General features: G+C 55.6%; 61 protein-coding genes. 50 read left to right on the top strand and 11 right to left on the bottom strand.

Annotated features, from left to right (window positions below):
• The first annotated feature begins 1 nt into the window (after nt 1).
• The 42 genes from secE to bfr all read left to right on the top strand — a co-directional run bounded on the left by secE (nt 2) and on the right by bfr (nt 32511).
• The gene (gene secE / locus KGB25_RS21450; protein WP_007896620.1) at nt 2-370 is read left to right on the top strand and encodes a preprotein translocase subunit SecE; all 369 of its coding nucleotides are present in this window, start codon (nt 2-4) and stop codon (nt 368-370) included.
• 9 nt (nt 371-379) lie between these two features.
• On the top strand, nt 380-913 hold the full coding sequence (gene nusG / locus KGB25_RS21445; RefSeq protein WP_007896622.1) for a transcription termination/antitermination protein NusG: 534 nt from the start codon (nt 380-382) through the stop codon (nt 911-913).
• A 117-nt stretch (nt 914-1030) separates the two neighbouring features.
• Nucleotides 1031-1462 (top strand): 50S ribosomal protein L11, encoded by a 432-nt coding sequence (gene rplK / locus KGB25_RS21440; protein WP_008030880.1) that lies wholly within the window; start codon nt 1031-1033, stop codon nt 1460-1462.
• Nucleotides 1462-2157, top strand: coding sequence for a 50S ribosomal protein L1 (rplA, locus tag KGB25_RS21435; protein WP_008041297.1), 696 nt, complete (start codon nt 1462-1464; stop codon nt 2155-2157). Before rplK ends, rplA begins: the two co-directional genes overlap by 1 nt.
• Before the next feature lie 198 nt (nt 2158-2355).
• The gene (gene rplJ / locus KGB25_RS21430; RefSeq protein WP_008030884.1) at nt 2356-2856 is read left to right on the top strand and encodes a 50S ribosomal protein L10; all 501 of its coding nucleotides are present in this window, start codon (nt 2356-2358) and stop codon (nt 2854-2856) included.
• 75 nt (nt 2857-2931) lie between these two features.
• The gene (gene rplL, locus KGB25_RS21425) at nt 2932-3297 is read left to right on the top strand and encodes a 50S ribosomal protein L7/L12 (RefSeq protein ID WP_008030886.1); all 366 of its coding nucleotides are present in this window, start codon (nt 2932-2934) and stop codon (nt 3295-3297) included.
• A 220-nt stretch (nt 3298-3517) separates the two neighbouring features.
• On the top strand, nt 3518-7591 hold the full coding sequence (gene rpoB, locus KGB25_RS21420; RefSeq protein WP_008030889.1) for a DNA-directed RNA polymerase subunit beta: 4074 nt from the start codon (nt 3518-3520) through the stop codon (nt 7589-7591).
• 64 nt (nt 7592-7655) lie between these two features.
• Nucleotides 7656-11855: a DNA-directed RNA polymerase subunit beta' gene (rpoC, locus tag KGB25_RS21415; RefSeq protein ID WP_008030891.1), complete on the top strand. Its 4200-nt coding sequence runs from the start codon at nt 7656-7658 to the stop codon at nt 11853-11855.
• Nucleotides 11856-12070: 215 nt separating this feature from the next.
• Nucleotides 12071-12442, top strand: coding sequence for a 30S ribosomal protein S12 (rpsL, locus tag KGB25_RS21410; RefSeq protein WP_002555494.1), 372 nt, complete (start codon nt 12071-12073; stop codon nt 12440-12442).
• Nucleotides 12443-12561: 119 nt separating this feature from the next.
• A complete protein-coding gene (rpsG, locus tag KGB25_RS21405; RefSeq protein WP_002555493.1) occupies nt 12562-13032 on the top strand; it encodes a 30S ribosomal protein S7 in 471 nt (156 codons plus the stop codon).
• 30 nt (nt 13033-13062) lie between these two features.
• Nucleotides 13063-15168: an elongation factor G gene (fusA, locus tag KGB25_RS21400; RefSeq protein WP_008030893.1), complete on the top strand. Its 2106-nt coding sequence runs from the start codon at nt 13063-13065 to the stop codon at nt 15166-15168.
• Nucleotides 15169-15198: 30 nt separating this feature from the next.
• Nucleotides 15199-16392 (top strand): elongation factor Tu, encoded by a 1194-nt coding sequence (gene tuf, locus KGB25_RS21395; protein WP_008030895.1) that lies wholly within the window; start codon nt 15199-15201, stop codon nt 16390-16392.
• Nucleotides 16393-16548: 156 nt separating this feature from the next.
• A complete protein-coding gene (gene rpsJ / locus KGB25_RS21390; protein ID WP_003186070.1) occupies nt 16549-16860 on the top strand; it encodes a 30S ribosomal protein S10 in 312 nt (103 codons plus the stop codon).
• An 80-nt stretch (nt 16861-16940) separates the two neighbouring features.
• The gene (gene rplC, locus KGB25_RS21385) at nt 16941-17576 is read left to right on the top strand and encodes a 50S ribosomal protein L3 (protein WP_003186059.1); all 636 of its coding nucleotides are present in this window, start codon (nt 16941-16943) and stop codon (nt 17574-17576) included.
• Between the two features lie 12 nt (nt 17577-17588).
• Nucleotides 17589-18191 (top strand): 50S ribosomal protein L4, encoded by a 603-nt coding sequence (gene rplD, locus KGB25_RS21380; RefSeq protein WP_003228735.1) that lies wholly within the window; start codon nt 17589-17591, stop codon nt 18189-18191.
• Nucleotides 18188-18487, top strand: a complete 300-nt coding sequence (gene rplW / locus KGB25_RS21375) for a 50S ribosomal protein L23 (RefSeq protein WP_002555488.1) — start codon at nt 18188-18190, stop codon at nt 18485-18487. The genes rplD and rplW overlap by 4 nt, the downstream gene beginning before the upstream one ends.
• Before the next feature lie 14 nt (nt 18488-18501).
• A complete protein-coding gene (rplB, locus tag KGB25_RS21370) occupies nt 18502-19326 on the top strand; it encodes a 50S ribosomal protein L2 (RefSeq protein ID WP_008030897.1) in 825 nt (274 codons plus the stop codon).
• 16 nt (nt 19327-19342) lie between these two features.
• Nucleotides 19343-19618, top strand: a complete 276-nt coding sequence (rpsS, locus tag KGB25_RS21365) for a 30S ribosomal protein S19 (protein WP_002555486.1) — start codon at nt 19343-19345, stop codon at nt 19616-19618.
• A gap of 11 nt (nt 19619-19629) precedes the next feature.
• Entirely contained in the window at nt 19630-19962 is a 333-nt protein-coding gene (gene rplV, locus KGB25_RS21360) for a 50S ribosomal protein L22 (RefSeq protein ID WP_003103908.1), read from the top strand.
• 13 nt (nt 19963-19975) lie between these two features.
• Nucleotides 19976-20662, top strand: coding sequence for a 30S ribosomal protein S3 (gene rpsC / locus KGB25_RS21355; RefSeq protein ID WP_003176422.1), 687 nt, complete (start codon nt 19976-19978; stop codon nt 20660-20662).
• Nucleotides 20663-20674: 12 nt separating this feature from the next.
• Nucleotides 20675-21088, top strand: coding sequence for a 50S ribosomal protein L16 (rplP, locus tag KGB25_RS21350; RefSeq protein WP_008030899.1), 414 nt, complete (start codon nt 20675-20677; stop codon nt 21086-21088).
• Nucleotides 21088-21279: a 50S ribosomal protein L29 gene (gene rpmC / locus KGB25_RS21345; RefSeq protein WP_008030901.1), complete on the top strand. Its 192-nt coding sequence runs from the start codon at nt 21088-21090 to the stop codon at nt 21277-21279. Before rplP ends, rpmC begins: the two co-directional genes overlap by 1 nt.
• A 2-nt stretch (nt 21280-21281) precedes the next feature.
• Entirely contained in the window at nt 21282-21548 is a 267-nt protein-coding gene (gene rpsQ, locus KGB25_RS21340) for a 30S ribosomal protein S17 (protein WP_003176419.1), read from the top strand.
• A 23-nt stretch (nt 21549-21571) separates the two neighbouring features.
• Complete coding sequence (gene rplN / locus KGB25_RS21335) at nt 21572-21940, top strand: 50S ribosomal protein L14 (protein WP_002555479.1); 369 nt, start codon at nt 21572-21574, stop codon at nt 21938-21940.
• Nucleotides 21941-21951: 11 nt separating this feature from the next.
• Nucleotides 21952-22266 carry a 50S ribosomal protein L24 gene (rplX, locus tag KGB25_RS21330; protein WP_003176416.1) on the top strand — a complete coding sequence of 105 codons (315 nt, stop codon included), beginning with the start codon at nt 21952-21954 and terminating at the stop codon, nt 22264-22266.
• A 22-nt stretch (nt 22267-22288) separates the two neighbouring features.
• Nucleotides 22289-22828: a 50S ribosomal protein L5 gene (gene rplE / locus KGB25_RS21325; protein WP_003176415.1), complete on the top strand. Its 540-nt coding sequence runs from the start codon at nt 22289-22291 to the stop codon at nt 22826-22828.
• Between the two features lie 13 nt (nt 22829-22841).
• Nucleotides 22842-23147 (top strand): 30S ribosomal protein S14, encoded by a 306-nt coding sequence (gene rpsN / locus KGB25_RS21320; RefSeq protein WP_003176414.1) that lies wholly within the window; start codon nt 22842-22844, stop codon nt 23145-23147.
• A 210-nt stretch (nt 23148-23357) separates the two neighbouring features.
• Complete coding sequence (gene rpsH / locus KGB25_RS21315; RefSeq protein WP_003186040.1) at nt 23358-23750, top strand: 30S ribosomal protein S8; 393 nt, start codon at nt 23358-23360, stop codon at nt 23748-23750.
• A gap of 12 nt (nt 23751-23762) precedes the next feature.
• Nucleotides 23763-24296, top strand: coding sequence for a 50S ribosomal protein L6 (rplF, locus tag KGB25_RS21310; RefSeq protein WP_003176412.1), 534 nt, complete (start codon nt 23763-23765; stop codon nt 24294-24296).
• Between the two features lie 10 nt (nt 24297-24306).
• A complete protein-coding gene (gene rplR, locus KGB25_RS21305) occupies nt 24307-24657 on the top strand; it encodes a 50S ribosomal protein L18 (RefSeq protein ID WP_003186037.1) in 351 nt (116 codons plus the stop codon).
• 3 nt (nt 24658-24660) lie between these two features.
• A complete protein-coding gene (rpsE, locus tag KGB25_RS21300; RefSeq protein WP_007943782.1) occupies nt 24661-25161 on the top strand; it encodes a 30S ribosomal protein S5 in 501 nt (166 codons plus the stop codon).
• Between the two features lie 2 nt (nt 25162-25163).
• Nucleotides 25164-25340, top strand: coding sequence for a 50S ribosomal protein L30 (gene rpmD, locus KGB25_RS21295; RefSeq protein WP_003186033.1), 177 nt, complete (start codon nt 25164-25166; stop codon nt 25338-25340).
• Between the two features lie 3 nt (nt 25341-25343).
• A complete protein-coding gene (rplO, locus tag KGB25_RS21290) occupies nt 25344-25781 on the top strand; it encodes a 50S ribosomal protein L15 (RefSeq protein ID WP_007896782.1) in 438 nt (145 codons plus the stop codon).
• The gene (gene secY / locus KGB25_RS21285) at nt 25782-27110 is read left to right on the top strand and encodes a preprotein translocase subunit SecY (protein WP_003228718.1); all 1329 of its coding nucleotides are present in this window, start codon (nt 25782-25784) and stop codon (nt 27108-27110) included.
• A gap of 27 nt (nt 27111-27137) precedes the next feature.
• Nucleotides 27138-27254: a 50S ribosomal protein L36 gene (gene rpmJ / locus KGB25_RS21280; protein WP_002555468.1), complete on the top strand. Its 117-nt coding sequence runs from the start codon at nt 27138-27140 to the stop codon at nt 27252-27254.
• 130 nt (nt 27255-27384) lie between these two features.
• A complete protein-coding gene (gene rpsM, locus KGB25_RS21275; protein ID WP_003186020.1) occupies nt 27385-27741 on the top strand; it encodes a 30S ribosomal protein S13 in 357 nt (118 codons plus the stop codon).
• Between the two features lie 30 nt (nt 27742-27771).
• Nucleotides 27772-28161: a 30S ribosomal protein S11 gene (gene rpsK, locus KGB25_RS21270; protein ID WP_002555466.1), complete on the top strand. Its 390-nt coding sequence runs from the start codon at nt 27772-27774 to the stop codon at nt 28159-28161.
• An 18-nt stretch (nt 28162-28179) separates the two neighbouring features.
• Nucleotides 28180-28800 carry a 30S ribosomal protein S4 gene (gene rpsD / locus KGB25_RS21265; protein ID WP_003210056.1) on the top strand — a complete coding sequence of 207 codons (621 nt, stop codon included), beginning with the start codon at nt 28180-28182 and terminating at the stop codon, nt 28798-28800.
• A 22-nt stretch (nt 28801-28822) separates the two neighbouring features.
• Nucleotides 28823-29824: a DNA-directed RNA polymerase subunit alpha gene (locus KGB25_RS21260; RefSeq protein ID WP_003186012.1), complete on the top strand. Its 1002-nt coding sequence runs from the start codon at nt 28823-28825 to the stop codon at nt 29822-29824.
• Nucleotides 29825-29866: 42 nt separating this feature from the next.
• A complete protein-coding gene (rplQ, locus tag KGB25_RS21255) occupies nt 29867-30253 on the top strand; it encodes a 50S ribosomal protein L17 (protein WP_007943777.1) in 387 nt (128 codons plus the stop codon).
• 189 nt (nt 30254-30442) lie between these two features.
• A complete protein-coding gene (locus tag KGB25_RS21250) occupies nt 30443-31897 on the top strand; it encodes a catalase (RefSeq protein WP_192420659.1) in 1455 nt (484 codons plus the stop codon).
• A gap of 149 nt (nt 31898-32046) precedes the next feature.
• Entirely contained in the window at nt 32047-32511 is a 465-nt protein-coding gene (bfr, locus tag KGB25_RS21245) for a bacterioferritin (protein ID WP_008030905.1), read from the top strand.
• Between the two features lie 136 nt (nt 32512-32647).
• Here the strand turns inward: bfr and uvrA are convergent, their stop codons facing one another.
• Nucleotides 32648-35482 carry an excinuclease ABC subunit UvrA gene (gene uvrA / locus KGB25_RS21240; protein WP_008041305.1) on the bottom strand — a complete coding sequence of 945 codons (2835 nt, stop codon included), beginning with the start codon at nt 35480-35482 and terminating at the stop codon, nt 32648-32650.
• A 191-nt stretch (nt 35483-35673) separates the two neighbouring features.
• On the opposite strand from uvrA, the gene KGB25_RS21235 reads away from it, so the two are divergent.
• The 8 genes from KGB25_RS21235 (at nt 35674) to KGB25_RS21200 (ending at nt 45615) form a co-directional block, all read left to right on the top strand.
• Nucleotides 35674-37071 (top strand): MFS transporter, encoded by a 1398-nt coding sequence (locus KGB25_RS21235; protein WP_008030907.1) that lies wholly within the window; start codon nt 35674-35676, stop codon nt 37069-37071.
• Between the two features lie 9 nt (nt 37072-37080).
• Complete coding sequence (locus KGB25_RS21230) at nt 37081-37605, top strand: single-stranded DNA-binding protein (protein WP_008041307.1); 525 nt, start codon at nt 37081-37083, stop codon at nt 37603-37605.
• 144 nt (nt 37606-37749) lie between these two features.
• The gene (locus tag KGB25_RS21225) at nt 37750-38970 is read left to right on the top strand and encodes a tyrosine-type recombinase/integrase (RefSeq protein WP_223436559.1); all 1221 of its coding nucleotides are present in this window, start codon (nt 37750-37752) and stop codon (nt 38968-38970) included.
• Nucleotides 38957-40480: a site-specific integrase gene (locus KGB25_RS21220; protein ID WP_223436557.1), complete on the top strand. Its 1524-nt coding sequence runs from the start codon at nt 38957-38959 to the stop codon at nt 40478-40480. The genes KGB25_RS21225 and KGB25_RS21220 overlap by 14 nt, the downstream gene beginning before the upstream one ends.
• Nucleotides 40473-42479, top strand: coding sequence for an integrase (locus KGB25_RS21215; protein WP_223436555.1), 2007 nt, complete (start codon nt 40473-40475; stop codon nt 42477-42479). Before KGB25_RS21220 ends, KGB25_RS21215 begins: the two co-directional genes overlap by 8 nt.
• A gap of 3 nt (nt 42480-42482) precedes the next feature.
• Nucleotides 42483-42896 (top strand): hypothetical protein, encoded by a 414-nt coding sequence (locus KGB25_RS21210; protein WP_223436553.1) that lies wholly within the window; start codon nt 42483-42485, stop codon nt 42894-42896.
• Nucleotides 42896-43336 carry a VPA1267 family protein gene (locus KGB25_RS21205; protein WP_223436551.1) on the top strand — a complete coding sequence of 147 codons (441 nt, stop codon included), beginning with the start codon at nt 42896-42898 and terminating at the stop codon, nt 43334-43336. The genes KGB25_RS21210 and KGB25_RS21205 overlap by 1 nt, the downstream gene beginning before the upstream one ends.
• Nucleotides 43333-45615 (top strand): AAA family ATPase, encoded by a 2283-nt coding sequence (locus KGB25_RS21200; protein ID WP_223436549.1) that lies wholly within the window; start codon nt 43333-43335, stop codon nt 45613-45615. The genes KGB25_RS21205 and KGB25_RS21200 overlap by 4 nt, the downstream gene beginning before the upstream one ends.
• A 290-nt stretch (nt 45616-45905) precedes the next feature.
• Here KGB25_RS21200 and KGB25_RS21195 read toward each other — a convergent pair whose 3' ends face one another.
• From KGB25_RS21195 to KGB25_RS21150, 10 genes are all read right to left on the bottom strand, one after another.
• Nucleotides 45906-46406, bottom strand: a complete 501-nt coding sequence (locus KGB25_RS21195; RefSeq protein WP_223436547.1) for a hypothetical protein — start codon at nt 46404-46406, stop codon at nt 45906-45908.
• Nucleotides 46407-46920: 514 nt separating this feature from the next.
• Entirely contained in the window at nt 46921-49125 is a 2205-nt protein-coding gene (locus KGB25_RS21190; RefSeq protein WP_223436545.1) for an OsmC domain/YcaO domain-containing protein, read from the bottom strand.
• Nucleotides 49126-49281: 156 nt separating this feature from the next.
• Complete coding sequence (locus tag KGB25_RS21185; protein WP_223436543.1) at nt 49282-50439, bottom strand: glutathionylspermidine synthase family protein; 1158 nt, start codon at nt 50437-50439, stop codon at nt 49282-49284.
• A gap of 12 nt (nt 50440-50451) precedes the next feature.
• Nucleotides 50452-51165 carry a DUF1190 domain-containing protein gene (locus KGB25_RS21180; RefSeq protein WP_192228087.1) on the bottom strand — a complete coding sequence of 238 codons (714 nt, stop codon included), beginning with the start codon at nt 51163-51165 and terminating at the stop codon, nt 50452-50454.
• Nucleotides 51166-51183: 18 nt separating this feature from the next.
• Nucleotides 51184-51612, bottom strand: a complete 429-nt coding sequence (locus KGB25_RS21175; RefSeq protein WP_008030949.1) for a DUF350 domain-containing protein — start codon at nt 51610-51612, stop codon at nt 51184-51186.
• Nucleotides 51613-51627: 15 nt separating this feature from the next.
• The gene (locus tag KGB25_RS21170; RefSeq protein WP_192228086.1) at nt 51628-52302 is read right to left on the bottom strand and encodes a DUF2491 family protein; all 675 of its coding nucleotides are present in this window, start codon (nt 52300-52302) and stop codon (nt 51628-51630) included.
• On the bottom strand, nt 52289-53323 hold the full coding sequence (locus KGB25_RS21165; protein ID WP_008041318.1) for an ion channel: 1035 nt from the start codon (nt 53321-53323) through the stop codon (nt 52289-52291). The genes KGB25_RS21170 and KGB25_RS21165 overlap by 14 nt, the downstream gene beginning before the upstream one ends.
• 71 nt (nt 53324-53394) lie before the next feature.
• Complete coding sequence (locus KGB25_RS21160) at nt 53395-53958, bottom strand: rhomboid family intramembrane serine protease (protein ID WP_008041319.1); 564 nt, start codon at nt 53956-53958, stop codon at nt 53395-53397.
• A 156-nt stretch (nt 53959-54114) separates the two neighbouring features.
• Complete coding sequence (locus tag KGB25_RS21155) at nt 54115-54813, bottom strand: PspA/IM30 family protein (protein WP_223436541.1); 699 nt, start codon at nt 54811-54813, stop codon at nt 54115-54117.
• Nucleotides 54814-54838: 25 nt separating this feature from the next.
• Nucleotides 54839-55420: a YjfI family protein gene (locus KGB25_RS21150; RefSeq protein WP_085988408.1), complete on the bottom strand. Its 582-nt coding sequence runs from the start codon at nt 55418-55420 to the stop codon at nt 54839-54841.
• Between the last annotated feature and the right edge of the window lie 211 nt (nt 55421-55631).

Below are 55631 nucleotides of genomic sequence, written 5' to 3'. Positions count from 1 at the left end.
GATGACTCCTAAAGCTGAAGCTCAAGGCTCTCGCTTCGATCTGCTCAAGTGGCTAGTAGTAGTCGCTTTGGTGGTTGTTGGCGTTGTTGGTAATCAGTATTACTCTGCTTCGCCGATCCTGTACCGCGTACTTGCATTGCTTGTCATCGCTGCTGTGGCTGCCTTCGTAGGTCTGCAAACAGTCAAGGGCAAGTCTTTCTTTGTACTGGTTAAGGAAGCTCGCACCGAGATTCGTAAAGTCGTATGGCCAACTCGCCAAGAAACCACGCAGACCACGTTGATCGTTGTCGCTGTTGTGTTGGTTATGGCGTTGCTGTTGTGGGGTCTTGATTCCCTGCTCGGCTGGCTTGTTTCCTTGATTGTCGGCTAAGGGTGTCCCGTGGCTAAGCGTTGGTACGTTGTGCATGCTTACTCCGGTTACGAGAAGCATGTCATGCGCTCGTTAGTAGAGCGCGTAAAGCTGGCTGGCATGGAAGATGGCTTTGGCGAAATTCTGGTTCCCACTGAAGAAGTGGTTGAAATGCGTAATGGCCAGAAGCGCAAAAGCGAGCGTAAGTTCTTCCCAGGTTATGTGCTGGTTCAGATGGACATGAACGAGGGTACTTGGCACTTGGTCAAGGATACTCCTCGGGTGATGGGTTTCATCGGCGGTACCGCTGATAAGCCTGCACCAATCACAGACAAAGAGGCAGAAGCGATTCTGCGTCGTGTCGCTGATGGTAGCGATAAGCCTAAGCCGAAGACGTTGTTCGAGCCTGGTGAGTCGGTACGTGTCAACGACGGGCCGTTTGCCGACTTTACCGGCACGGTTGAAGAAGTTAACTACGAAAAGAGCCGGATCCAAGTGGCAGTGCTTATTTTCGGTCGCTCTACTCCGGTAGAGCTAGAGTTCAGCCAGGTCGAAAAAGTCTAGCTGAACAAGCATCCCAACCCCGCAGCCCTAGGCTGTGGGGTTTTGTCGTCACTGGGATAAACGCGCAAGTAACCGGGGAGCCTTTCGAGGCGTTCGAACCCGTAATTGGAGTGCCTCATGGCCAAGAAGATTACCGCTTACATCAAGCTGCAAGTGAAGGCCGCTCAGGCTAACCCAAGCCCACCTGTTGGTCCTGCTCTGGGTCAGCACGGCGTGAACATCATGGAATTCTGCAAGGCTTTCAACGCCCGTACTCAGGGTATTGAGCCAGGTCTGCCGACTCCAGTGATCATCACTGTCTACAGCGACCGTAGCTTCACTTTCGAAACCAAATCCACCCCTGCTTCGGTTCTGCTGAAGAAGGCGGCTGGTCTGACTAGCGGTTCCGCTCGTCCGAACACCGTTAAGGTTGGCACCGTGACTCGTGCTCAGCTGGAAGAAATCGCGAAAGTTAAAAACGCGGATCTGACTGCAGCTGATATGGAAGCAGCCGTGCGTACCATCGCCGGTTCTGCTCGTAGCATGGGCCTTAACGTGGAGGGTGTGTAATGGCTAAGTTGACCAAGCGTCAAAAGGCTATCGCCGGCAAAATCGAAGCAGGCAAGTCCTACAACTTTGTAGACGCTGCTGCTCTGCTGGCTGAGCTGTCGACTGTCAAGTTCAGCGAGTCGTTCGACGTTGCTGTGAACTTGGGTGTTGACCCGCGTAAATCCGACCAGGTCGTTCGTAGCGCTACTGTGCTGCCGCACGGCACTGGCAAGACTGTTCGCGTTGCTGTGTTCACCCAGGGTCCAGCTGCTGAGGCCGCTCTGGCTGCCGGCGCTGACCGTGTAGGTATGGACGACCTGGCTGCCGAAATGAAAGGCGGCGACCTGAACTATGACGTAGTTATCGCATCCCCGGATGCAATGCGCGTTGTAGGTCAGTTGGGTCAGATCCTCGGTCCACGTGGCCTGATGCCTAACCCTAAAGTCGGCACCGTAACTCCAGACGTAGCTACCGCGGTTAAAAACGCCAAGGCTGGTCAGGTTCGTTATCGCACCGACAAAAACGGCATCATCCACACTTCCGTTGGCAAGATTGGCTTCGACGCCGTCAAGCTGAAGGAAAACGTTGAAGCCCTGATCGCTGATCTGAAGCGTATCAAGCCAGCTTCCTCGAAAGGCATTTACGTCAAGCGCGTTACCCTGAGCACCACTATGGGCCCAGGTCTGGTCATCGACCAAAGCTCGCTCGACGCGTAAGACACAGGTTGGCGTAAGCGATTGCGCCAATTGAAAGATTGGGGTCCCTGCCTGGCGGGGGCTATCCAAGACCGTAGGCGACGCAAGTCTTAAACCTCAAGCCTACGCAGATGGTGCTCCCGGTTCCTTACCGAATCAGACACCAAAACGACATCCGGCTCCGGTTGGATGAAACGGTAACAAGCAGGAGTTAAACCCGTGGCAATTAAACTCGAAGACAAGAAGGCCATCGTCGCTGAAGTCAACGAGGCTGCCAAAGTCGCTCTGTCCGCTGTCGTGGCTGATGCCCGTGGCGTAACAGTAGGCGCAATGACCGGACTCCGTAAAGAGGCTCGTGAAGCTGGCGTTTACGTACGTGTTGTACGTAACACCCTGCTCAAGCGCGCCGTTGCCGACACTGAATACAGTGTTCTCAACGACGTGTTCACCGGCCCTACCTTGATTGCATTCTCCAAAGAACATCCGGGCGCTGCTGCTCGTATCTTCAAAGAGTTCGCAAAAGGTCAGGATAAGTTCGAGATCAAGGCAGCTGCGTTCGAGGGCAAGTTCCTCGCAGCTAATCAGATCGACGTACTGGCAACCCTGCCGACCCGTAACGAAGCTATTTCTCAGCTGATGAGCGTGATTCAAGGCGCTACCAGCAAGTTGGCTCGTACTCTGGCGGCAGTTCGCGACCAAAAAGAAGCTGCCGCAGCCTAAGGCTCGTCTCCTTCTCGCGTTTTTTGTTTATTTCGATGGTCGCGTAGGCCGTCCCCAATATCAGGAATTAGATTCATGTCTATCTCTCAGAACGATATCCTTGAAGCAGTTGGCAACATGTCCGTAATGGAAGTTGTTGAGCTGATCAAAGCTTTCGAAGAAAAATTCGGCGTTACCGCTGCTGCTGCATCGGCTGGTCCAGCTGCTGCTGCCGCTGTTGTTGAAGAGCAAACTGAATTCAACGTCATGCTGACCGAAGCTGGCGAGAAGAAAGTTAACGTGATCAAGGCTGTACGTGAACTGACCGGTCTGGGCCTGAAAGAAGCCAAGGCTGTAGTTGACGGCGCTCCTGCCATGGTTCTGGAAGCTGTTGCCAAAGACGCAGCTGACAAAGCCAAAGCAGTACTGGAAGAAGCAGGCGCTAAAGTCGAGCTGAAGTAAGCATCGACTTTGCTCCTCCAGCCCGAGCGTTAAGCGAAAGGCTGATGGCTGGTGGCTCTTGCCACCGGCCTTTTTCCGTTATTGGCAGCCGACTGGGTCGGTGCTGATAACGAGTTGTAACCACCCGATGCGGTGGCGCAAACCATGGGGTTTGCACGATTTTCTGGCTGCTCCCGTCGGGAGGGGCCAAACAAGCAGGTGACCAAGCTGGGGAACGCTGATGGCTTACTCATATACTGAGAAAAAACGTATCCGCAAGGACTTTAGCAAGTTGCCGGACGTCATGGATGTGCCGTACCTCCTGGCCATCCAGCTGGATTCGTATCGTGAATTCTTGCAAGCGGGAGCGACTAAAGATCAGTTCCGCGACGTGGGCCTGCATGCGGCCTTCAAATCCGTTTTCCCGATCATCAGCTACTCCGGCAATGCTGCGCTGGAGTACGTCGGTTATCGCCTGGGCGAACCGGCATTTGATGTCAAAGAATGCGTATTGCGCGGTGTAACTTATGCCGTACCTTTGCGGGTAAAAGTGCGCCTGATCATTTTCGACAAAGAATCGTCGAACAAAGCGATCAAGGACATCAAAGAGCAAGAAGTCTACATGGGTGAAATCCCCCTGATGACTGAGAACGGTACCTTCGTAATCAACGGTACCGAGCGTGTAATCGTTTCCCAGCTGCACCGTTCCCCGGGCGTGTTCTTCGACCACGACCGTGGCAAGACGCACAGCTCCGGCAAACTGCTGTACTCCGCGCGCATCATTCCTTACCGCGGTTCGTGGTTGGACTTCGAGTTCGATCCGAAAGACTGCGTGTTCGTGCGTATCGACCGTCGTCGCAAGCTGCCTGCATCGGTACTGCTGCGTGCGCTCGGCTATACCACTGAAGAAGTGCTCGACGCGTTCTACACCACCAACGTCTTCCACGTGCAAGGTGAAAACCTCAGCCTGGAACTGGTGCCTCAGCGCCTGCGTGGTGAAATTGCTGTCCTGGATATCCTGGATGACAAAGGCAAGGTTATTGTCGAGCAAGGTCGTCGTATCACCGCTCGCCACATCAACCAGCTGGAAAAAGCCGGGATCAAAGAGCTGCAAGTGCCTCTGGACTACGTCCTGGGTCGCACTACCGCCAAGGTCATCGTGCATCCGGCAACCGGCGAAATCCTGGCAGAGTGCAACACCGAGCTGAACACCGAGATCCTGGCGAAAATCGCCAAGGCTCAGGTTGTCCGCATCGAAACTCTGTACACCAACGATATCGACTGCGGTCCGTTCGTCTCCGACACCCTGAAGATCGACTCCACCAGCAACCAATTGGAAGCGCTGGTCGAGATCTATCGCATGATGCGTCCAGGCGAGCCGCCAACCAAAGACGCTGCCGAGACTCTGTTCAACAACCTGTTCTTCAGCCCTGAGCGCTATGACCTGTCTGCGGTCGGCCGGATGAAGTTCAACCGTCGTATCGGTCGTACCGAGATCGAAGGTTCGGGCGTGTTGTGCAAAGAAGACATCGTCGCGGTTCTGAAGACTCTGGTCGACATCCGTAACGGTAAAGGCATCGTCGATGACATCGACCACCTGGGTAACCGTCGTGTTCGCTGCGTAGGCGAAATGGCCGAGAACCAGTTCCGCGTTGGCCTGGTACGTGTTGAGCGTGCGGTCAAAGAGCGTCTGTCGATGGCTGAAAGCGAAGGCCTGATGCCGCAAGACCTGATCAACGCCAAGCCAGTGGCTGCGGCGGTGAAAGAGTTCTTCGGTTCCAGCCAGCTGTCCCAGTTCATGGACCAGAACAACCCGCTGTCCGAGATCACCCACAAGCGTCGTGTGTCAGCACTCGGCCCTGGCGGTTTGACTCGTGAGCGTGCCGGCTTTGAAGTTCGTGACGTACACCCGACTCACTACGGTCGTGTATGCCCGATCGAAACGCCGGAAGGTCCGAACATCGGTCTGATCAACTCCCTGGCCGCCTATGCGCGCACCAACCAGTACGGCTTCCTCGAGAGCCCGTACCGTGTGGTGAAAGACGCTCTGGTCACCGACGAGATCGTGTTCCTGTCCGCCATCGAAGAAGCTGATCACGTGATCGCTCAGGCTTCGGCCACGATGAACGACAAGAAAGTCCTGATCGACGAGCTGGTAGCTGTTCGTCACTTGAACGAGTTCACCGTCAAGGCGCCGGAAGACGTCACCTTGATGGACGTATCGCCGAAGCAGGTAGTTTCGGTTGCAGCGTCGCTGATCCCGTTCCTCGAGCACGACGACGCCAACCGTGCGTTGATGGGTTCGAACATGCAGCGTCAAGCTGTACCAACCCTGCGCGCTGACAAGCCGCTGGTCGGTACCGGCATGGAGCGTAACGTAGCTCGTGACTCCGGCGTTTGCGTCGTGGCTCGTCGTGGCGGCGTTATCGATTCCGTGGACGCCAGCCGTATCGTGGTTCGTGTTGCTGATGACGAAGTTGAAACCGGCGAAGCTGGTGTCGACATCTACAACCTGACCAAATACACCCGCTCTAACCAGAACACCTGCATCAACCAGCGTCCGCTGGTGCGTAAAGGTGATCGGGTCCAGCGCAGCGACATCATGGCCGACGGTCCGTCCACCGACATGGGTGAGCTGGCTCTGGGTCAGAACATGCGCATCGCGTTCATGGCATGGAACGGCTTCAACTTCGAAGACTCCATCTGCCTGTCCGAGCGTGTTGTTCAGGAAGATCGCTTCACCACGATCCACATTCAGGAACTGACCTGTGTGGCACGTGACACCAAGCTTGGGCCTGAGGAAATCACTGCAGACATCCCTAACGTGGGTGAAGCTGCACTGAACAAACTGGACGAAGCCGGTATCGTTTACGTAGGTGCTGAAGTTGGCGCAGGCGACATTCTGGTCGGTAAGGTCACTCCGAAAGGCGAGACTCAACTGACTCCGGAAGAGAAGCTGCTGCGTGCCATCTTCGGTGAAAAAGCCAGCGACGTTAAAGACACCTCCCTGCGTGTACCTACCGGTACCAAGGGTACTGTCATCGACGTACAGGTCTTCACCCGCGACGGCGTTGAGCGTGATGCTCGTGCACTGTCGATCGAGAAGACTCAGCTCGACGAGATCCGCAAGGATCTGAACGAAGAGTTCCGTATCGTTGAAGGCGCCACTTTCGAACGTCTGCGTTCCGCTCTGGTCGGCCATAAAGCCGAAGGCGGCGCCGGTCTGAAGAAAGGTCAGGACATCACCGACGAAGTTCTCGACGGTCTTGAGCATGGTCAGTGGTTCAAACTGCGCATGGCTGAAGATGCTCTGAACGAGCAGCTCGAGAAGGCTCAGGCCTACATCGTTGATCGCCGCCGTCTGCTGGACGACAAGTTCGAAGACAAGAAGCGCAAACTGCAGCAGGGCGATGACCTGGCTCCAGGCGTGCTGAAAATCGTCAAGGTTTACCTGGCAATCCGTCGCCGCATCCAGCCGGGCGACAAGATGGCCGGTCGTCACGGTAACAAAGGTGTGGTCTCCGTGATCATGCCGGTTGAAGACATGCCGCACGATGCCAATGGCACCCCGGTCGACGTCGTCCTCAACCCGTTGGGCGTACCTTCGCGTATGAACGTTGGTCAGATCCTTGAAACCCACCTGGGCCTCGCGGCCAAAGGTCTGGGCGAGAAGATCAACCGGATGATCGAAGAGCAGCGCAAAGTCGCCGAGCTTCGCAAGTTCCTGCACGAGATCTACAACGAGATCGGCGGTCGTAACGAAGATCTGGATAGCTTCTCTGATCAGGAAATCCTGGATCTGGCGAAGAACCTGCGTGGCGGCGTTCCAATGGCCACTCCAGTGTTCGACGGCGCCAAGGAAAGCGAAATCAAGGCCATGCTGAAACTTGCAGACCTGCCAGAAAGCGGCCAGATGCAGCTGACCGACGGCCGTACCGGCAACAAGTTCGAGCGCCCGGTTACTGTTGGCTACATGTACATGCTGAAGCTGAACCACTTGGTAGACGACAAGATGCACGCTCGTTCTACCGGTTCGTACAGCCTGGTTACCCAGCAGCCGCTGGGTGGTAAGGCACAGTTCGGTGGTCAGCGTTTCGGGGAGATGGAGGTCTGGGCACTGGAAGCATACGGTGCCGCTTACACTCTGCAAGAAATGCTCACAGTGAAGTCGGACGATGTGAACGGCCGTACCAAGATGTACAAAAACATCGTGGATGGCGATCACCGTATGGAGCCGGGCATGCCCGAGTCCTTCAACGTGTTGATCAAGGAAATTCGTTCCCTCGGCATCGATATCGATCTGGAAACCGAATAACACGTGACGCGAATCGAGAGCGGGGCAGGATTGCCCGCTCTCTGCTCCGCCAGGAGGAAAGGCCTTGAAAGACCTACTGAATTTGCTGAAAAACCAGGGTCAAGTCGAAGAGTTCGACGCCATCCGTATTGGATTGGCATCGCCTGAGATGATCCGTTCGTGGTCGTTCGGTGAAGTTAAAAAGCCGGAAACCATCAACTACCGTACGTTCAAACCTGAGCGTGACGGCCTGTTCTGCGCCAAGATCTTTGGCCCGGTAAAGGATTACGAGTGCCTGTGCGGTAAGTACAAGCGCTTGAAGCACCGTGGTGTGATCTGCGAGAAGTGCGGCGTTGAAGTCGCGCTGGCTAAAGTTCGTCGTGAGCGCATGGCGCACATCGAACTGGCCTCGCCAGTTGCCCACATCTGGTTCCTGAAATCGCTGCCGTCGCGTATCGGCTTGCTGATGGACATGACCCTGCGTGATATCGAACGCGTTCTCTATTTCGAGAGCTATGTCGTTATCGATCCAGGCATGACCACCCTTGAAAAAGGTCAGCTGCTGAACGATGAGCAGTACTTCGAAGCGCTGGAAGAGTTCGGTGACGATTTCGATGCCCGCATGGGTGCCGAAGCTGTCCGCGAACTGCTGCACGCTATCGACCTGGAACACGAGATTGGCCGTCTGCGTGAAGAAATTCCGCAAACCAACTCCGAAACCAAAATCAAGAAGCTGTCCAAGCGTCTGAAGTTGATGGAAGCCTTCCAGGGTTCCGGCAACCTTCCAGAATGGATGGTGCTGACCGTTCTGCCGGTTCTGCCGCCAGATCTGCGTCCACTGGTCCCGCTGGATGGCGGTCGCTTCGCGACTTCCGACCTCAACGATCTGTATCGTCGAGTGATCAACCGTAACAACCGCTTGAAGCGTCTGCTCGATCTGTCCGCTCCGGACATCATCGTGCGCAACGAAAAGCGTATGTTGCAGGAAGCCGTCGATGCACTGCTCGACAACGGTCGTCGTGGCCGCGCTATCACCGGTTCCAACAAGCGTCCTCTGAAATCCCTGGCTGACATGATCAAGGGTAAGCAAGGTCGTTTCCGTCAGAACTTGCTCGGTAAGCGTGTTGACTACTCCGGTCGTTCGGTAATTACCGTAGGTCCGACCCTGCGTCTGCACCAGTGCGGTCTGCCGAAGAAAATGGCTCTCGAGCTGTTCAAGCCGTTCATTTTCGGCAAGCTGGAAATGCGTGGTCTCGCTACCACCATCAAAGCTGCGAAGAAGATGGTCGAGCGCGAGCTGCCGGAAGTTTGGGACGTTCTCGCTGAAGTTATCCGCGAACACCCAGTGCTTCTCAACCGTGCACCGACCCTTCACCGTCTGGGTATCCAGGCGTTTGAACCAGTTCTGATCGAAGGTAAGGCTATCCAGCTGCACCCTCTGGTCTGTGCTGCGTACAACGCCGACTTCGACGGCGACCAAATGGCCGTGCACGTACCGCTGACACTGGAAGCCCAGTTGGAAGCGCGTGCGTTGATGATGTCGACCAACAACATTCTGTCGCCAGCCAACGGTGAGCCAATCATCGTTCCGTCGCAGGACGTTGTATTGGGTCTGTACTACATGACTCGTGAAGCGATCAACGCCAAGGGCGAAGGTCGTGTGTTCGCGGATCTGCAAGAAGTTGACCGTGTGTTCCGTGCCGGCGAAGCCGCACTGCACGCAAAAGTCAAAGTGCGGATCAACGAAACCGTCAACGACCGTGATGGCGGCAGCGTGACCAACACTCGTATCGTCGACACCACTGTCGGCCGTGCGCTGTTGTTCCAGGTTGTACCAAAAGGTCTGTCGTACGACGTCGTCAACCTGCCGATGAAGAAAAAGGCGATCTCCAAGCTGATCAACCAGTGCTACCGCGTGGTTGGTTTGAAAGAGACCGTGATCTTCGCTGACCAGTTGATGTACACCGGTTTTGCCTATTCGACTATTTCCGGCGTTTCCATCGGTGTTAACGACTTCGTTATCCCGGATGAAAAAGCCCGCATCATCGGTGCTGCTACCGACGAAGTGAAAGAGATCGAAAGTCAGTACGCCTCCGGCCTGGTAACCCAGGGCGAGAAGTACAACAAAGTGATCGACCTTTGGTCCAAGGCGAACGACGAAGTTTCCAAGGCGATGATGGCCAACCTCTCGAAAGAGAAAGTCATCGACCGTCATGGCGTCGAAGTCGACCAAGAGTCCTTCAACTCGATGTACATGATGGCCGACTCGGGCGCACGGGGTTCTGCTGCGCAGATTCGTCAGCTCGCCGGTATGCGTGGCCTGATGGCCAAGCCGGACGGTTCCATCATCGAAACGCCGATTACTGCGAACTTCCGTGAAGGTTTGAGCGTACTTCAGTACTTCATCTCGACTCACGGTGCTCGTAAAGGTTTGGCGGATACCGCGTTGAAAACTGCGAACTCCGGTTACCTGACTCGTCGTCTGGTAGACGTGGCGCAGGATCTGGTTGTGACCGAGATCGATTGCGGCACCGAACATGGCCTGGTAATGACTCCGCACATTGAAGGCGGTGACGTTGTTGAGCCGTTGGGTGAGCGCGTATTGGGTCGTGTCATTGCCCGTGACGTATTCAAGCCAGGTACCGAGGAAGTTATCGTTCCTGCCGGCACTCTGGTAGACGAGAAGTGGGTCGAGTTCATCGAGCTGAACAGCATCGACGAAGTGATCGTGCGTTCGCCGATCAGCTGCGAAACCCGCTATGGCATTTGCGCCAAGTGCTACGGCCGTGACTTGGCTCGTGGTCACCAGGTGAACATCGGTGAAGCGGTCGGCGTTATCGCTGCCCAGTCCATCGGTGAGCCGGGTACCCAGCTGACCATGCGTACGTTCCACATCGGTGGTGCGGCAAGCCGGACCTCCGCAGCTGACAGCGTTCAGGTGAAGAATGGCGGTACCGTCCGTCTGCACAACCTGAAGCACGTTGAGCGAGTGGATGGTTGCCTGGTTGCTGTGTCCCGTTCCGGTGAGCTGGCAATCGCTGATGACTTCGGTCGTGAGCGCGAGCGTTACAAGCTGCCGTACGGTGCTGTGATTTCGGTTAAAGAAGGTGACAAGGTCGACGCTGGCGCAATCGTGGCCAAGTGGGATCCGCACACTCACCCAATCGTTACCGAAATGAAAGGTACCGTGACCTACGTGGGCATGGAAGAAGGCATCACGATCAAGCGTCAGACTGACGAATTGACCGGTATGACCAACATTGAAGTCCTCGACGCCAAAGACCGTCCAGCTGCCGGTAAAGATATCCGTCCTGCTGTGAAGATGGTTGATGACAACGGCAAGGATCTGTTGCTGCCAGGCACTGACGTTATCGCTCAGTACTTCCTGCCAGCCAACGCCCTGGTCGGTGTTGCGGACGGTGCGAAAATCGCGATCGGTGATGTTATCGCTCGTATTCCGCAAGAGACTTCGAAGACCCGTGACATCACCGGTGGTCTGCCGCGTGTTGCCGACTTGTTCGAAGCCCGTCGTCCGAAAGAAGCCTCGATTCTGGCTGAAGTCAGCGGCACCATCGCGTTCGGTAAAGAGACCAAAGGCAAGCGCCGTCTGGTCATCACTCCGAACGACGGTAGCGATCCGTACGAAGAGCTGATTCCGAAGTGGCGTCACCTGAACGTCTTCGAAGGCGAACAGGTAAACCGCGGCGAAGTTATCTCCGACGGCCCGAGCGATCCACACGACATCCTGCGTCTGCTGGGTGTAAGTGCGCTGGCCAAGTACATCGTGAACGAGATCCAGGACGTTTACCGTCTGCAAGGCGTGAAGATCAACGACAAGCACATCGAGACCATCCTGCGTCAGATGCTGCGTAAAGTTGAAATCGCTGAATCCGGCGATTCCAGTTTCATCAAGGGCGACCAGATGGAATTGACTCACGTACTGGTAGAAAACGAGCGCCTGGCGAACGACGAGAAATTCGTTTCCAAGTTCACTCGCGTGCTGCTGGGTATCACCAAGGCGTCGTTGTCCACCGAATCGTTCATCTCGGCGGCTTCCTTCCAGGAAACCACTCGCGTACTGACCGAAGCGGCGGTAACCGGCAAGCGCGATTACTTGCGCGGCCTGAAAGAAAACGTGGTCGTGGGTCGTCTGATCCCGGCTGGTACCGGTCTGGCTTATCACAGCGAGCGTAAACGCCGTCGTGATGCTGACAAACCGTTGCGCGTAAGCGCCAGTGAAGTGGAAGCTGCACTGACCGAAGCGCTGAACTCGAGCGGTAACTGAGTTCTGCGATAAATGAGCCAAGGCCCTGATCGTTCCGTTCATCGAATCAAGACATTTTGTCGAGGTTGGATAAGCGGGAAGGTCGGGGCCTTGTCTTGACTGGGGGCAAGATCCTCTTTAGACTCTTGTACCCCTAAATTTGGCGGGAATTCGTTCCTGCCATTTTGCTTTTCTTGCAAGACAATAGCGTCGCAAGACAACAGTGGAGCTAGTAGATGGCAACTATCAACCAGCTGGTACGTCAGCCGCGTAAGCGTATCGTCGAGAAATCCGACGTGCCTGCGCTGCAGAACTGCCCGCAACGTCGTGGCGTATGCACCCGTGTGTATACCACCACGCCGAAAAAACCTAACTCGGCACTGCGTAAAGTATGCCGTGTGCGTCTGACCAACGGTTTCGAGGTTTCCTCGTACATCGGCGGTGAAGGCCACAACCTGCAAGAGCACAGCGTGGTACTGATCCGCGGCGGTCGTGTAAAAGACTTGCCAGGTGTTCGTTACCACACCGTTCGCGGCTCTTTGGATACTTCTGGCGTTAAAGGTCGTAACCAAGGTCGTTCGAAGTACGGTACCAAGAAGCCTAAGTAGTAGTGGCTTTTTGTAAAAACTGAATCATCTATTTTTCTGAGTCGATAAGAGTAAGGTCGGAGGCGTCCCGAAAGGGCACTGATTCCGAGCGAACCTGAAGACCGTTTGAGGGCTTATCCATGCCAAGAAGACGCGTAGCAGCCAAGCGCGAAGTGCTTGACGATCCAAAATACGGAAGCCAAATTCTGGCCAAGTTCATGAACCACGTGATGGAAAGCGGCAAGAAAGCCGTTGCCGAGCGTATCGTTTATGGCGCGCTGGAGAAGGTTAAAGAACGCAAGAACAGCGACCCCCTGGAAATCTTCGAGAAAGCTCTCGACGCCATCGCTCCGCTGGTCGAAGTAAAGTCGCGCCGTGTAGGCGGTGCTACTTACCAGGTTCCGGTCGAAGTTCGTCCGTCCCGTCGTAACGCTCTGGCAATGCGCTGGTTGGTAGACTTCGCCCGTAAGCGCGGCGAGAAGTCTATGGCTCTGCGTTTGGCTGGCGAACTGTTGGACGCTGCTGAAGGCAAAGGTGCTGCAGTTAAGAAGCGTGAAGACGTGCACCGTATGGCTGAAGCCAACAAGGCTTTCTCGCACTACCGCTTCTAATTTTAGCGTCACTAATTTTGCGAGGGCTTTATGGCTCGTACTACACCGATTAATCGCTACCGTAACATTGGTATCGTTGCTCACGTGGATGCTGGTAAAACCACCACCACCGAGCGCGTCCTTTTTTACACTGGCAAAAGTCACAAAATGGGCGAGGTGCATGACGGCGCCGCGACCACAGACTGGATGGTGCAGGAGCAGGAGCGTGGTATTACCATTACTTCTGCTGCTATTACCGCCTTCTGGCAGGGTTCCGAGAAGCAGCACAAAGATCAGTATCGCTTCAACGTCATCGACACCCCGGGCCACGTTGACTTCACTATTGAAGTTGAGCGTTCCCTGCGTGTTCTCGACGGCGCGGTCGTTGTGTTCTGCGGTACCTCGGGTGTTGAGCCTCAGTCGGAAACCGTATGGCGTCAGGCCAACAAGTACGGCGTTCCACGTCTTGTTTACGTAAACAAGATGGACCGTGCTGGTGCAAACTTCCTGCGCGTGATCGGTCAGATCAAGCAGCGTCTGGGTCACACTCCGGTGCCAATCCAGTTGGCTATCGGTTCCGAAGACAACTTCCAGGGTCAGATCGATCTGATGTCCATGGAAGCTGTTTACTGGAATGACGCTGACAAAGGCATGACTCCACGTCGCGAGCCTATCCCTGCTGAATTGCAGGAATTGGCTGACGAGTGGCGCAGCAACATGATTGAAGCTGCGGCCGAAGCCAGCGAAGAGCTGATGAACAAGTACCTCGAAGGTGAAGAACTCACCAACGCGGAAATCAAGGCCGCTCTGCGTCAGCGTACTATTGCTGGCGAGATCGTTCTGGCTGTTTGCGGTTCTTCCTTCAAGAACAAGGGCGTTCCCCTGGTTCTCGACGCCGTTATCGACTACCTGCCTGCTCCTACCGACATTCCTGCCATCAAGGGTACTGACCCGGATGACGAGACCAAGGAAATGGAGCGTCACGCAGACGACAGCGAGCCGTTCTCGGCTCTGGCGTTCAAGATCGCTACCGACCCATTCGTGGGTACTTTGACCTTTGTTCGAGTTTACTCGGGCGTGTTGGCCTCCGGCGACGGCGTGATCAACTCGGTTAAAGGCAAGAAAGAGCGTGTGGGTCGTATGGTGCAAATGCACGCAAACGCCCGCGAAGAGATCAAGGAAGTTCGCGCTGGTGACATCGCGGCCTTGATCGGCATGAAGGATGTCACCACTGGTGAGACTTTGTGCAACGCTGACAAGCCAATCATCCTGGTTCGCATGGACTTCCCGGAGCCGGTTATTTCGGTTGCCGTAGAGCCTAAGACCAAGGATGACCAGGAAAAAATGGGTATCGCTCTGGGCAAGCTTGCTCAGGAAGACCCGTCTTTCCGCGTCAAGACTGATGAAGAGACTGGTCAAACGATCATCTCCGGCATGGGCGAGTTGCACCTGGACATCCTGGTTGACCGGATGCGCCGTGAGTTCAACGTCGAAGCCAACATCGGTAAGCCTCAAGTTTCGTACCGTGAGCGCATCACGAAGAGCTGCGAAATCGAAGGCAAGTTCGTTCGTCAGTCCGGCGGTCGTGGCCAGTTTGGTCATTGCTGGATTCGCTTTGCTCCTGCTGACGAAGGTCAGGAAGGTCTGCAATTCCTGAACGAAGTAGTGGGTGGTGTGGTTCCTAAGGAATACATCCCGGCTATCCAGAAGGGTATCGAAGAGCAGATGAAGAACGGCGTTGTTGCCGGCTATCCGCTGATCGGCCTGAAGGCTACCGTGTTTGATGGTTCCTACCATGACGTCGACTCGAACGAGATGGCGTTTAAGGTGGCTGCTTCCATGGCGACCAAGCAACTGGCCCAGAAGGGCGGTGGTGAGTTGCTCGAGCCGATCATGGCTGTAGAGGTTGTTACACCTGAAGACTATATGGGTGACGTGATGGGCGACCTTAACCGTCGTCGCGGCATGATCCTGGGTATGGAAGATACGGTTTCCGGTAAAGTAATTCGTGCCGAGGTTCCGTTGGGCGAGATGTTCGGTTATGCGACCGACGTTCGTTCCATGTCCCAAGGTCGCGCAAGCTACTCTATGGAATTCAAAAAATACAATACAGCTCCGTCGCACATCGTCGAAACTGTAACCAAAAAACAAGGCTGATTCAGTCCTTTAGGCTAGGAGTTAATTGTCGTGGCTAAAGAAAAATTTGATCGTTCCCTTCCGCACGTCAACGTTGGCACCATCGGTCACGTTGACCACGGTAAAACCACTCTGACTGCTGCTCTGACTCGCGTCTGCTCCGAAGTTTTCGGTTCGGCTCGTGTTGACTTCGACAAGATCGACAGCGCACCAGAAGAGAAAGCTCGTGGTATCACCATCAACACCGCGCACGTTGAATACAACTCGCTGATCCGTCACTACGCTCACGTTGACTGCCCAGGTCACGCTGACTATGTGAAGAACATGATCACCGGTGCTGCTCAGATGGACGGCGCTATCCTGGTTTGCTCGGCCGCTGATGGTCCGATGCCACAAACCCGTGAGCACATCCTGCTGTCCCGTCAGGTAGGCGTTCCGTACATCGTGGTTTTCCTGAACAAGGCTGACCTGGTAGACGACGCAGAGCTGCTGGAACTGGTTGAGATGGAAGTTCGCGACCTGCTCAGCACTTACGACTTCCCAGGTGACGACACTCCGATCATCATCGGTTCTGCTCGTATGGCTCTGGAAGGCAACGACGAAAACGAAATGGGCACCACTGCCGTTCGTAAACTGGTTGAAACTCTGGACAGCTACATCCCAGAGCCAGTTCGTCTGACCGACAAGCCGTTCCTGATGCCAATCGAAGACGTATTCTCGATCTCGGGTCGTGGTACTGTTGTGACTGGCCGTATCGAGCGCGGTATCGTTCGCGTTCAGGATCCACTGGAAATCGTTGGTCTGCGTGACACCACCGTCACCACCTGCACCGGTGTTGAAATGTTCCGCAAACTGCTCGACGAAGGTCGTGCTGGCGAGAACTGCGGCGTTCTGCTGCGTGGTACCAAGCGTGACGACGTTGAGCGTGGCCAGGTTCTGGTTAAGCCAGGTTCGGTTAAGCCGCACACCAAGTTCACCGCAGAAGTTTACGTTCTGAGCAAGGAAGAAGGCGGTCGTCATACTCCGTTCTTCAAAGGCTACCGTCCACAGTTCTACTTCCGTACTACTGACGTGACTGGTAACTGCGAGCTGCCAGAAGGCGTTGAAATGGTAATGCCAGGTGACAACATTCAGATGACTGTTACCCTGATCAAAACCATCGCAATGGAAGACGGTCTGCGTTTCGCTATCCGTGAAGGCGGTCGTACCGTCGGCGCTGGCGTCGTAGCCAAAATCATCGAGTAAGCTCTTTTTGAGTAAGCTTTGATGAGTTGAAAAAGCCCCCGCTTAGCGGGGGCTTTTTTATTGGGTTGACACCTATCTGGGGCGTCTATAGAATTGCGCCTCCTTTTAACGGGCGTATTGCGCCCGGTGGGAATAGCAGCCGGAGTCTGAAATCCAATGCAAAATCAGCAAATCCGTATCAGGTTGAAGGCTTTTGACCATCGCCTGATCGACCAATCCACCCAGGAAATCGTGGAAACCGCGAAACGTACTGGTGCTCAAGTGCGTGGTCCAATTCCACTGCCTACCCGTAAAGAGCGGTTCACCGTTCTGGTCTCCCCGCACGTCAACAAAGACGCGCGTGACCAGTACGAGATCCGTACTCATAAGCGCGTTCTGGACATCGTCCAGCCAACGGATAAAACCGTTGATGCTCTTATGAAGCTTGATCTTGCGGCCGGTGTGGAAGTGCAGATCAGCCTCGGCTAAGACTCGGTCTTAGTCGTGTAACGCTCTGAAATGGGCGGCCATAGCGGGTGAAAGCCCCGTACACTCATGAGGTTTACAACATGACTATTGGTGTAGTCGGTCGTAAATGCGGTATGACCCGTATTTTCACCGAAGAAGGTGTCTCCATTCCGGTCACGGTCATTGAGATCGAGCCGAATCGCGTCACCCAGTTCAAAACTGAAGAGACCGATGGCTATCGTGCAGTGCAAGTCACTGTAGGCGAGCGTCGTGCTTCGCGTGTTACAGCTGCTCAGGCTGGCCACTTCGCTAAAGCGAACGTTGCCGCTGGTCGTACCGTAATGGAATTCCGCCTTGAAGAAGGCGAGTACCAGGCTGGCGATCTGATCAACGCTGAAATCTTCGCTGCTGGTCAACTGGTTGATGTAACCGGTCAGTCCAAAGGTAAAGGCTTCCAGGGTACGATCAAGCGTTGGAACTTCCGCGGGCAAGATAATACCCACGGTAACTCCGTGTCCCACCGCGTTCCAGGCTCTATCGGCCAGTGCCAGACTCCTGGTCGTGTATTCAAGGGCAAAAAAATGTCCGGTCATATGGGCGCTGAGCGCGTGACCGTGCAGTCCCTCGAAGTAGTGCGCGTGGACGCTGAACGCAATCTGTTGTTGGTCAAGGGCGCTGTTCCTGGCGCTACTGGCGGCAACTTGGTTGTACGTCCAGCAGCCAAGGCTCGCGGTTAAGGGGAAGCTGACATGCAATTAAATGTAAATGACGCTCAAGCGATCGAAGTTTCCGAACTGACATTTGGCGGCGAATTCAACGAGACGCTGGTTCACCAAGCAGTCGTGGCCTACATGGCCGGCGGCCGTCAAGGTAGCAAGCAGCAAAAGACCCGTTCCGACGTTCGTGGTGGCGGTAAGCGCCCATGGCGTCAGAAAGGTACTGGCCGTGCTCGTGCCGGTACTATCCGTAGCCCAATCTGGCGTGGCGGCGGTACCACTTTCGCAGCTCGTCCTCAGGATCACTCCCAGAAGCTGAACAAGAAGATGTATCGCGCAGCAATGCGTTCCATCCTTGCTGAGCTGGTGCGTACTGATCGTCTGGTCGTGGTTCAGGATTTCGCCGTTGAAACGCCGAAAACCAAAGACCTGCTGGGCAAACTGAACAACATGAGCCTGACCGACGTTCTGATCGTGTCTGACGCTGTTGATCAGAACCTGTACCTGGCTGCTCGCAACCTGCCGCACGTAGATGTACGTGATGTGCAAGGTTCCGATCCAGTTAGTCTGATCGCATACGACAAGGTGTTGATCACCGTGTCGGCCGTGAAGAAATTCGAGGAGCTGCTGGGATGAACCAGGAACGCGTATTTAAAGTTCTGCTTGGCCCGCACGTTTCCGAGAAGGCTACGGTTCTGGCAGACAAGAAAGGCCAGTTCGTTTTCAAGGTTGCCACTGACGCAACCAAGCTGGAAATCAAGAAGGCCGTCGAAAGCCTGTTCAGCGTGAAAGTAGAGCGTGTTACTACCCTGAATGTTCTGGGTAAGAGCAAGCGCACTGCTCGCGGTCTGGGCAAGCGTAATGACTGGAAGAAGGCAGTTATCTCCCTTCAGCCAGGCCAAGATCTCGATTTCAGCAGCAGTGCTGAGTAAGGAAGGGGTGCATCATGGCAATCGTTAAATGCAAACCGACTTCCCCTGGCCGCCGTCATGTGGTCAAGGTGGTCAACCAGGAGCTGCATAAAGGCGCTCCTCACGCACCGCTGCTCGAGAAGAAATCGAAGTCTGGTGGTCGTAACAACAATGGTCGTATTACCACTCGTCACATCGGTGGTGGCCATAAGCAGCATTATCGTCTGGTCGATTTCCGTCGCAACGACAAAGATGGCATTCCAGCCACTGTCGAGCGTATCGAATACGATCCAAACCGTACTGCTCACATTGCTCTTATGTTGTACGCAGACGGCGAACGCCGTTACATCATCGCCCCTAAAGGCGTGAACGCTGGTGACCAGCTGATTTCGGGTGCTTTGGCTCCGATCAAGCCGGGCAACCAGTTGCAACTGCGCAGCATTCCAGTTGGTAGTACCGTACACGGCATCGAATTGAAGCCAGGTAAAGGCGCGCAAATCGCTCGTTCCGCTGGTGCTTCGGCTCAGCTGATCGCTCGTGAAGGTGTCTATGTGACCCTGCGTCTGCGTTCTGGTGAGATGCGTAAAGTGCTGGCTGAATGCCGCGCGACCCTGGGCGAAGTCTCGAACTCCGAGCACAGCCTGCGTTCGTTGGGTAAAGCTGGTGCCAAACGCTGGCGTGGCGTTCGCCCAACCGTTCGTGGTGTTGCCATGAACCCGGTTGACCACCCACATGGTGGTGGTGAAGGTCGTACCTCTGGTGGTCGTCATCCGGTATCGCCATGGGGCTTCCCGACTAAGGGCGCGAAGACTCGTGGTAATAAGCGTACCGACAAAATGATCGTCCGTCGTCGCAAGTAAATAGAGGGATACGACAGTGCCACGTTCTCTGAAAAAAGGTCCTTTTATCGATCTTCACCTACTGAAGAAGATCGAAGTGGCGGCGGAAAAGAACGATCGCAAACCAGTTAAAACCTGGTCGCGTCGTTCGATGATCCTGCCACAAATGGTCGGTCTGACCATCGCAGTACACAACGGTCGTCAACATGTGCCAGTTCTCGTGAACGAAGACATGGTCGGCCACAAACTGGGCGAGTTCGCCGGTACCCGCACTTATCGTGGGCACGTGGCTGACAAGAAAGCCAAGCGTTAAGGGGTTAGGAAATGGAAGTAGCCGCTAAGTTGTCGGGCGCTCGAATCTCCGCCCAGAAAGCCCGCTTGGTCGCCGACCAGATCCGCGGGAAGAAGGTGGGCGAAGCGCTCAACTTGTTGGCTTTCAGCAGTAAGAAAGCCGCCGAGATCATGAAGAAAGTGCTGGAGTCGGCCGTAGCCAACGCCGAGCATAACGAAGGCGCAGACGTTGATGACCTTAAAGTCAGCACCGTTTTCGTCAACGAAGGGCGTTCGCTGAAGCGAATCATGCCACGTGCCAAAGGCCGTGCTGATCGCATCGTCAAGCGGTCTTGCCATATCACTGTCAAGGTTGCTGACAAGTAACGGAGTCGAAGAGATGGGTCAGAAAGTACATCCCATTGGCATTCGCCTGGGAATCGTCAAGGAGCACACCTCCGTCTGGTACGCAGACGGTCGGACTTATGCGGACTATTTGTTCGCTGATCTGAAGGTGCGTGAGTATCTCCAAGACAAACTAAAAAGCGCGTCCGTAAGCCGTATCGATATCCATCGTCCGGCCCAAACTGCACGTATCACCATCCACACCGCTCGTCCAGGTATCGTTATCGGGAAGAAAGGTGAAGATGTTGAGAAACTGCGTCAGGACCTGACCAAGCAAATGGGTGTGCCTGTGCACATCAATATCGAAGAAATCCGCAAGCCGGAACTCGACGGTATGTTGGTTGCGCAGAGCGTAGCTCAGCAGCTGGAGCGTCGCGTAATGTTCCGTCGCGCTATGAAGCGCGCTGTACAGAACGCCATGCGCATTGGTGCCAAAGGCATCAAAATCCAAGTGAGCGGTCGTCTCGGCGGTGCTGAAATCGCACGTACTGAATGGTATCGCGAAGGTCGTGTGCCACTGCACACCCTGCGTGCCGACATCGACTATGCCAACTACGAAGCTCACACCACTTACGGTGTGATCGGTGTAAAGGTTTGGATCTTCAAAGGCGAAGTAATTGGTGGTCGCCAAGAAGAACTGAAACCACAAGCACCAGCGCCTCGTAAAAAAGCTGCTAAGTAAGGGGTACGCCAAATGTTGCAACCAAAGCGTACGAAGTTCCGCAAGCAGATGACTGGTCACAACCGTGGCCTGGCATTGCGCGGTAGCAAAGTCAGCTTCGGCGAGTTCGCGCTGAAGTCTGTAGCTCGTGGTCGTCTCACCGCTCGTCAGATCGAGTCAGCGCGTCGTGCACTGACCCGTCACGTTAAACGTGGCGGCAAGATCTGGATCCGTGTATTCCCGGACAAGCCTATTTCCAAGAAGCCACTCGAAGTTCGGATGGGTAAAGGTAAAGGTAGCGTGGAATACTGGGTTGCCCAGATTCAGCCAGGCAAAGTCCTGTATGAAATCGAGGGTGTTTCTGAAGAGCTGGCGCGTGAGGCATTTGCCCTGGCTGCTGCAAAGCTGCCGCTCGCCACTGCCTTCGTTAAACGGACGGTGATGTGATGAAAGCGAACGAACTTCGTGAAAAAGACGCGCCGCAGCTTAACGAGCAACTGCTCGGCCTGCTGCGCGACCAGTTCAATCTGCGCATGCAGAAAGCAACTGGCCAGTTGGGGCAGTCTCACCTGCTCCGGCAAGTTAAGCGTGACATCGCTCGCGTGAAGACTGTGCTCAAACAGCAGGCAGGTAAGTAATCATGGCTGAAGCCGAAAAAACCGTCCGTACGCTGACTGGCCGTGTTGTCAGCGACAAAATGGACAAGACCATCACCGTTCTGATCGAGCGTCGCGTTAAGCACCCGATCTACGGTAAATACGTTAAGCGTTCGACTAAGCTGCACGCGCACGACGAAACCAATCAGTGCCACATCGGCGACAAAGTCACTATTCGTGAAACTCGTCCTTTGGCCAAGACCAAGTCTTGGGCGCTGGTTGATGTTCTCGAACGCGCTGTGGAAGTCTAAGGACTAGGGGTCGGAGAAATTATATGATTCAGACTCAATCCATGCTCGATGTGGCCGATAACAGCGGCGCTCGCCGCGTTATGTGCATCAAGGTGCTGGGTGGCTCCCATCGTCGTTACGCTGGTATCGGTGACATCATCAAAGTTACCGTGAAGGAAGCAATTCCTCGCGGTAAAGTGAAAAAAGGCCAAGTGATGACTGCTGTTGTAGTCCGCACTCGTCACGGCGTTCGTCGTGCTGATGGCTCCATTATCCGCTTTGATGGCAACGCTGCTGTTCTTCTGAACAACAAGCAAGAGCCGATCGGCACCCGTATCTTTGGGCCAGTGACCCGTGAACTTCGTACTGAGAAGTTCATGAAGATCGTCTCGCTCGCCCCAGAAGTGCTGTAAGGAGATCCGACATGCAAAAGATTCGTCGTGACGACGAGATCATCGTGATCGCCGGCAAAGACAAAGGTAAGCGCGGTAAGGTGCTTAAGGTTCTCGCTAATAACCGTCTGGTTATCGGTGGTCTGAACCTGGTCAAGCGTCATACCAAGCCTAACCCGATGTCGGGCGTACAAGGCGGTATCGTCGAGAAAGAAGCTCCACTGGACGCTTCTAACGTAGCCATTTTCAACGGCGAAACCAACAAGGCTGATCGCGTTGGTTTCAAAGTAGAAGACGGCAAGAAAATTCGTGTCTTCAAGTCGACCCAAAAAGCGGTTGATGCTTGAACACTGCTAGGTAGATGAGACCATGGCACGACTAAAAGAGATTTACTGGAAAGAAATCGCACCGAAGCTTAAGGAAGAACTTAAGCTTTCGAACGTGATGGAAGTTCCACGCGTTACCAAAATCACCCTGAACATGGGTCTGGGCGAAGCAGTCGGTGACAAAAAAGTCATCGAGCACGCTGTTGCTGACCTGGAAAAGATCACCGGCCAGAAAGTCGTTGTGACTTACGCTCGGAAATCCATCGCTGGCTTTAAAGTCCGTGAAGGTTGGCCGATCGGCGTCAAAGTGACCCTGCGCCGTGAGCGTATGTACGAGTTCCTGGATCGTCTGCTGTCGATCTCCCTGCCTCGGGTTCGCGACTTCCGCGGCCTGAATGCCAAGTCCTTCGATGGTCGTGGTAACTACAGCATGGGCGTTAAAGAGCAGATCATCTTCCCGGAAATCGACTACGACAAGATCGATGCTCTCCGCGGTCTGGACATTACCCTGACCACCACTGCCAAGAACGATGATGAAGGTCGCGCCCTGTTGCGTGCTTTCAAATTCCCGTTCCGCAACTGATTGGAGTAGGAAAATGGCCAAGATGAGCATGAAAAACCGCGAGCTGAAGCGTCAGCTCACGGTTGCCAAGTACGCCAAAAAGCGTGCAGCACTGAAAGCTATCATCGTTGATCTGAACGCAAGTCCAGAAGCGCGTTGGGAAGCTACAGTAGCTCTGCAAAAGCAGCCACGTGACGCAAGCGCTTCGCGCATGCGTAACCGCTGCCGCCTGACCGGTCGTCCACACGGCGTTTACCGCAAGTTCGGCCTCGGCCGTAACAAACTGCGTGAAGCTGCAATGCGTGGTGACGTACCTGGTCTGGTTAAAGCCAGCTGGTAAGCACTATCAAAGTCTCGGTGTTTGGGATCGCAAGATCCTGACCGCCGGTGACCTTGAACTTGAATCAAGCCCCTTTTGGGGCTTGATTCATTTGTGGGGTGTGTCTAGAATACCCGGCTCGCCTGAGCCCGTGCTTTTTTTGCACGGATGTCCTCGGCGACACGTAGTAGCCGCAAGGCTAATTTTTTGTGTATTAGGAGCGTCTAGCCCATGAGTATGCAGGACCCGTTAGCGGACATGCTAACTCGAATCCGTAATGCCCAGATGGCTGAAAAGTCCGTCGTAAGCATGCCATCTTCTACTTTGAAGGTAGCTGTTGCCAAAGTCCTGAAGGACGAAGGTTACATTGCGGGTTATCAGATCAGCAGCGAAATCAAGCCACTGCTGTCCATCGAGCTGAAGTACTTCGAAGGCCGTCCGGTCATCGAGGAAGTGAAGCGCGTTAGCCGTCCAGGCCTGCGTCAGTACAAGTCCGTCGATGATCTGCCAAAAGTTCGTGGCGGTCTCGGTGTGTCTATCGTCTCCACCAACAAAGGTGTGATGACGGATCGTGCTGCGCGCGCTGCCGGTGTCGGCGGCGAAGTTCTTTGCACTGTGTTCTAAGGGGGGATAAGCATGTCACGCGTCGCTAAGAACCCCGTTAAGCTGCCAGCCGGCGTCGAAGTCAAATTCGCAGGCCAACAGCTTTCGGTGAAGGGTGCCAAGGGCACTCTCGAACTGAACATCCATTCGTCCGTTGAGATCGTTGAAGAAGCTGGTGAGCTGCGTTTCGCTGCTCGCAATGGCGATCAACAAACTCGCGCAATGGCTGGTACCACTCGTGCGTTGGTAAACAACATGGTCCAAGGCGTAAGCCAAGGCTTCGAGCGTAAGCTCCAGCTGGTCGGTGTTGGTTACAAAGCGCAAGCAAAAGGCACAGTGCTGAACCTGGCTCTTGGCTTCTCGCACCCAGTGGATTATGAACTGCCGGAAGGCATCACCGCTGAGACTCCTAGCCAGACCGATATCCTGATCAAGGGCATCGATAAGCAGCTGGTAGGTCAAGTGGCCGCCGAGATCCGCGACTTCCGTCCACCAGAGCCGTACAAAGGCAAAGGTGTGCGCTACGCGGACGAAGTCGTCCGTCGTAAAGAAGCCAAGAAGAAGTAGGGCATAGCAAATGACCGACAAAAAAGTTACTCGACTGCGTCGCGCTCGCAAAGCACGCCTGAAAATGCACGAACTCGAAGTCGTGCGTCTCTGCGTGTTCCGCTCGTCGCAGCACATCTACGCCCAGGTCATTTCGGCCGACGGCAACAAAGTCCTGGCATCTGCCTCGACTTTGGATAAAGAACTGCGTGATGGCGCCACTGGCAACATCGACGCGGCCACTAAGGTTGGCCAGCTGGTCGCTACGCGTGCTAAAGCCGCTGGCGTCTCGCAGGTGGCTTTCGACCGCTCTGGCTTCAAGTACCACGGCCGCGTCAAGGCGCTGGCTGATGCTGCTCGTGAAGCTGGGCTGGAGTTCTAAGTTATGTCAAATAACGACCAAAAGCGCGACGAAGGCTACATCGAGAAGCTGGTTCAAGTTAACCGCGTAGCCAAAACCGTTAAAGGCGGCCGTATCTTCACTTTCACCGCGTTGACCGTGGTTGGTGATGGTAAAGGGCGTGTTGGCTTCGGCCGTGGCAAGTCACGTGAAGTGCCTGCTGCGATCCAGAAGGCAATGGAAGCTGCTCGCCGCAACATGATCCAAGTTGACCTGAACGGCACCACTCTGCAGTACGCAATGAAGTCCGGTCACGGCGCTTCGAAGGTGTACATGCAGCCTGCTTCTGAAGGTACCGGTATCATCGCTGGCGGCGCTATGCGTGCTGTCCTCGAAGTTGCTGGCGTTCAGAACGTTCTGGCCAAGTGCTACGGCTCGACTAACCCGGTAAACGTGGTTCACGCCACTTTCAAAGGTTTGAAAGCTATGCAGTCTCCTGAATCCATTGCCGCCAAGCGTGGCAAAAGCGTCAAGGAGATCTTCTGATCATGGCTACCGTTAAAGTTACGCTGATCAAAAGCATGACCGGCCGCATCCCTAACCACAAACTGTGCGTTAAGGGTCTGGGTCTGCGTCGCATCGGTCACACTGTAGAAGTACTTGATACTCCCGAGAATCGCGGGATGATCAACAAGGCTTACTACATGCTGCGTGTCGAGGGTTAATCGATGAAACTCAATGATCTGAGTCCAGCGCCGGGTTCCCGTCGCGAAAAGCATCGTCCGGGCCGTGGTATCGGTAGTGGTTTGGGTAAGACCGGTGGCCGTGGCCACAAAGGTCAGTCCTCCCGCTCCGGTGGCACCATTGCTCCAGGCTTTGAAGGCGGTCAACAGCCGCTGCATCGTCGCCTGCCGAAGTTCGGTTTCGTTTCCCTGAAAGCCATGGATCGCGCAGAAGTGCGTTTGTCCGAGCTGGCTAAAGTGGAAGGCGACATCGTCACCGTGCAGTCCTTGAAAGATGCCAACGTGATCAACGTCAACGTACAGCGTGTGAAAATCATGCTGTCCGGTGAAGTGACTCGCGCTGTTACCATCGGAAAGGGAATCGGCGCCACCAAAGGTGCGCGTGCGGCTATCGAAGCAGCTGGCGGCAAGTTCGAGGAATAAATGGCTAAGCAAGGTGCTCTCTCTGCGCTCGGCAAAGGCGGTATGTCTGAACTCTGGGCTCGTCTGCGTTTTCTGTTCCTGGCGATTATCGTCTACCGAATAGGCGCACACATCCCGGTTCCAGGTATCAACCCGGACCGACTCGCGGACCTGTTTCGACAGAATGAGGGGACCATTCTTAGCTTGTTCAACATGTTTTCCGGCGGCGCGCTGGAACGGATGAGCATCTTTGCATTGGGGATCATGCCGTACATTTCGGCATCGATCATCATGCAGCTGATGACCGCCGTCAGTCCGCAGCTGGAGCAGTTGAAGAAGGAAGGTGAAGCTGGCCGTCGTAAGATCAGCCAGTACACCCGCTACGGCACTGTCGTCCTCGCTCTTGTTCAGGCAATTGGCATGTCCATTGGTCTGGCGGGGCAGGGCGTTGCGTTCACTGGTGACTTTGGCTTCCATTTCGTCGCGGTATCCACATTTGTGGCTGGTGCGATGTTCATGATGTGGCTGGGTGAGCAGATTACTGAGCGTGGTGTTGGCAACGGTATCTCGATGTTGATTTTTTCGGGTATCGTCGCCGGTCTTCCGAGAGCGATCGGGCAGTCTTTCGAGTCTGCACGTCAGGGTGATATCAACATCTTCGCCCTGGTTGCCATCGGTTTGCTGGCAGTAGCGATTATCGGTTTCGTGGTGTTCATTGAGCGTGGTCAGCGTCGTATTGCTGTTCACTACGCCAAGCGTCAGCAAGGCCGTAAGGTCTTCGCTGCGCAGACTAGCCACTTGCCGCTGAAGGTGAACATGGCCGGTGTTATTCCGGCCATTTTCGCGAGCAGCATTTTGCTGTTCCCGGCTTCGTTGGGTGCCTGGTTCGGCCAGTCTGAAGGTATGGGCTGGTTGCAGGACATCTCGCAGTCGATCGCTCCTGGTCAGCCGTTGAATATTCTGCTGTTTAGTGCAGGGATTATTTTCTTCTGCTTCTTCTATACGGCGTTGATGTTCAATCCGAAAGACGTAGCGGAAAACCTGAAGAAGTCCGGTGCCTTTATTCCGGGCATCCGTCCAGGTGAGCAGTCTGCGCGCTACATTGATGGCGTTCTGACTCGCTTGACCATGTTCGGTGCTCTTTACATGACGGCCGTGTGTCTGCTTCCCCAGTTCCTGGTGGTTGCGGCAAACGTACCGTTCTACCTTGGCGGGACCTCGTTGCTGATCGTCGTCGTGGTTGTGATGGACTTCATGTCCCAAGTACAATCGCACCTCGTTTCGCACCAGTACGAATCCCTGATGAAGAAAGCCAACCTGAAGGGTTACGGCAGCGGCATGTTGCGCTGAGTACCCATAAGGTTCGAGGAGTTGGTGATGAAAGTTCGTGCATCGGTGAAAAAGCTGTGCCGTAACTGCAAGATTATTCGCCGCGAAGGTGTTGTTCGAGTAATTTGCAGCGCGGAACCGCGTCACAAACAGCGCCAAGGCTGAGTGTGATTGTGCTTCAAGCCCGGTAGCTAGTGCGCTACCGGGTTGATTATTTGTTATTACAGCGATATTATCTCGCGCCCTATTTCTTGGCTTCCGGGGCGTAGGTAGCTGTCAATTGGAGTCCCACTGAATGGCCCGTATTGCAGGCGTTAACATTCCAGATAACAAGCATACTGTTATCTCGCTGACCTACATCTATGGTGTTGGTCGCACTACTGCACAGAAGATCTGTGCAGTGACTGGGGTAAACCCAGCCGCAAAGATCAAGGATCTGAGCGACGAGCAGATTGAACAGCTGCGTGGCGAAGTGGCGAAGTTCACCACTGAAGGTGACCTGCGTCGCGAAATCAACATGAAAATCAAGCGTTTGATGGACCTCGGTTGCTATCGCGGTCTGCGTCATCGTCGTGGTCTTCCAGTGCGCGGTCAGCGTACCAAGACTAACGCGCGTACCCGTAAAGGTCCGCGTAAGCCGATCCGCAAGTAATCGCCCCAGCGAATCGACAGGAAATTAATCATGGCTAAACCTGCTGCTCGTCCTCGTAAAAAAGTTAAAAAGACAGTGGTTGATGGCATCGCCCACATCCATGCTTCTTTTAACAACACAATCGTGACCATCACCGACCGTCAAGGCAACGCTCTTTCCTGGGCTACCTCCGGTGGTTCGGGTTTCCGCGGTTCCCGCAAGTCCACCCCGTTTGCTGCTCAAGTAGCTGCTGAACGTGCTGGTCAAGCTGCGCTGGAATACGGTCTGAAAAACCTCGACGTTAACGTCAAAGGTCCAGGCCCAGGTCGTGAATCTGCAGTCCGCGCTTTGAACGGCTGTGGCTACAAGATCGCCAGCATCACCGACGTGACGCCAATCCCGCACAACGGGTGCCGTCCGCCGAAGAAGCGCCGCGTGTAATCCAGGAGATTGTAAAGAATGGCTCGTTACATTGGTCCAAAATGCAAACTCGCTCGTCGCGAAGGCACCGATCTCTTTCTGAAGAGCGGCGTGCGCGCGATCGAATCGAAGTGCAACATTGAAGCAGCACCTGGTATCCACGGCCAACGCCGCGGTCGCCAGTCCGATTACGGCACCCAACTGCGTGAAAAGCAGAAAGTCCGTCGTATCTACGGCGTTCTCGAGCGTCAATTCAGCGGCTACTACAAAGAAGCTGCTGGCAAGAAAGGTGCAACCGGTGAAAACCTGCTGCAACTGCTCGAATGCCGTCTGGACAACGTTGTATACCGTATGGGTTTTGGCTCTACTCGTGCCGAATCCCGTCAGCTGGTATCGCACAAATCCGTCAGCGTTAACGGCCAGACCGTAAACGTACCGTCTTACCAGGTTCGTGCTGGTGACGTGGTCGCGATTCGCGAGAAAGCAAAGAACCAACTTCGCATTGTCCAAGCTCTCGATCTGTGTGCCCAACGTGGCCGCGTAGAATGGGTAGAAGTAGACACTGAGAAGAAGTCGGGCGTTTTCAAGAACGTTCCAGCTCGCAGTGATCTGTCCGCCGACATCAACGAAAGCCTGATTGTCGAGCTCTACTCCAAGTAAGGGCTAGAAAATAGGTGCATCCATGCAGATTTCGGTAAATGAGTTCCTGACACCCCGCCATATTGATGTGCAGGTTGTCAGTCCAACCCGCGCCAAGATCACTCTCGAGCCTCTCGAGCGTGGTTTCGGCCACACCCTGGGCAACGCGCTGCGCCGCATCCTGTTGTCCTCAATGCCCGGCTGTGCAGTAGTCGAGGCCGAGATTGACGGTGTACTCCATGAGTACAGCGCAATCGAAGGCGTACAGGAAGACGTAATTGAAATCCTGTTGAACCTTAAAGGTCTGGCTATCAAGCTGCACGGTCGTGACGAAGTTACGCTGACCTTGTCGAAGAAGGGTTCGGGGGTGGTTACCGCTGCCGATATTCAGCTGGATCATGATGTCGAGATCGTTAACCCCGATCACGTAATCGCTAACCTGGCGTCTAACGGCGCCCTGAACATGAAGCTCACCGTAGCTCGTGGTCGTGGTTATGAACCGGCAGACTCGCGTCAGAGCGATGAAGACGAAAGCCGCAGCATCGGTCGCTTGCAGCTTGACTCTTCGTTCAGCCCGGTTCGCCGTATCGCATACGTGGTGGAAAACGCCCGTGTCGAGCAGCGTACTAACCTGGACAAGCTGGTTATTGATCTGGAAACCAACGGTACTCTGGATCCTGAAGAGGCTATCCGTCGCGCTGCAACCATTCTGCAACAGCAGTTGGCTGCGTTCGTCGACCTCAAAGGTGACAGTGAGCCAGTGGTTGTCGAGCAGGAAGACGAGATCGATCCGATCCTGCTTCGCCCGGTTGACGATCTGGAACTGACTGTACGTTCGGCTAACTGCCTTAAGGCGGAAAACATCTACTACATCGGTGACCTGATTCAGCGTACCGAAGTAGAGCTGTTGAAGACTCCGAACCTTGGCAAGAAATCCTTGACTGAAATCAAGGACGTTCTGGCCTCCCGCGGTCTGTCCCTCGGCATGCGCCTCGACAACTGGCCGCCTGCAAGTCTTAAGAAGGACGACAAGGCGACTGCCTGATCGTCGTAATCACCGAACGTCGTGTTTGGTAAGGAATGAACCATGCGTCATCGTAAAAGTGGTCGTCACCTGAGCCGCACTAGCTCGCACCGCAAGGCCATGTTCCAAAACATGGCAGTGTCGCTGTTCGAGCACGAGCTGATCAAAACTACACTGCCGAAAGCTAAAGAACTGCGTCGCGTTGCTGAGCCGCTGATCACTTTGGCCAAGACAGACAGCCTGGCTAACCGCCGTCTGGCTTTCGACCGTACTCGTTCGAAAGCTATCGTTGGTAAGCTCTTCAACGACCTGGGCAAGCGTTACGCTACCCGTGAGGGTGGCTACCTGCGCATCCTCAAGTGCGGCTTCCGCACTGGCGACAACGCGCCTATGGCGTACGTCGAGTTGGTTGATCGTGCTACCGGCGGTGAAGCTGTATCCGCTGAGTAAGACGTCAGTCTGAAACGAAGAACCGGGCCTAGTGCCCGGTTTTTTGTGGGCGTCTGAAAAGTAGACTCTACGTTAGTAATTTTCTATCGACACTTACAAGTTAATGAATTTGTAGGTGTAACGTTGGTGATCAATACTTCCTCTCAGCCGATTAGCCGGCAGTTCTAGACTGACAGAGGAAGAGATCGCATGAGCCAAAATAAAATACTTACCACCGCCAGTGGTGCTCCTGTCGCCGACAACCAGAATTCCCGCTCTGCCGGCCCTCGTGGCCCATTGCTGCTCGACGACTTCCACCTGATCGAGAAGCTTGCCCACTTCAACCGTGAAAACATTCCTGAGCGCCGCGTGCACGCCAAGGGCTCGGGTGCTTACGGTACGTTCACCGTGACGCGCGATATCACTGAGTACACCAGCGCCAAACTGTTCGAATCCGTCGGTAAGCAAACGCCAACCTTTCTGCGGTTTTCAACCGTGGGCGGTGAGCGCGGCTCGGCTGACACGGAACGCGACCCACGTGGCTTTGCCCTGAAGTTCTATACCGAAGAAGGTAACTGGGACATCGTTGGCAACAACACGCCAGTGTTCTTCATTCGCGATCCGCTCAAGTTTCCGGACTTTATCCACACCCAAAAACGCCTGCCGCAAAGCAACCTGAAAAGTGCGCAGATGATGTGGGACTTCTGGTCGCACTCGCCTGAGGCGCTGCACCAGGTCACCATCCTGTTTTCGGACCGAGGCATCCCTGACGGCTACCGTCACATGCACGGCTTCGGCAGCCACACTTACAGCCTGATCAGTGCCAGCGGCGAGCGTCACTGGGTGAAGTGGCATTACAAGACCCAGCAAGGGATCAAGAACCTGGCACCGGCAGAAGCTGCTCGCCTGGCGGGCACCGATCCGGATTACGCACAGCGCGACTTGTTCGAAGCGATTGAGCGCGGCGACTTCCCAAAATGGCGTGTATGCATTCAGATCATGACCGAGGCCCAGGCTGCGGCGCATTACGAGAACCCTTTCGATGTGACCAAGACCTGGTCGCAGAAAGAGTTCCCACTGATCGAAGTGGGTGAGCTCGAGCTCAACCGTAATCCGCAGAACTACTTCGCGGAAGTTGAACAAGCGGCGTTCGGTCCGAGCAATATGGTGCCAGGTGTTGGTCTGTCGCCAGACCGCATGCTGCAAGGGCGAGTGTTCGCTTACGCCGATGCGCACCGCTACCGTGTTGGTACCAATCATCAGCAACTGCCAGTGAATGCGCCGCGCAGCCCGGTCAACAGCTACCAGCGTGATGGCTCCATGGCATTTGGCAGCAATGGCGGTGCAGCGCCGAACTACGAGCCGAACAGTTACGTAGAGTCGCCAAAACAGGCGCCTCGTTATGCTGAGCCTGCTTTGGCATTGAGCGGTGCGGCTGATCGTTACGATCATCGCGAAGACACGGACTACTACAGCCACGCAGGTGCGTTGTTCCGTTTGATGAGTGATGAGCAGAAAAACCTGCTGACCAACAATATTGCGGGCGCGATGGCAGGGGTCTCCGCTGATGTAGTGGATCGCCAATTGCAGCATTTCTTCAAGGCCGACCCGGCTTATGGAGACGCAATCGCAAAGGCGCTCAACGTACAGATTAACGAAGTCTAAACGAGAAGCAGAACCGCCCTCATTAGGGCGGTTTTTGCGCTATTTAAACTACTTTTCTCAGAATATCTTCGCTTTTATCGCGCAAACCAAGTGACCAAACAGTCGCTGTGGTTCAAACTACAGACTTTCAAGCAGGGAGATGTAGGGCGATGCAAGGCCACCCAGACGTAATCGATTACCTCAACACGTTGCTGACCGGCGAACTGGCCGCGCGTGATCAATATTTCGTTCACTCGCGGATGTATGAGGACTGGGGATTCACCAAGCTCTACGAACGAATCAACCACGAGATGGAAGAGGAAGCGGGGCACGCCGATGCGCTGATGCGCCGAATCCTGATGCTCGAAGGCACGCCACGCATGCGTCCGGACGATCTTGATGTCGGCACCACGGTTCCTGACATGCTCGCTGCCGACCTGCGACTGGAATACAAAGTCCGCGCCGCACTCTGCAAGGGCATCGAACTCTGCGAGCAGCACAAAGACTACGTCAGCCGCGAGATGCTGCGTATTCAACTGAACGATACCGAAGAAGACCACACCTACTGGCTCGAGAAGCAGTTGGGGCTGATCAAGTTGATCGGTCTGGAAAATTACCTGCAGTCTCACACCTGACATTGAACCGTAGGAGCACAGCTTGCTGGCGAAGGCTTCCTTGATATCGCCATCGCCAGCAAGCTGTGCTCCTACAGTGTCAACGAAAAAGCCCCTGTCACCGACAAAGTGACAGGGGCTTTTTCATGGGCCTGATTCAGTCCCTGTCGCGAGCCAGCAACGGTTTGAGATAGAAACCGGTATGAGACTGCTTCATCTCGGAGACTTCTTCCGGCGTACCGACGGCAATGATCTGCCCGCCTTTGGAACCACCTTCCGGCCCCAGATCCACCAACCAGTCAGCGGTCTTGATCACGTCCAGGTTGTGCTCGATCACCACCACGGTGTTGCCGTGGTCGCGCAGACGATGCAGCACGTCGAGCAGTTGCTGGATATCCGCGAAGTGCAAACCGGTGGTTGGCTCATCGAGGATGTACAGCGTCTTGCCGGTATCGCGCTTGGACAGCTCGCGGGACAGCTTCACCCGCTGCGCTTCACCACCAGACAGCGTGGTCGCCGATTGCCCCAGCTTGATGTACGACAGGCCGACATCCATCAGCGTCTGAAGCTTGCGTGCCAGTGCCGGCACCGCGTCGAAGAACACTCGAGCTTCCTCGATGGTCATCTCGAGGGTTTCGTGGATGCTCTTGCCCTTGTACTTGATCTCCAGCGTTTCGCGGTTGTAGCGCTTGCTCTTGCAGACGTCGCACGGAACATAGATGTCCGGCAGGAAGTGCATTTCAACCTTGATCAGGCCGTCGCCCTGGCAGGCTTCGCAGCGTCCGCCCTTCACGTTGAAGGAGAAACGCCCCGGCCCGTAACCGCGGGAACGGGATTCCGGCACGCCGGCGAACAGTTCGCGAATCGGCGTGAACAGCCCGGTGTACGTCGCCGGGTTGGAGCGTGGCGTGCGGCCGATCGGGCTCTGGTCAATGTCGACGACCTTGTCCAGGTGCTCCAGCCCTTTGATGCTGTCGTGAGCCGCAGCCTCAAGCGTTGTCGCACCGTTGAGTGCCGTCGCACTCAAAGGAAACAGCGTGTTGTTGATCAACGTCGACTTGCCCGAACCGGAGACGCCGGTAACGCAGGTCAGCAGGCCAATCGGAATCTCCAGATCGACGTTGCGCAAGTTGTTGCCGCGAGCGCCCTTGAGGGACAGCGACAACTTCTTGTTACGCGGTGTGCGTTTGGCTGGAACGGCAATCTTCACCCGACCCGACAAGTACTTGCCGGTCAGTGAGTCAGGGTGAGCCATAACTTCCGCTGGCGTACCTTCGGCGACGATATGCCCCCCGTGCACGCCGGCACCCGGGCCGATATCCACGACATAGTCAGCCAGGCGAATGGCATCTTCATCGTGTTCGACCACGATCACCGTGTTGCCGATGTCGCGCAGGTGCTTGAGCGTGCCGAGCAAACGGTCGTTGTCGCGTTGGTGCAGACCAATCGACGGTTCATCGAGGATGTATAGAACGCCCACCAGGCCGGCACCAATCTGACTGGCCAGACGAATCCGCTGCGCCTCGCCACCGGACAACGTGTCGGCACTGCGATCCAGCGACAGATAGTCGAGGCCGACGTTGACCAGGAACTGCAGGCGCTCGCGGATTTCCTTGAGGATCTTGTCGGCAATTTCACCGCGACGCCCAGTCAGCTTCAGCACGCCGAAGTATTCGCACGCATCGCCAATCGGCAGATTGGTTACCGCCGGCAGCGTCTTCTCGCCGACCCAGACATGTCGCGCCTCGCGACGCAGGCGGGTGCCACGGCAATCCGGGCAATGCTGGGTGCTGAGAAACTTGGCCAGCTCTTCACGCACCGAAGCCGATTCGGTTTCGCGGTAGCGACGTTCCAAGTTTGGCACGATGCCTTCGAACGGGTGCGAACGTTTGACGATGTCGCCACGGTCATTCAGGTATTTGAAATCGACGTTCTGGGAGCCGCTGCCGTGCAGGATGAATTTCTGCTGCTCGGCCGGCAGTTCGTTGAACGGTACTTCGAGGCTGAACTTGTAGTGCGCCGCCAGCGACCCGAGCATCTGGAAGTAATAGACGTTACGCCTGTCCCAGCCGCGAATCGCACCTTCGGCCAGAGTCAGTTCGCCATTGACCAGTCGCTTGATGTCGAAGAATTGCTTCACGCCCAGACCATCGCACGTCGGGCAGGCGCCGGCCGGGTTGTTGAAGGAGAACAGCTTGGGTTCCAGCTCGCTGATCGCGTGACCGCAGATCGGGCAGGCGAAGCGCGCTGAGAAGATCATCTCTTCGCCGGGTTCGTCGTCCATCGGTGCGACCAGGGCAATGCCGTCCGCCAGTTTCAGCGCGGTCTCGAAGGATTCGGCCAGACGCTGTTGCAGATCGGCGCGAACCTTGAAGCGGTCGACGATGACGTCAATCGAATGCTTCTTCTGCTTGTCCAGCTTCGGCAGTTCGTCCAGTTCGCAGATCCTGCCGTTGACCCGGGCACGGACAAAGCCCTGGGCGCGCAATTCTTCGAAGACCGAAAGATGTTCGCCTTTGCGCTCGCGGATCACCGGCGCCAGCAGCATCAGTTTGCTGCCCTCCGGTTGGGCGAGGACCAGGTCGACCATCTGGCTGACGGTCTGCGCTTCCAACGGGATGTCGTGATCCGGGCAGCGCGGAATACCGACGCGAGCGTAGAGCAGGCGCAGATAGTCGTAGATTTCGGTGATGGTGCCGACCGTCGAACGCGGGTTGTGCGAGGTCGACTTCTGTTCGATGGAAATGGCTGGCGACAAACCTTCAATGGTGTCGACGTCTGGCTTTTCCATCATCGACAAAAACTGCCGGGCATAGGCCGACAGCGACTCGACATAGCGGCGCTGGCCTTCGGCGTACAGCGTGTCGAACGCCAGGGACGATTTGCCGGATCCGGACAAGCCGGTGATGACGATCAGTTTGTCCCGTGGCAGGGTCAGGTCGATGTTCTTCAGGTTGTGGGTTCGGGCCCCACGAATCAGGATCTTGTCCAAAGTGGCCTCGCTCGGCGGGCGTCGAAAACGTAGGAGTATACGGCCAAATACTGGATGGATGCACACTATCAAACGAGTGGTTTACTGTCGTACATGAAGAGTCTGTCAGCGGAACGCGTCAAAGCGTCGCGATATACCCTGTCAATCGATGGGACTGGTAGAATCGCCGCCGGTTCACATGAGGTTTTTCCATGCACGATCCCCACAGCGAACGCATGAGTGGCAGTGAGACCCGCGCAGCAAGCGGTCTGGCCCTCGTGTTCGCGTTCCGTATGCTTGGCATGTTCATGGTGTTGCCGGTACTGGCGACCTATGGGATGGATCTGGCAGGAGCGACCCCGGCCCTCATCGGGCTGGCGATTGGCGCTTACGGCCTGACCCAGGCGATATTTCAGATTCCGTTCGGCTTCATTTCCGACCGCATCGGGCGCCGCCCGGTGATTTACCTGGGGCTGATCGTGTTCGCCCTCGGCAGTGTGCTGGCGGCCAACGCTGATTCGATCTGGGGCGTTATCGCCGGACGAATCCTGCAAGGCGCCGGGGCGATTTCCGCAGCAGTGATGGCGTTGCTGTCAGACCTGACCCGCGAACAGCATCGGACCAAAGCCATGGCCATGATCGGCATGACGATTGGTCTGTCGTTCGCGGTCGCCATGGTGGTAGGACCGTTGCTGACTCGTGCCTTTGGGCTGTCCGGGTTGTTCCTCGCCACCGGTGGCATGGCGCTGGTGGGTATCGTGATCGTGATGTTCATGGTGCCGCGCTCCACCGGGCCGTTGCAGCACCGTGAATCCGGCGTCGCGCGCCAGGCACTGATGCCGACGCTCAAACACCCGGACCTGCTGCGCCTGGACCTGGGTATTTTTGTGTTGCACGCGATGTTGATGTCGAGCTTCGTTGCATTGCCGCTGGCCCTGGTCGAAAAAGCCGGGCTGCCCAAAGAGCAGCACTGGTGGGTCTACCTGACCGCGCTGCTGATTTCCTTCTTCGCCATGATCCCGTTCATTATCTACGGCGAGAAGAAACGCAAAATGAAACGAGTTTTATTGGGCGCAGTGCTGACGCTGATGCTCACTGAGCTATTCTTCTGGCAGTTCGGCGATAGCTTGCGGGCTCTGGTGATCGGGACGGTGGTGTTCTTTACCGCGTTCAACTTGCTGGAAGCTTCGTTGCCATCGCTGATCAGCAAGGTTTCACCGGCGGGCGGCAAGGGCACGGCGATGGGGGTTTATTCCACCAGTCAGTTCCTCGGATCGGCACTGGGCGGGATCCTCGGCGGCTGGATGTTCCAGCATGGCGGTCTGTCGGTTGTCTTCCTCGGATGCGCCGGCCTGGCTGCCCTCTGGCTGGCCTTTGCTGTTACCATGCGCGAACCACCTTATGTCACGAGCCTGCGCTTGCCGTTGTCGCCCGAGGCGATCCGCGAAGCGGGTCTGGTTGAGCGCCTGAAGGCCGTCGTAGGGGTAACAGATGCGGTAATCGTTGCTGATGAAGCAGCGATTTACATCAAATTGGACACAGAACTATTGGATCGCACTACCCTCGAGCGTCTGGTGAACAACCCGCCCGAGGCAGCGTGCGTAGCCTAGGAGAACGTTATGGCCCGTGGGGTTAACAAAGTCATATTGGTCGGCACTTGCGGCCAGGATCCCGAAGTTCGCTACTTGCCTAACGGTAACGCCGTGACCAACCTGAGTCTGGCGACCAGCGAACAGTGGACCGACAAGCAGACCGGTCAGAAGGTCGAGAAGACCGAATGGCACCGTGTCTCGATGTTCGGCAAAGTGGCGGAAATCGCCGGCGAATACCTGCGTAAAGGTTCGCAGGTCTACATCGAAGGCAAGCTGCAGACCCGCGAGTGGGAAAAAGACGGTATCAAGCGTTACACCACTGAAATCGTGGTCGACATGCAAGGCACCATGCAGCTGCTGGGCGGCCGTCCACAGCAGGGTGACCAACAAGGCGGGGGCAACAACTACCAGCAGTCCGCTCCGGCTCCACGCCAACAGCAGGCGCCGCGTCCGCAGCAGTCGGCACCGCAACAGTCGCGTCCGGCTCCACAGCAGGCCGCTCCTCAGCCGGCTCCGGATTTCGACAGCTTTGATGACGATATCCCGTTCTAGCCCCCCGCAGAGACTTTTCTGTAAAGTTTCTCTTGGAGACCCCCGCTTAGCGGGGGTTTCTTCGTTTTTGGGGTGTAAAAAATAAGTTGACGACTTTTTACTAGGCTCATACCTTGAATTTAAGTAACGAATTCAGGGGGCTTTATGCAGCTATCTATCAGACGGTTTCAAGCCGATTCAGGAGAGAGATTTTCCATCCTTGTCGACGAAATCGGCATGCCGCTTTACTACCCATCGCTCTATATCACTGCGTCGATCCGAGGGGCGTCTCTCTCAATCAACACAATCAATCACGTGCTTGGTGCGATCAAAGTGGTTTGCGCGTGGGAGCGCTATTACGGCTTCAGCATGGAGTCGCGTTTTAAGCGAAGCGAACTGCTTGCTGCTCATGAAGTTCACTCCCTCAGAGACTTCATGCAGAAGCCTCTCGTAGAAATCCGACCAACAGAAGGAAAGGTTGTGCCTATTAAGGGCCGGCCAAAGCGGGTGGGAAAAGAAACCCAATACAACCGCATGTCCGTGGCTGCGGATTATTTGGGATTCATTGCTGACAGGTTGCATCCGGCGACGGCCACGAGCGGGAAAGAAATCGCGGCGATGGTTGCCCGAATCAAAGCTAACCGGCCAAAAATGGGCGAAAAGATTGAGGATGATCGCTCTACAGCACGCTTGGAGGACGCTCTGTTGGATTCGATCGAGCAGATCATCAAGCCTGGCAGCGACGCAAACCCGATGAGTGATTACGGGCTCCAGATGCGAAATGCGCTTATGTTTACTCTGTTGCGTATGACTGGAGTACGTAGAGGCGAGCTGCTCAATTTCAAGATCGAAGACTTCGATTTCGCCAAGGGCACGGTCAAAGTAGTTCGCCGACCGGACTCGGCGGGCGACTCGCGAATCTATCAGCCTGTTGCGAAAACCCGAGAACGAACGATCCCGCTGATTCCTGAGCTCATGGATCGCATTCGTGAGTACGTCTCTGAATATCGCGCCAAGGTTCCTGGTGCCCGGAAGCACGGCTATCTGTTCGTGACTCATCGCTCGGGAGCCTCACAGGGGTGGCCTCTTTCCAACTCCGGCTTTGGCAAATTCATAGCGACTCTTTCAACGTTGAGCGATGAAACGGCGGGGCTGCATACGCATGCGCTTCGCCATCATTGGAATTACATTTTTTCCAAACGATGTGAAGAGCAGGGCAGGACGCCCGAGTTTGAAGGCAAGATGCGAAGTTATCTCATGGGGTGGAGTGAAACTTCAGGCACGGCGGCGACATACAACAAGCGGCATATTAAAGAGGCGGCAGGAGAAGCTGCGATCGGGCTGCAAAACAAACACTTGGGGAAACCTTCTGATGATCGTGAATGATAACGCCCGTGCCGTACCTTATGAACGTACTCATTTTTTGTCCAAGGACGATTATGAAGTAGAGATCTATTCAAACTATTGGAAGCTAAACAAGGACAAAGCATTTTATTTGGACTCGCTGCCAGAATGGCTGGGTGAGGATTTGCTAAAGAGCTTCAAGCAAGTATTGGCCATTTATGGCGAAACCTGTTCTGGTGCATACACGATGGCGTTGTTCTACAGGCTGAAAGGATATTTTCAATCGACTTCAGCTTCTTCACTCTTTAGTTCTGCATCTATGATTTCCTATCGTGATCAGTTAGGGAAAAAAGATGAGTCGGAATTGAGTTCGGTTCGCGCATTCATCCGAAGCTGGATCAGCTTGGGCTATCCGGGCATCCCATCTGAAACCTTAGCCATGATGGAAAAATGGAAAATCAAGGGGAATGAAAAGGGGTACGCAGTGCAGTCGATGTGTCCGGAGAACGGGCCTCTGACAGATATCGAGATGCAGGGAATCGTCTCCGGAGTGGTTGAATGTTATGCGGAAGGTCGGCTTACGTTGCGTGATACTTGCTACGCAATGATTCTAGCTATGACAGGGCGTCGGCCAATCCAAATTACGTCACTCAAAATCAAAGACTTGATTGAAATTGAAGGCAAATACTTCATTAACTTTCCACGAGGAAAGCAAAGGCACGGTAAATGGCGATCTTCCTTCAACAAGTTTCGAATTGTAGAGGATCTGTGGTTGCTTCTTCAGTCCCAGGCTGAAGCTGTTCGCCAATCTTTCAGTGAGATAGTCGAGGAGCCTATTCCTGCTCGGCTACAGCGCGAATTGCCTCTATTTCCAGGCCCTCGGCAGCATGAAGCCAAGAATAATCTTGAAGAGTTGCTGGACGGCGATGAATTACATGCGCTCATCATTGAGGTGAGCCAGACGATGACATTTGTAAAGACCGTAATTAATGTCATCAGCGAACGCACGGGCGGGACGACACACCTGAATGCATATCGCTTCCGCTACACGCTCGGAACAAACTTGGCCAGGGAAGGCCGGGGCGAATACATCATTGCCGAAGCGCTTGATCACTCGGACATCCAGAATACCGGCGTGTATGTCAGGAACATTCCTGAGATCGTTAAACACATCGACAAGGCAGTTGCTTTGCAACTGGCTCCACTCGCACAGGCCTTCCAGGGCGTGTTGGTAACCGACGAAAGCAAGGCCCGTCGCGGGGGAGATCGTTCAAGCCGGATTTGCAGCGGCGGCGGTAATGTTGGTAGCTGTGGCAGCTTCGGGTTTTGTGGTGCTCTTGCACCTATTGCTTGCTACACCTGCTCTCACTTCGAGCCATGGCTTGATGGGCCTCATGAGTTTGTGTTGGATCAACTCATTAGCGATCGGGACAACATCTTTGCAAGCACAGGCGATTTGAAGATCGCTTCGGTAAACGACAGGCTTATCCTGGCCGTCAGTGATGTGGTGACTCGTTGCAAGGCAATGAAGAGCGAGGCCGCCAATGTCTAATATTTTCCAGTTTGTGCCCAAAGCGCAGGTCACCAGCCAGCAAAACCTCGCAGAGTTCGTGCGTTTATGCCGTGATCAACTCACAGTCTTCAGTGCCAATCTCGACTGGTATAGCCACGCTTGGCCGGGTGTGGGCAACTTCACAAAGAAGGGTGCTTCGGCACGAGGCTACACACCGGAACAGCTCCTGGATCCCGGCATTATGTCGTTTGCGAAAGCTTATGTGCGATATCAGCAAGGGCATAACCCCACCAAACTCAAGAATGAGTTCAAGGCGATTCGTTGCATTGAAGCTGCGCTCCTTGAGGTTTATGGCTCTGCTGACATTACGCTAACCGACCTCAGCGTATTAGATGCAGCAGGTAAAGTCGCTGGCACCTATGACGCGACTGACTATCAAGCAGGTATCAGCTTGGTGAGGCTTGTTGAGTTTTTGAATGAAAGCAAGATCATTGCGGCTCCACTGGTATGGAAAAGCCCGTTTAAAAAACCGAAAGAGATTCACGGCAACAATCCGGTCGCCAAGAAAAAGAGAGAAGAGAAGCTGCCTGCCGTTAGCCGTCTTGAGGCAATGGGCGAAATGTTCGCTAATGATCTGCAGGATCCGCGAGATCGTTTCACAACCTCTATCTTTGCACTCTGTATGTGCGCACCATCTCGGATTTCAGAAGTTGAAGACCTTCCTTTGAACTGTCTCCATCGAGAGGTCGACAGCGACGGTATCGAACGTTTGGGGCTCAGGTTCTATGCAGGCAAGGGATACGGATCCGACATCAAATGGGTCTCGTCAGCCTTCGTACAGATCGCCGAGGAGGCCGTCCGGCGGCTGACGGAACTATCCGCACCAGGCCGGGCGCTTGCCTCTTGGCTGGAGACTCATCCGAATGAGTTCTACCGACATGAAAACTGCCCAAATGTTGGTGAAGATCAGCCGCTGACGGCAGAACAAGCCTGTATCGCGTTGGGGCTGACACCAGGTGAGCGTCCACGCCAAGCGTTGATGAAGGGATTGGAGTCCTATGAGCCTTTCAAAGCCTACTTCGCTGAGAATGGCCACGTCACGCTGCGATTCCTCAATGGTTTCCTTCGCAGCAAATTGCCGAAGGGGTGGCCGTGGCTGAACAAAGAGCGGCACATCAAATACTCGGAAGCCCTGTGCTGCTTCCGTCAAAACGAGCTACGGATGGATTTCCCAGCGCGTCCAGTGATCGTCTGGGCGCCCGGAAAGAGTACGTTCCAGACTGATATCAACTACATCGACGGTCAGGAGCGAAGCATCTGGGAGCGCTACGGGTACAGGGATCCCGATGGCTCACCCATTTCCATGAAATCTCACCAGATTCGGCATTACTTGAACACGAAGGCGCAACAGGGCGACCTTGGGCAGCTGTACATCGCTAAATGGTCGGGACGACAAAACATCCATCAAAACGCGACTTACAACCACATGACCGATGAGGAACATGTCGCAAGGGCTAGAGAGATGGGGATTGGTGTTGCCTTGGAAAAGAGCAGGCAGAACCTTCCCGTCACTTTGGCTGATCTTGAGGCTATCGGTGAAGGAATCGCGCACGTGACAATCTTTGGTTACTGCGTTCATGACTACTCGATGCAGTCCTGTCAGAAACACCTGGACTGTTTGAATTGCACCGAACACGCATGTTTAAAGGGTGAAAGTGCAAAGTACGAACGACTCAAAGATTATCGAGACAGTATTCGTCTTCAGCTTTCAAAGGCGCAGGCTGCAAATGAAGATGGAATCTATGGTGCAGACCGCTGGAGCCAGCATCAGATCAAAACCCTTGAGAAAGCCGATCAGCTTGTCGAGATTTTGAGCTCAAAAGATGTCCCGGACGGCACTATCGTTCGGCTGAACAGTGATCAGGAGTTCAGTCCGCTTAAACGCGCTATCGCAGCTCGTTCAAAAGCTCCGAGCCTGCCAGCGCCGAAACGCAACGAGCCCGATTTGGATGAGCTTCGTGCTCTTCTGGGGGCTTAAGGCATGGCCAAGCATCTAAGTACCAAAGATCTCGATCTCATCGTCGGGTTGATCGACAGCTGGGAAGGCAAGCTTGGGTGGGAAGCCCTTTGCGATGCGGTTGGGCCCCTCATTGGGACGCGGCCTACGCGGCAAACATTAAACGCTCACGAACGCATCAAAAATGCGTTCACGCACCAGAAGAACCGGCTGAAGGCCGGGTTTGTATCTACCAAGCGTCCTGCGAGCTTGAGTATCGCTGAGCAGCGAATTCGCCGACTGGAGGCCGAGAACAGCCGTCTGCAGCGTGAAAACAACAAGCTTCTGGAGCGTTTTATTCGCTGGCAGTACAACGCCCATAAATTCAACGTGTCCGCAGAAAAGCTGGATGCAGCATTGCCTATTGTTGACCGTGACTCGTCGGAGGCGGAATCCTGATGGCCAACGGACAACAGATTGCTGAAGAGAACCTTGCGGCTTTCTTCGCCTGGGCGGCCTCCAAGACGGATGTGGACTTCAGAGAGTACGTCCATAACGGCAAGCTGAAGCGCACCGAGATCGCAAAGGAGTGCGGGTTTGGAAAAAGTGCGCTAACACAGAATCCAGCGATTCGTAGTGCACTAGAAAATCTTGAAACCGAGCTCAGGGCCGCAGGCGTATTGCCGCCGCTAGTGGCTTCGCTGCCGGCTGGGCTGAAAGCGGAACCTCCGCTGAGAGATGCCGATGCAAAACAGCGACGTCAGGATGCTCAGCGGCGGAACTCGCTGGAGCAGGAAAACGCGGCGCTGCGTGCAGAGCTTAGTGCTGCCAAGCAGATGCTGGAGCGCCACACGCTCATGAATGAATTCCTCGAAGAAACAGGACGGATGCCGCGATGAATGCCGCCGCGCCCTCACTGATCAGCGTCAGCGTTCGTATTACAAAGATTCGCTCCTCAAACCGGAAGGGGTGCATCGCTTTTGGTCATCGAATGGACATTGTTCGGGGCATCAATGACCGATCGCGCCCGGTTGTCATTCGAGTACCGGATGCGATCGCCAAGCTTTCTGACGTCGCGGTGGGCGCCATCTTTGAAGTTTATGGTGAAGTCAGTACCGTTCTGAGAACTCACGGTGCATATGCAGTCAGTGAGATGACAGTCGATGCCCAGGATATTCGCCTTGTTCGCCCCAGCGGCTCCCAAGTCATTCAGTGGCTGGGTGACAACGTCAAAGGCGTAGGGGAAGTGAAGGGCACGCGATTGTGGGATGCTCTTGGAGAGCGGCTCTACGAGGTGCTGGATTGTGCTGATCATGCTGCAATAGAGCTGATTATCCCGACGAAAGATGTGCGCGAGCGATTGTTCAACCGCTGGGTCGAGGATGGCGATGCGAAGACGCTTCGTTTCGTCCAGAACAAACGAATCCCGCTAGACCTCGCCCGGAAAGCCATACGCTTTCACAAGAAGAACACTATCTCAGCGCTCATCGGCGATCCTTATAGATTGCTCAGCTTTGCCGGTGCCTGGTTGGACGTCGATAAGATCGCCAGGGAGAGTTTTGACGTTCGCCTGGATGACCCGCGTAGGCTTACTGCGGCACTTGAGGAGTCGCTCTATCGTGCCTCCGAAAAAGGGCACACATGCAGCTCGTTAAGTGATCTTCACACAACGATCGCTCAACTGATCAAACCTCATTCCGCTCCGACCGCTGCGTTGGCGAATGCTCTATTGGCAGGCTCTTCGGTCGGACAGTTTGTCTGCCAAGAGCTCGCGAGCTTGGGGACGATGCTGTTCGCTCCGGGCTCTTGGATTATGGAAAAGCGCTGCGCTCAGTTCGTTCGGGATCTGGTCATTACTCCCTCGTTGCAGCCGCAGTTGTTCCCTGTAAGCGTGAGCGAAGTGATCGCAGGCTTTGAGGAAGACGAACGGGCGCATTTGGGGCTTCCGGAATTTGGGTTGAATCAAGCCCAGCGCGATGCCGTTGCTACGTCATTTTCGAAGCGGTTCAGCATTATCACTGGCGGTGCAGGTGTAGGGAAAACCACTGTCCTCAAAGCCCTCTACAAAGCGCTTGATACGACAGGCCGGCCACGTTTTCAAATGGCTCTGTCGGGTCGAGCCACGGCTCGTATGATCGAGGCCACAGGCGAGGAAGCGCGTACGATTGCTGGTTTCTTGGGCAGGGTAAGCGACAAGGAAATGGGGCAGGCGCCAATCATCGTCATCGACGAAGCTTCGATGCTGGACTTGGTGACGTTCTACCGGTTGGTTCAAAAGCTTCCGCCAGAGTCCCAGGTGATCCTCGTGGGTGATCCGTATCAACTGCCACCGATTGGTGCCGGCCTCATTCTGCATGTGCTGTGCGGCATGGCCGGCGTACCAACCACCGAGCTGATCGAAGTCAAACGACAAGCCAAGGATTCAGCGATCCCCTTGGCATCCCGCCAGATTCGAGACGGCCAGCGCCCGGTCTTCAGCTCCAAGGAGTGTGATGACGTTGTATTCCTGGCTTGCTCAGACGAACAGATCATTCCCACCGTAATCAGGCTCTACGAGCAAGATCCCGAGAATACCCAGATTCTCTCGGCAACACGGTCATGCCGCTTCGCAGGCATCGATGCGCTAAATCGAACCTGCCACAACAAGTACGCCGATCACGGCCAGCAGTTGCTGGCTGAGAATCCTGAAACCGGTGAGATCGAGACGACGGGTCTGTGTGTCGGCGATCTCGTGATGTACACAGCAAATGACTGGGCCCGTAATCTTCAGAATGGGTCTCTCGGCAAGCTAGATGAGGTATTCAATGAGCCTCGGTCAGTAGATCTGGGTGATGAAGACAAATCTCGCATCTGCACGGCTCTGGGGATGGCGACTTTTGAGGGTGTAAGGCATTACATCCTGGATACCGACCTCGACTCTCTTGAACTGGCGTATTCCATCACCGTGCACAAGGCTCAGGGTTCACAGTTCAAGCGCGTCATCATTCCTGTGCGCAAGTCCCGCATCCTTGACCGCACATTCGTCTACACCGCTGCTACACGGGCCCAGGTGCAGGTGATCTTCGTTGGTAACATAGAAGCCGTGGAAGAGGCTATCGCGCTGCCTCCAAAGGCCTTCTCGCGGCAGGTAGGATTGCGTGCGCTTTTGGAGGCTGAACTGCTCAGGATCGCGGCTTAGCAGCCCTTTTGGTGGGCAGGTGTTAACCTCTAGAGGCTAACAAATGATTGATATAGTGACGATCAATTGCTAATCTACTGATGAGGGCTCAATAAGAGCATTGCTGTTCGGTATCACGGTGACTATTGACCGACAGTGCGGATTGCAGGGCGCACCACCCTGCGGTAGCGGCAACCAAGTAACAACGGTTGGCTTCCGACCCAGTCTCCAGAAATGGAAGACTAGCTAAGTAAGCGCTGCGACTACCAGCCCTCCTAGTTTTCTAAAAGGCGCCCATTGGGCGCCTTTTTTCATTCTACGTTGCAGATGACGTTGCCCACCAAGGTGCCATGGCCGCGCCGGCTAAGCCGATAGGCTGTCACAACAGAGTAGAACTGGAGCTCCTGATCTTCGTTCACGATCGGTTCCAGAACCACGTAGCCCTTCGAGCTACGCAAAACCGTCACCTTGTAGCCATTCTTGGTCTGATGGAATTCGCAATAGATGGGAGCGCGGTGAATGATGACTGAGGCCACGTAGGCCGCTACCTCATTGATTGTCTTGCATCCCCACTTGGGCAGCTCATGCGCATGCTCATTCCAGATGTGGTTTACCCCATACCCTCTGTTGGGGCCGAAGTGACGGCCTGCGCGCAGGTGAATGTGTCCAGCAGGCAGCGTGGTTCCTTTTGAGATCATCTCGGGCACATAGCCAAAACTCGGGTGCGCAGTCACTGGATGCAGAATGAAGTCGTCTTGATGAAGCTCGGATGTATAAACCGGCGATGTGATTGGGTTATGGGGTTTTGACACGAAGCGCTCCCTGGCAGTGGCGTCATTGTGCCATAGCTCTGACAGGCCCGTGTGTAGGTAGCCGAATCTGCAGATAGAGGTGAGATGGGCTATACCGTTCGTCGGATTTGGGGCGGTGTAGAGCGGCGTTGGGCCTGCCCGCAACGACAAGGTGTTTTGTAAAGTTTTTGATGCGTTTCTTTCTGGATTCTTAGGAAAACTACACAGAAAAAGTTACGGCTAGCGATGGAGATCTCAGGCATTTTGCTTAGACTGCCAATGGTTATTGGCTATTCACTCACTCACTCGGTCAGCGAGTAGGCTTTCTGGTGTTTATAACCGTTCTAGGATATGGCTTAGGCCTTTGTAAGGTTTAGCCTCGAAACCCCCGATCGGTCCTCTGGACTGGTCGGGGGTTTTCTTTTGCACATTAATTTGTAGGAGCCAGCTTGCTGGCGATGGCGTCCATCCAGTCAATAAACAGGTTGACTGAACCTCCGCCATCGCCGGCAAGCCGGCTCCTACAGATTTGCACTCAGCGGGATGACGTGGTTACGTTGGCCCGCGCCGAGTGCAGTTTTTTGTAGCTGTCGATCAGGCGCAGATGCCTGTCGAGCCCCTCCAGTTTCATGCTGGTCGGCGTCAAGCCATGGAAGCGTACGGTCCCGTCCACCGAGCCGATTGCTGCGTCCGTCCGCTCGCTGCCAAACATCCGGCGGAAATTGGCCTCGTAGTCTTCCAGTTCCAGATCTTCGTCCAGCTTCATCTCCAGCACCACATTGACAGCCTGGTAGAACAAACCGCGCTCAACCGTGTTGTCGTTGTACTGCAGGAACATTTCCACTGCTTCTTTCGCCTCTTCAAATTGTTGCAGGGCGAGATAAATCAGCAGCTTCAACTCCAGGATCGTCAACTGACCCCAAGCGGTATTGTCGTCAAATTCGATGCCGATCAAGCTGGTGATGTCGGTGTAGTCGTCCAGCTCACTTTCCACCAGGCGCTCGACCAGCGCTCGCAGTTCTTCTTCGTCCAGGCGATGCAGGTTCAGGATGTCTTCGCGGAAGAACAGCGCTTTGTTGGTGTTATCCCAGATCAGATCGTCTACCGGATAAATTTCCGAATAGTCCGGCACCAGGATGCGGCAGGCCGTCGCGCCGATATGCTCGTAGACCGCCATGTACACTTCCTTGCCCATGCCTTCGAGAATGCCGAACAAGGTCGCGGCTTCCTCGGTATTCGAGTTTTCACCCTGGCCGGAGAAGTCCCACTCCACGAATTCGTAATCCGACTTCGAACTGAAGAAGCGCCACGACACAACGCCGCTCGAGTCGATGAAGTGCTCGACGAAGTTGTTCGGCTCGGTCACCGCATGACCTTCAAACGTCGGCTGGGGCAGGTCGTTGAGGCCTTCGAAGCTGCGGCCTTGCAGCAACTCGGTGAGGCTGCGCTCCAGTGCCACTTCAAGGCTTGGGTGCGCGCCGAACGAGGCGAACACACCGCCGGTACGCGGGTTCATCAACGTGACGCACATCACCGGGAATTCACCGCCCAGGGACGCATCCTTCACCAACACCGGGAAACCCTGTTCTTCCAGCGCCTGAATGCCGGCGAGGATCCCTGGGTACTTCGCCAGCACGTGGGCCGGCACATCCGGCAGTGCAAATTCACCTTCGATGATTTCGCGTTTTACCGCGCGCTCGAAGATCTCCGACAGGCACTGCACCTGCGCTTCGGCCAGCGTGTTGCCGGCACTCATGCCGTTGCTCAGGTACAGGTTTTCAATCAGGTTGGACGGGAAATACACCACCTCGCCGTCCGACTGGCGCACGTACGGCAGCGAGCAGATACCGCGCTCTTCATTGCCCGAGTTGGTGTCGATCAGATGGGAGCCGCGCAATTCGCCGTCGCGGTTGTAAATCTTCAGGCAGTACTCGTCGAGAATCTCGGTCGGCAGCGCGTCTTTGCGGCCAGGCTTGAACCAGCGCTCGTCCGGATAATGCACAAATTCCGCGTTGGCGATGTCTTCGCCCCAGAACTGGTCGTTGTAGAAGAAGTTGCAGTTGAGCCGCTCGATAAACTCGCCCAGCGCCGACGCCAGTGCGCTTTCCTTGGTCGCACCCTTGCCGTTGGTGAAGCACATCGGCGAGTGCGCATCGCGGATATGCAGCGACCACACATTGGGCACGATATTGCGCCACGAGGCGATTTCAATCTTCATGCCCAGGTCCGCCAGAATGGCCGACATGTTGGCGATGGTTTGTTCCAGCGGCAGATCCTTACCCGCAATGTAAGTGCTCGCCTCTGAACTGGAAGCAGGCATCAACAGCGCCTGGGCATCGGCGTCGAGGTTTTCCACTTCTTCGATCACAAACTCAGGCCCGGCCTGCACCACTTTTTTCACGGTGCAACGGTCGATGGAACGCAGGATGCCCTGGCGGTCCTTGTCGGAGATGTCCGCGGGCAACTCGACCTGGATCTTGAAGATCTGGTTGTAGCGGTTTTCCGGGTCAACAATGTTGTTCTGCGACAGGCGGATGTTATCCGTGGGGATATTGCGTGTGCTGCAGTACAACTTCACGAAATACGCCGCACACAACGCCGACGAAGCCAGGAAGTAGTCGAACGGACCCGGTGCCGAGCCATCGCCCTTGTAGCGGATTGGTTGATCGGCCACCACCGTGAAGTCGTCGAACTTGGCTTCAAGCCGAAGGTTGTCGAGAAAGTTGACCTTGATTTCCATGGGGGGGTACCAGAATAACGGGCTAGACGATTTGGCCGCCATTATCCGGCTTTTCAGCGGTAAGTCTTGTGGTTGTCGGGTCCCTGATCGGGTTTACACCTGTTTCACCCCGACGCCCGATGCATGGCAACGGGCTTTTTCACTGACGGTAAATGTTCAGTCGAGTATCAGGTGCGGCAAGAATCGGCTGGAATCCTTGGTAATCAGGCTGTTGTCCTCGCGCACACCGATGCCCGCCGCTTGATCGCCGATCACCCAGGAACCGATCAGCGTGTAGCTATCGCCAAACTTCGGCAGCGGCGCGAACTCCTGAAGGATAAACGGCGCGTCCGTGTAGGGCCCATCCTCTTTCACGATCAGACCGTCCGCTGTTTGCAGCTCGATGTTGGCGCCTTCCCGCGAGAAGAATGGCTTGCGCACCCAGCCCTTGGGCACCGCTTTGTTCGGGTCGGTATCCAGGTGGGCGGCGAGCAGGTTCGGATGACCTTTGTTGAACTCCCATAGCAGCGGCAGGATGCCTTTGTTGGAAATGATGGATTTCCAGGCTGGTTCGAAAAACTGCGTATCGCTCTGGGCAATCGCTGCACCAAAGGGCTCGTGGAAGATGAACTCCCAGGCGTGCAGTTTGAACAGGTGAGGAATCCAGCGATCTTCAAGATCGACGAAACGTCCGTCACTGGTGAGGCCAATGTCTTCGATGTCGATGTGGCGGGATTCGATGCCGACTTTTTCCGCAACCAGCCGCAGGTAATCGGTGGTGCCCTTGTCCTCGACCGAATCTTTCATCGAGGCGAAATAGAAGGGCTGCGTGATCTGCAGTTGAGCAAAGGCCTGATGCAGCTTGGTGTCGATGCTGTTGAACTGGTCGGCGTTCTTGGGCAACAAACCGCGCTCAATGCACTGCTCCAGCCAGCCCCACTGGAACGCCGCCGCTTCGTAGAGGCTGGTCGGCGTGTCGTAGTTGAGCTCCAGCAGCTTGGCCGGGCCGTTGCCGTTGTAGGAAAAGTCCATGCGCCCGTACAGATGCGGATGACCTTCGAACCATGACGTACGAACCAGGTCGTAGAACGGTGTCGGAATACTCAGGCGTTCCAGCAACTCCTCGCTCTGCACCACGCGAGCCACCAGGTCCATGCACATCTCATGGATCTCGGTGGTCGGGTCTTCGAGATCGTTCTCGATCTGTTTGAGCGTGAACTGATAGTACGCGCTCTCGTCCCAATAGGGTTCGTCGTCGATGGTGTGGAACAGAAAGCCGAGGCTTTCAGCGGTCTGTTTCCAGTCATGACGCTCTGCGCAGAGGATTTTCTTCATGGCCCTGTTTCCTTAACTGCTCGACCCGCCGCCGCCCCAGCCGCTGCGCGCACTGGCTTTGCTGCCGAAGCCGCCACGGGAAGTGGACGAGGCAACGGACACCGGTTTGCTGGCGGAACGAATCGAGTCGGCGTAGTTGCTGCTGCCGTATCGCGCCTGATTGGATTTGGTAAAGGTCGAACCTTTCGAAATCCGCTGGCCGAGTGTCGAAGACGAATAGCTGCCACGGTCATCGCGGTAGCGGTACACCGGCTCCGAATAGTAGCTGTTGCGGTTGTTGCTCAACATGTTGCCGATCAGCAGGCCGGTCAGCAGGCTGGTGCCGGAGAACCCCGAACCGCCACTGTTCGCTTCCGAGGCAGGCAATTGCGCTTTGGCGGCGTCCACCTGGGATTGCGTCACCTCGCCATTGGCGGTCAGTTCGAAGCCGCCAAGTTTGGGGATGAACTTGCCGGCGGAATCTTGCTGGCACCAGTCGGCGACGAAGTCGGCTTCGCAATCGGCCTGGTTGTCGTACACCGGTGCAATGCGTCGATGTTCGGCCATGGCGGTCATGAAGGCGTCCGAGCAGACGTCCACCGGAAGTTTTTCATCGGCGCATTGCTGCACGGACTGGAAGTTGTACTTTTTCTGCATCGAGTAGGTTTTTTCCGTCGGCCCGCAGCCCGAAATCGCCATCGCGACCGAGGCTGCCAGCGACAGCTGAACGTACTTGCTTCGTTTCATCGGGAGCTCCGTGCGCGATCAGTTCGAGGAAGGGGTCATGCAGGCGGCGTTCAACATGCCGACGCTGATGGCCACGGCTGCCACGTAGATGCCGGCGGCGATTTCACCTTTCTTGATGCGCTCGGAGGTGCCCTTGAGCACCAGGCTGGTCATCAGGAACGCCAACAATTGCACGAACGCGGCGATGACTGCCCAGACCACGAAGTCGAGGAGGCTGACCGAGTAGGCGATCACGTTGCTGGCCGGAATCGCGAAACCGATGACCGCACCGCCCAGGGCGATTGCAGCCGCGACGTTGCCCGAACGGATCAGCTCGAATTCCTTGTGCGGGGTGATGCGGGTGTAGATGAACTGGAACAGCGCGAACAGCACGGCGGCGCCGAGGATGTACGCAACAAACCCGAGCACGGCGGCTTTGTTCAGGGAGACGGAGAGCGCTTCTAGCATGGGGTTTCTTCCTTTTTAAAAAGTGTTCAGGTCGGTGGTGTACAGCGAAATGCCCAGCGAAGTGCTCAAGCTGATCGTGCCTTCGGCGTCTTCTTCGACAGAAAACAGCAGGAATTCGCGGCGGTCGGTCAGGCCGGTTTCGCGGGCGTACAGCATCGAACGGTGCTCGACGCTGTAGGACTCATCCGGGTTTTTCAGCTGTTCGCTCAACGCCACCAATTCAGTCTGGCCATTCTCGGTGCCCCATTCGCGGGTGTATTCGACGCCGTTGTGGGTGTAGGTCGGCAGCCCGATCAGGCTATTCGGGCCGGCCAGACGACGCAGCTCCGCTTCGCTGCTGATGGTGATGTAGCTGAGGTAGTTGAACAGGATCACCGACTCGACCTGGCCGGCGATGTCGCCGGTGGTGTGCACTTGCAGCCAGTAGTCTTCGTCGTTCATGTAGTAGCGCGACAGCCAGGTCGACTGCCCGAGGTCAATGGTGCCGTTGCTCCAGATCTGCTGCGAGCCGGGAATGGCCACGGCAGTTTTTTCGTCGAGCAACAATTGCAGCGTGCTGTCGAACATCACGCCTTTGCCCAGTGCCAGACCCAGCGGGCCGGCGGCCGGTTGGGTTTCGCTGGCGGTCCATTTCGATTCTGAATTCGCGTTCGGGGCCTCAAGCCCCAACAACTGTTTAAACCATCCCATTGGAGATTTCCTTGAGGCGAGTGGAGGCGATGTAGAAGAGCTCGCCGCCCTCGACGCGTGTGGCGCCAGGCGGGTTGATCGATGGTTGTCGGGCGCCCTTGGCGCGGTAGCCGATGAGGGTGGCGTTGTGACGTTCTTTCATCTGCGTGTACAGATCGCCGAAGGTCGCGTTAAACGTATCGGGCAGTTTCATCAGGTATTGGGTCGCGCCCTGGCCCACGCACAGCAATTCGTTGATGACCACGGACGAGCCGGGGTCCTGGGACGCGCGCACAAGCATCTCGATGGCCATGCTTGATGTGCATTCCAGGCTGGGGGCGTAGGCGCTGGCGAGCGAGGCGATTTCACTGTCATTGAAGTGGGCGACCACATGCCCGACAGGCTTCAGTTGATTGACCGCCAGCACGGTGGCCAGGGTCAGGTCGTCTGAGTGGGTTCGCACCAGAACGCGTTCGGCACCGGGAACGCCAGCACGCAGTAGCAGCGCCACCGAGGACAGGCTTTCGCCCTTGATGAAGGACGCCTGTCCGGGCATGGGGTTTTCTTCAAGGGTGCAATCGCAAATGACGATCAGGTTGTCGTTGGAGGTTTCATCCTGAAGCAACAACTCAACGACCCGTTCGCTGGACGCACCTTCCCAGCCGATGAGCACCGTATGCCCGACATTGCCGGTGTAGTCACCTTTGCCCTTCATGCTTTTTCTCCATACATCGATAACGCTGCTGGTGGTTTTGCCGATGGCTGCCGTCAGCAGCGCAATGCCGCCGAGCATGACCCAGGTGGCCACGAAAATGCGCCCCGCCGATGTCTGTGGCGCGAGATCGCCATAGCCTACGGTAAGCGTGGTAGTGAGATAGAAGTAGGTAAACGTGGCGGGGGCGGTGAGGTGCTGTTCGCCCAGCAACACCAGGCCCAGATACGCCGTGGTCAGGTGCACGGCCAAGGCGATGACCAGTCCCGCCCAACCGAATCGGTGGAAGAGGGACGAGGCATACATGCGCAATAAAAGGAAAATCGACATTTCGTCCCTGACTCCGTGGGTACTCATTCCTGGCGACGTTATCGCCTCGGCGTCTGAATGCTCAAGTGCGGTTAACCGGCGGCATTAAACCTGCTGCGCGGCGCAGAGAAAAGTACCTTGGCTGCAATAAATCCGGCGAGCGCCCCAAAGAGATGTCCTTCGAAGGACACACCCTGACGCGGAAGGAAGCCAAAGACCAGGCCGCCATAGAGCAGCGCCACGACGCTGGCCGTGATCAGGTTGCCCCAGCTGCGGTGAAACCAGGCGCGGGACAGGAGGTAGGCCCACAGCCCGAATACCCAGCCGCTGGCGCCAATGTGCACGCCGGAAAACCCGAACAGCCAGACCAGTGCGCCGCCCAGCAGAATGATGATCGCGCTGACGGCCAGGAACCGGTTGAGCCCATCGACAATGACCAGGGTGCCCAGAATCAGGAAGGGAATCAGGTTGGCGCTGAGGTGCGCAAAGGACGCGTGTAAAAAAGGCGAGGTGATGATGCCGACCAGCCCGTGGGCTGTTCTCGGAACCAGGCCGAATGCCACAAGGCTGTAGCCGGTCGCAACGTTGAGCAGTTGCAGCGCCACCATGAAAATGGCGAGGCTGGCGATTGTCTTGAAACCCTTCAGGGCATCCATCCTTGACCTCGATTCAACGAAAAACTGAAACGCATATCCAATGTGGGAGCGAGCCTGCTCGCGAAGAGGGAGTGTCAGTCAACATTAATGTCGCCTGACAAACCGTAATCGCTAGCAGGCTAGCTCCCACAGGTTATGCATCTGCGACTGAGTGGGTTACTCAGCCGATTTCTGCTTCAGGCGCTCCAGGATCGCGTTGGCGCTGCCCGCGTCCGGCGTGATGCCGGCTTCGCGCAGTTTGCGCTCCAGGTCGGTGCCAGTCGATTGATCGGCCAGTTGGTCCTGGGCTTCCAGTTCAGCGGCGCGTTGCTGCTGCTTGGCTTGCAAGCGGTTCAGCGTGCCGACTGCGGTTTCCAGTTTGCCGTTGGCGCCGCCGCTGGCGATGGACGCGCTGACCTGGGCTTTCTGTACGCTTTCGCGGGCCTTGGCCATGTCCACTTGCTGACGCAAGCTCTTGATGCGGCTTTCAGCCTTGGTGATGTCTTTGCGCATGTTGTCCGCATAACCGCCGAATTCGGTGGCCTGCTTCTGCTCGACATCCAGCTCGTTGGTCAGGGTCGAAATGGCTTCGGCCACTTCCAGTGCCAGGTCTTCGCGGTTGGCCTGAATGGCGGCCAGCGCCTTGGATTCCAGGTCCTTGATCTTGGCGTTGTACTCGCTGACGCGATCAGCGGACAGTTTGTGCTTGGCCATGATTGTGACCAGCTCACGCTTGGCGTTGGCCAGCGCGCTGTCGGCATCGCGAATTTCCTGGTCGAGGATGCGCAGGGCCTGTTGGTCGACGATCGATTCGCCGACTTCATTGGCACCGCCACGCAGTGCGGTGAACAATTTGCTCCAGATGGACTGAGTCATTGGATTTTCCCTGATTCCCGAATAATTAATTGAAAAAACGTTCGAAGGCTTCGCTGGCGCGCTGCACGTTGTCGACGAGGGTTTTGACCTCGGTCACGACGTTGGTCAGGCTCGAGTCGGAGCTGAGCGCGCCAAACATGTTGTAAACGACCTGCCCGTTGGGCATGGACTCGATGCCGATCGACGACAGCGGGAACATTTCCCGGCTGCGCAGCACGGCATCATTGAAGGCCGGCACGTCCTTGATCGACTCGACGTCGACCAGCACGGTATCGACGATGATCTGGTCGCCCACTACCGCGATGTAAATCGGCAAGCCACCGAAGTCGTTCATTTCCAGCTTGATGCTGGATTCGGAGCCTTGGACGAGGGAGAGGGTGATGTCGTTCGAGACCACTTCGTCCAGGGCTTGAAGGGCGCTGTAGAGGCGATCGATGTTCCAGTTGTTACCTGCGCTCATGTAATTCTCCGACATGAATGAGCCAGCCAGGATCGGTTGGCGTAGCTGTTTCTCCATCTGCTTGAGCAGGCTTCGGTTTTCGGGAAGCACCCAAGTCTCGTGTTTTACATAACCGGCGGCACCCAGGCCCGCGCGCATCTGCTTCATGTAGAAGCTCGATGGTTTTTTCGCGGACGGTTTCGAGCGCTCTCCCTTGCGGCTTGCTGAATCGTTCACAGACCCGGAAGGCGGATCTGATGGAGAGCTGCTGTTCATGGTGCTGACCTCGTTGTGAAAAACTCACGCGTGAGAAACACTACAGGCAATTTTTGCTGGGCTCAATAGCTCACGCGTGAGATTTTTTTATGGGGGGTGGGGG

Origin of the sequence: Pseudomonas sp. BF-RE-21 (assembly GCF_019947305.1) — a bacterium.
GTDB lineage: Bacteria > Pseudomonadota > Gammaproteobacteria > Pseudomonadales > Pseudomonadaceae > Aquipseudomonas > Aquipseudomonas migulae.
Note: the sequence above shows the minus strand (reverse complement) of the source record. Positions and strands in the feature narration are given on the sequence as shown.

What these genes read in the sequence shown, in the direction of transcription:
- bfr (WP_008030905.1), top strand. Translation starts at nt 32,047, where the DNA reads ATGCAAGGCCACCCAGACGTAATCGATTACCTCAACACGTTGCTGACC.
- rpsC (WP_003176422.1), top strand. Translation starts at nt 19,976, where the DNA reads ATGGGTCAGAAAGTACATCCCATTGGCATTCGCCTGGGAATCGTCAAG.
- rpsG (WP_002555493.1), top strand. Translation starts at nt 12,562, where the DNA reads ATGCCAAGAAGACGCGTAGCAGCCAAGCGCGAAGTGCTTGACGATCCA.
- KGB25_RS21220 (WP_223436557.1), top strand. Translation starts at nt 38,957, where the DNA reads ATGATCGTGAATGATAACGCCCGTGCCGTACCTTATGAACGTACTCAT.
- KGB25_RS21250 (WP_192420659.1), top strand. Translation starts at nt 30,443, where the DNA reads ATGAGCCAAAATAAAATACTTACCACCGCCAGTGGTGCTCCTGTCGCC.
- KGB25_RS21230 (WP_008041307.1), top strand. Translation starts at nt 37,081, where the DNA reads ATGGCCCGTGGGGTTAACAAAGTCATATTGGTCGGCACTTGCGGCCAG.
- rpsJ (WP_003186070.1), top strand. Translation starts at nt 16,549, where the DNA reads ATGCAAAATCAGCAAATCCGTATCAGGTTGAAGGCTTTTGACCATCGC.
- rpsD (WP_003210056.1), top strand. Translation starts at nt 28,180, where the DNA reads ATGGCTCGTTACATTGGTCCAAAATGCAAACTCGCTCGTCGCGAAGGC.
- secE (WP_007896620.1), top strand. Translation starts at nt 2, where the DNA reads ATGACTCCTAAAGCTGAAGCTCAAGGCTCTCGCTTCGATCTGCTCAAG.
- rplD (WP_003228735.1), top strand. Translation starts at nt 17,589, where the DNA reads ATGCAATTAAATGTAAATGACGCTCAAGCGATCGAAGTTTCCGAACTG.
- rplN (WP_002555479.1), top strand. Translation starts at nt 21,572, where the DNA reads ATGATTCAGACTCAATCCATGCTCGATGTGGCCGATAACAGCGGCGCT.
- rplC (WP_003186059.1), top strand. Translation starts at nt 16,941, where the DNA reads ATGACTATTGGTGTAGTCGGTCGTAAATGCGGTATGACCCGTATTTTC.
- rplL (WP_008030886.1), top strand. Translation starts at nt 2,932, where the DNA reads ATGTCTATCTCTCAGAACGATATCCTTGAAGCAGTTGGCAACATGTCC.
- KGB25_RS21210 (WP_223436553.1), top strand. Translation starts at nt 42,483, where the DNA reads ATGGCCAAGCATCTAAGTACCAAAGATCTCGATCTCATCGTCGGGTTG.
- KGB25_RS21150 (WP_085988408.1), bottom strand. Translation starts at nt 55,420, where the DNA reads ATGAAGCAGATGCGCGCGGGCCTGGGTGCCGCCGGTTATGTAAAACAC.
- rpsN (WP_003176414.1), top strand. Translation starts at nt 22,842, where the DNA reads ATGGCCAAGATGAGCATGAAAAACCGCGAGCTGAAGCGTCAGCTCACG.
- rplK (WP_008030880.1), top strand. Translation starts at nt 1,031, where the DNA reads ATGGCCAAGAAGATTACCGCTTACATCAAGCTGCAAGTGAAGGCCGCT.
- KGB25_RS21205 (WP_223436551.1), top strand. Translation starts at nt 42,896, where the DNA reads ATGGCCAACGGACAACAGATTGCTGAAGAGAACCTTGCGGCTTTCTTC.
- KGB25_RS21185 (WP_223436543.1), bottom strand. Translation starts at nt 50,439, where the DNA reads ATGAAGAAAATCCTCTGCGCAGAGCGTCATGACTGGAAACAGACCGCT.
- KGB25_RS21155 (WP_223436541.1), bottom strand. Translation starts at nt 54,813, where the DNA reads ATGACTCAGTCCATCTGGAGCAAATTGTTCACCGCACTGCGTGGCGGT.
- rplQ (WP_007943777.1), top strand. Translation starts at nt 29,867, where the DNA reads ATGCGTCATCGTAAAAGTGGTCGTCACCTGAGCCGCACTAGCTCGCAC.
- rplF (WP_003176412.1), top strand. Translation starts at nt 23,763, where the DNA reads ATGTCACGCGTCGCTAAGAACCCCGTTAAGCTGCCAGCCGGCGTCGAA.
- KGB25_RS21200 (WP_223436549.1), top strand. Translation starts at nt 43,333, where the DNA reads ATGAATGCCGCCGCGCCCTCACTGATCAGCGTCAGCGTTCGTATTACA.
- KGB25_RS21180 (WP_192228087.1), bottom strand. Translation starts at nt 51,165, where the DNA reads ATGAAACGAAGCAAGTACGTTCAGCTGTCGCTGGCAGCCTCGGTCGCG.
- KGB25_RS21165 (WP_008041318.1), bottom strand. Translation starts at nt 53,323, where the DNA reads ATGTCGATTTTCCTTTTATTGCGCATGTATGCCTCGTCCCTCTTCCAC.
- rpsQ (WP_003176419.1), top strand. Translation starts at nt 21,282, where the DNA reads ATGGCTGAAGCCGAAAAAACCGTCCGTACGCTGACTGGCCGTGTTGTC.
- secY (WP_003228718.1), top strand. Translation starts at nt 25,782, where the DNA reads ATGGCTAAGCAAGGTGCTCTCTCTGCGCTCGGCAAAGGCGGTATGTCT.
- rpmC (WP_008030901.1), top strand. Translation starts at nt 21,088, where the DNA reads ATGAAAGCGAACGAACTTCGTGAAAAAGACGCGCCGCAGCTTAACGAG.
- rpsE (WP_007943782.1), top strand. Translation starts at nt 24,661, where the DNA reads ATGTCAAATAACGACCAAAAGCGCGACGAAGGCTACATCGAGAAGCTG.
- KGB25_RS21190 (WP_223436545.1), bottom strand. Translation starts at nt 49,125, where the DNA reads ATGGAAATCAAGGTCAACTTTCTCGACAACCTTCGGCTTGAAGCCAAG.
- rplW (WP_002555488.1), top strand. Translation starts at nt 18,188, where the DNA reads ATGAACCAGGAACGCGTATTTAAAGTTCTGCTTGGCCCGCACGTTTCC.
- rpsH (WP_003186040.1), top strand. Translation starts at nt 23,358, where the DNA reads ATGAGTATGCAGGACCCGTTAGCGGACATGCTAACTCGAATCCGTAAT.
- KGB25_RS21170 (WP_192228086.1), bottom strand. Translation starts at nt 52,302, where the DNA reads ATGGGATGGTTTAAACAGTTGTTGGGGCTTGAGGCCCCGAACGCGAAT.
- KGB25_RS21160 (WP_008041319.1), bottom strand. Translation starts at nt 53,958, where the DNA reads ATGGATGCCCTGAAGGGTTTCAAGACAATCGCCAGCCTCGCCATTTTC.
- rpsL (WP_002555494.1), top strand. Translation starts at nt 12,071, where the DNA reads ATGGCAACTATCAACCAGCTGGTACGTCAGCCGCGTAAGCGTATCGTC.
- rpmJ (WP_002555468.1), top strand. Translation starts at nt 27,138, where the DNA reads ATGAAAGTTCGTGCATCGGTGAAAAAGCTGTGCCGTAACTGCAAGATT.
- KGB25_RS21260 (WP_003186012.1), top strand. Translation starts at nt 28,823, where the DNA reads ATGCAGATTTCGGTAAATGAGTTCCTGACACCCCGCCATATTGATGTG.
- KGB25_RS21235 (WP_008030907.1), top strand. Translation starts at nt 35,674, where the DNA reads ATGCACGATCCCCACAGCGAACGCATGAGTGGCAGTGAGACCCGCGCA.
- rplX (WP_003176416.1), top strand. Translation starts at nt 21,952, where the DNA reads ATGCAAAAGATTCGTCGTGACGACGAGATCATCGTGATCGCCGGCAAA.
- fusA (WP_008030893.1), top strand. Translation starts at nt 13,063, where the DNA reads ATGGCTCGTACTACACCGATTAATCGCTACCGTAACATTGGTATCGTT.
- rpmD (WP_003186033.1), top strand. Translation starts at nt 25,164, where the DNA reads ATGGCTACCGTTAAAGTTACGCTGATCAAAAGCATGACCGGCCGCATC.
- rplE (WP_003176415.1), top strand. Translation starts at nt 22,289, where the DNA reads ATGGCACGACTAAAAGAGATTTACTGGAAAGAAATCGCACCGAAGCTT.
- rplP (WP_008030899.1), top strand. Translation starts at nt 20,675, where the DNA reads ATGTTGCAACCAAAGCGTACGAAGTTCCGCAAGCAGATGACTGGTCAC.
- KGB25_RS21175 (WP_008030949.1), bottom strand. Translation starts at nt 51,612, where the DNA reads ATGCTAGAAGCGCTCTCCGTCTCCCTGAACAAAGCCGCCGTGCTCGGG.
- KGB25_RS21215 (WP_223436555.1), top strand. Translation starts at nt 40,473, where the DNA reads ATGTCTAATATTTTCCAGTTTGTGCCCAAAGCGCAGGTCACCAGCCAG.
- rpsM (WP_003186020.1), top strand. Translation starts at nt 27,385, where the DNA reads ATGGCCCGTATTGCAGGCGTTAACATTCCAGATAACAAGCATACTGTT.
- rpsK (WP_002555466.1), top strand. Translation starts at nt 27,772, where the DNA reads ATGGCTAAACCTGCTGCTCGTCCTCGTAAAAAAGTTAAAAAGACAGTG.
- rplR (WP_003186037.1), top strand. Translation starts at nt 24,307, where the DNA reads ATGACCGACAAAAAAGTTACTCGACTGCGTCGCGCTCGCAAAGCACGC.
- rplB (WP_008030897.1), top strand. Translation starts at nt 18,502, where the DNA reads ATGGCAATCGTTAAATGCAAACCGACTTCCCCTGGCCGCCGTCATGTG.
- rplO (WP_007896782.1), top strand. Translation starts at nt 25,344, where the DNA reads ATGAAACTCAATGATCTGAGTCCAGCGCCGGGTTCCCGTCGCGAAAAG.
- rplA (WP_008041297.1), top strand. Translation starts at nt 1,462, where the DNA reads ATGGCTAAGTTGACCAAGCGTCAAAAGGCTATCGCCGGCAAAATCGAA.
- rplV (WP_003103908.1), top strand. Translation starts at nt 19,630, where the DNA reads ATGGAAGTAGCCGCTAAGTTGTCGGGCGCTCGAATCTCCGCCCAGAAA.
- rpoB (WP_008030889.1), top strand. Translation starts at nt 3,518, where the DNA reads ATGGCTTACTCATATACTGAGAAAAAACGTATCCGCAAGGACTTTAGC.
- KGB25_RS21225 (WP_223436559.1), top strand. Translation starts at nt 37,750, where the DNA reads ATGCAGCTATCTATCAGACGGTTTCAAGCCGATTCAGGAGAGAGATTT.